General features: G+C 38.7%; 52 protein-coding genes and 1 riboswitch (2 of these 53 running past the window's edge). Of the genes, 11 read left to right on the top strand and 41 right to left on the bottom strand.

Going from position 1 to position 57,671, the window contains the following annotated elements:
* The 3 genes in view from eutC to eat are tightly spaced (at most 14 nt apart) and all read right to left on the bottom strand, a layout consistent with a single transcriptional unit that may run on beyond the window.
* Nucleotides 1-520 carry the 5' portion of an ethanolamine ammonia-lyase subunit EutC gene (gene eutC / locus F938_RS13320; protein ID WP_005032440.1) on the bottom strand. The gene continues 296 nt to the left of window position 1, outside the view, so the window shows 520 of its 816 coding nt (coding positions 1-520); it begins with the start codon at nt 518-520; its stop codon lies beyond the left edge, outside the window.
* 14 nt (nt 521-534) lie between these two features.
* The gene (locus F938_RS13325; protein ID WP_004828909.1) at nt 535-1,917 is read right to left on the bottom strand and encodes an ethanolamine ammonia-lyase subunit EutB; all 1,383 of its coding nucleotides are present in this window, start codon (nt 1,915-1,917) and stop codon (nt 535-537) included.
* Between the two features lie 2 nt (nt 1,918-1,919).
* Nucleotides 1,920-3,350, bottom strand: coding sequence for an ethanolamine permease (gene eat / locus F938_RS13330; RefSeq protein ID WP_004828911.1), 1,431 nt, complete (start codon nt 3,348-3,350; stop codon nt 1,920-1,922).
* A gap of 301 nt (nt 3,351-3,651) precedes the next feature.
* Here eat and F938_RS13335 point away from each other — a divergent pair, with 301 nt between their 5' ends.
* Nucleotides 3,652-4,470: a helix-turn-helix domain-containing protein gene (locus tag F938_RS13335; protein ID WP_005032442.1), complete on the top strand. Its 819-nt coding sequence runs from the start codon at nt 3,652-3,654 to the stop codon at nt 4,468-4,470.
* Between the two features lie 22 nt (nt 4,471-4,492).
* On the opposite strand, the gene F938_RS13340 is transcribed toward F938_RS13335, so the two are convergent.
* The 4 genes from F938_RS13340 to hemE form a co-directional block, all read right to left on the bottom strand.
* On the bottom strand, nt 4,493-6,424 hold the full coding sequence (locus F938_RS13340; protein WP_005032444.1) for an Lnb N-terminal periplasmic domain-containing protein: 1,932 nt from the start codon (nt 6,422-6,424) through the stop codon (nt 4,493-4,495).
* Nucleotides 6,425-6,586: 162 nt separating this feature from the next.
* Nucleotides 6,587-7,057, bottom strand: a complete 471-nt coding sequence (locus F938_RS13345) for a DUF3015 family protein (protein WP_004828916.1) — start codon at nt 7,055-7,057, stop codon at nt 6,587-6,589.
* Between the two features lie 144 nt (nt 7,058-7,201).
* The gene (locus F938_RS13350) at nt 7,202-8,008 is read right to left on the bottom strand and encodes a DUF817 domain-containing protein (protein ID WP_010591166.1); all 807 of its coding nucleotides are present in this window, start codon (nt 8,006-8,008) and stop codon (nt 7,202-7,204) included.
* 21 nt (nt 8,009-8,029) lie between these two features.
* On the bottom strand, nt 8,030-9,103 hold the full coding sequence (hemE, locus tag F938_RS13355) for a uroporphyrinogen decarboxylase (RefSeq protein WP_005032448.1): 1,074 nt from the start codon (nt 9,101-9,103) through the stop codon (nt 8,030-8,032).
* Between the two features lie 272 nt (nt 9,104-9,375).
* Here hemE and F938_RS13360 point away from each other — a divergent pair, with 272 nt between their 5' ends.
* Both F938_RS13360 and F938_RS13365 read left to right on the top strand, forming a co-directional pair.
* Entirely contained in the window at nt 9,376-10,605 is a 1,230-nt protein-coding gene (locus tag F938_RS13360) for a L,D-transpeptidase family protein (protein ID WP_005032450.1), read from the top strand.
* 172 nt (nt 10,606-10,777) lie between these two features.
* Nucleotides 10,778-11,467 (top strand): pirin family protein, encoded by a 690-nt coding sequence (locus tag F938_RS13365; RefSeq protein WP_005032452.1) that lies wholly within the window; start codon nt 10,778-10,780, stop codon nt 11,465-11,467.
* Between the two features lie 100 nt (nt 11,468-11,567).
* On the opposite strand, the gene F938_RS13370 is transcribed toward F938_RS13365, so the two are convergent.
* The 11 genes from F938_RS13370 to F938_RS13420 all read right to left on the bottom strand — a co-directional run bounded on the left by F938_RS13370 (nt 11,568) and on the right by F938_RS13420 (nt 21,000).
* Nucleotides 11,568-12,320 (bottom strand): class II aldolase/adducin family protein, encoded by a 753-nt coding sequence (locus tag F938_RS13370; RefSeq protein ID WP_005032454.1) that lies wholly within the window; start codon nt 12,318-12,320, stop codon nt 11,568-11,570.
* Nucleotides 12,321-12,635: 315 nt separating this feature from the next.
* A complete protein-coding gene (locus F938_RS13375) occupies nt 12,636-12,875 on the bottom strand; it encodes a hypothetical protein (RefSeq protein WP_005032456.1) in 240 nt (79 codons plus the stop codon).
* A 201-nt stretch (nt 12,876-13,076) separates the two neighbouring features.
* Nucleotides 13,077-13,976 carry an NAD(P)-dependent oxidoreductase gene (locus F938_RS13380; protein ID WP_005032458.1) on the bottom strand — a complete coding sequence of 300 codons (900 nt, stop codon included), beginning with the start codon at nt 13,974-13,976 and terminating at the stop codon, nt 13,077-13,079.
* A gap of 16 nt (nt 13,977-13,992) precedes the next feature.
* The gene (rutG, locus tag F938_RS13385) at nt 13,993-15,351 is read right to left on the bottom strand and encodes a pyrimidine utilization transport protein G (RefSeq protein ID WP_005032460.1); all 1,359 of its coding nucleotides are present in this window, start codon (nt 15,349-15,351) and stop codon (nt 13,993-13,995) included.
* A 24-nt stretch (nt 15,352-15,375) separates the two neighbouring features.
* Nucleotides 15,376-15,942 carry an NADH-dependent FMN reductase RutF gene (gene rutF, locus F938_RS13390; RefSeq protein WP_005032462.1) on the bottom strand — a complete coding sequence of 189 codons (567 nt, stop codon included), beginning with the start codon at nt 15,940-15,942 and terminating at the stop codon, nt 15,376-15,378.
* Nucleotides 15,943-16,036: 94 nt separating this feature from the next.
* On the bottom strand, nt 16,037-16,420 hold the full coding sequence (gene rutC / locus F938_RS13395) for a pyrimidine utilization protein C (protein WP_005032464.1): 384 nt from the start codon (nt 16,418-16,420) through the stop codon (nt 16,037-16,039).
* An 87-nt stretch (nt 16,421-16,507) separates the two neighbouring features.
* A complete protein-coding gene (rutB, locus tag F938_RS13400; RefSeq protein WP_171066824.1) occupies nt 16,508-17,278 on the bottom strand; it encodes a pyrimidine utilization protein B in 771 nt (256 codons plus the stop codon).
* Nucleotides 17,279-17,283: 5 nt separating this feature from the next.
* Nucleotides 17,284-18,399, bottom strand: a complete 1,116-nt coding sequence (gene rutA, locus F938_RS13405) for a pyrimidine utilization protein A (RefSeq protein ID WP_005032466.1) — start codon at nt 18,397-18,399, stop codon at nt 17,284-17,286.
* Nucleotides 18,400-18,728: 329 nt separating this feature from the next.
* Entirely contained in the window at nt 18,729-19,316 is a 588-nt protein-coding gene (locus F938_RS13410) for a malonic semialdehyde reductase (RefSeq protein WP_005032470.1), read from the bottom strand.
* 5 nt (nt 19,317-19,321) lie between these two features.
* Nucleotides 19,322-20,113, bottom strand: coding sequence for a pyrimidine utilization protein D (gene rutD, locus F938_RS13415; protein WP_004828947.1), 792 nt, complete (start codon nt 20,111-20,113; stop codon nt 19,322-19,324).
* A gap of 275 nt (nt 20,114-20,388) precedes the next feature.
* On the bottom strand, nt 20,389-21,000 hold the full coding sequence (locus F938_RS13420) for a LexA family protein (protein ID WP_004828948.1): 612 nt from the start codon (nt 20,998-21,000) through the stop codon (nt 20,389-20,391).
* 277 nt (nt 21,001-21,277) lie between these two features.
* On the opposite strand from F938_RS13420, the gene F938_RS13425 reads away from it, so the two are divergent.
* From F938_RS13425 to F938_RS13450, 6 genes are all read left to right on the top strand, one after another.
* Nucleotides 21,278-21,511, top strand: coding sequence for a hypothetical protein (locus F938_RS13425; RefSeq protein ID WP_004828949.1), 234 nt, complete (start codon nt 21,278-21,280; stop codon nt 21,509-21,511).
* A gap of 764 nt (nt 21,512-22,275) precedes the next feature.
* Entirely contained in the window at nt 22,276-23,220 is a 945-nt protein-coding gene (locus tag F938_RS13430) for an ABC transporter permease (RefSeq protein WP_005032473.1), read from the top strand.
* The gene (locus tag F938_RS13435; RefSeq protein WP_005032475.1) at nt 23,220-24,101 is read left to right on the top strand and encodes an ABC transporter ATP-binding protein; all 882 of its coding nucleotides are present in this window, start codon (nt 23,220-23,222) and stop codon (nt 24,099-24,101) included. Before F938_RS13430 ends, F938_RS13435 begins: the two co-directional genes overlap by 1 nt.
* Nucleotides 24,102-24,181: 80 nt before the next feature.
* Entirely contained in the window at nt 24,182-25,186 is a 1,005-nt protein-coding gene (locus F938_RS13440; protein WP_005032478.1) for an isopenicillin N synthase family dioxygenase, read from the top strand.
* The gene (locus F938_RS13445; protein WP_005032480.1) at nt 25,183-26,070 is read left to right on the top strand and encodes a hypothetical protein; all 888 of its coding nucleotides are present in this window, start codon (nt 25,183-25,185) and stop codon (nt 26,068-26,070) included. The genes F938_RS13440 and F938_RS13445 overlap by 4 nt, the downstream gene beginning before the upstream one ends.
* Before the next feature lie 16 nt (nt 26,071-26,086).
* Nucleotides 26,087-26,419 (top strand): DMT family transporter, encoded by a 333-nt coding sequence (locus F938_RS13450; RefSeq protein ID WP_005032482.1) that lies wholly within the window; start codon nt 26,087-26,089, stop codon nt 26,417-26,419.
* A gap of 780 nt (nt 26,420-27,199) precedes the next feature.
* Here F938_RS13450 and F938_RS13455 read toward each other — a convergent pair.
* The 4 genes from F938_RS13455 to F938_RS13470 form a co-directional block, all read right to left on the bottom strand.
* Nucleotides 27,200-28,222, bottom strand: a complete 1,023-nt coding sequence (locus F938_RS13455; RefSeq protein WP_005032484.1) for an ABC transporter substrate-binding protein — start codon at nt 28,220-28,222, stop codon at nt 27,200-27,202.
* Complete coding sequence (atzF, locus tag F938_RS13460; protein WP_171067101.1) at nt 28,219-30,033, bottom strand: allophanate hydrolase; 1,815 nt, start codon at nt 30,031-30,033, stop codon at nt 28,219-28,221. The genes F938_RS13455 and atzF overlap by 4 nt, the downstream gene beginning before the upstream one ends.
* A 9-nt stretch (nt 30,034-30,042) precedes the next feature.
* Nucleotides 30,043-30,477 carry a CopG family ribbon-helix-helix protein gene (locus F938_RS13465; protein WP_005032489.1) on the bottom strand — a complete coding sequence of 145 codons (435 nt, stop codon included), beginning with the start codon at nt 30,475-30,477 and terminating at the stop codon, nt 30,043-30,045.
* A gap of 411 nt (nt 30,478-30,888) precedes the next feature.
* A complete protein-coding gene (locus F938_RS13470) occupies nt 30,889-31,248 on the bottom strand; it encodes a winged helix-turn-helix transcriptional regulator (RefSeq protein WP_005032494.1) in 360 nt (119 codons plus the stop codon).
* 94 nt (nt 31,249-31,342) lie between these two features.
* Here F938_RS13470 and F938_RS13475 point away from each other — a divergent pair, with 94 nt between their 5' ends.
* Nucleotides 31,343-31,879, top strand: coding sequence for an NAD(P)H-dependent oxidoreductase (locus F938_RS13475; RefSeq protein WP_005032496.1), 537 nt, complete (start codon nt 31,343-31,345; stop codon nt 31,877-31,879).
* A 60-nt stretch (nt 31,880-31,939) separates the two neighbouring features.
* Here F938_RS13475 and uca read toward each other — a convergent pair whose 3' ends face one another.
* The 5 genes from uca to F938_RS13500 form a co-directional block, all read right to left on the bottom strand.
* Entirely contained in the window at nt 31,940-35,545 is a 3,606-nt protein-coding gene (gene uca / locus F938_RS13480) for an urea carboxylase (protein WP_005032498.1), read from the bottom strand.
* Between the two features lie 2 nt (nt 35,546-35,547).
* Nucleotides 35,548-36,216, bottom strand: coding sequence for an urea amidolyase associated protein UAAP2 (locus F938_RS13485; protein ID WP_005032499.1), 669 nt, complete (start codon nt 36,214-36,216; stop codon nt 35,548-35,550).
* Nucleotides 36,217-36,230: 14 nt separating this feature from the next.
* Nucleotides 36,231-36,986: an urea amidolyase associated protein UAAP1 gene (locus tag F938_RS13490; RefSeq protein WP_005032502.1), complete on the bottom strand. Its 756-nt coding sequence runs from the start codon at nt 36,984-36,986 to the stop codon at nt 36,231-36,233.
* A 30-nt stretch (nt 36,987-37,016) separates the two neighbouring features.
* Nucleotides 37,017-37,119: riboswitch (guanidine-I (ykkC/yxkD leader) on the bottom strand.
* Nucleotides 37,120-37,561: 442 nt separating this feature from the next.
* Nucleotides 37,562-38,368, bottom strand: coding sequence for a hypothetical protein (locus F938_RS13495; protein ID WP_005032505.1), 807 nt, complete (start codon nt 38,366-38,368; stop codon nt 37,562-37,564).
* A gap of 608 nt (nt 38,369-38,976) precedes the next feature.
* Nucleotides 38,977-39,891 (bottom strand): LysR family transcriptional regulator, encoded by a 915-nt coding sequence (locus tag F938_RS13500; protein ID WP_004828965.1) that lies wholly within the window; start codon nt 39,889-39,891, stop codon nt 38,977-38,979.
* A gap of 332 nt (nt 39,892-40,223) precedes the next feature.
* Here F938_RS13500 and F938_RS13505 point away from each other — a divergent pair, with 332 nt between their 5' ends.
* The gene (locus F938_RS13505; RefSeq protein ID WP_026040308.1) at nt 40,224-40,886 is read left to right on the top strand and encodes an epoxyqueuosine reductase QueH; all 663 of its coding nucleotides are present in this window, start codon (nt 40,224-40,226) and stop codon (nt 40,884-40,886) included.
* Between the two features lie 6 nt (nt 40,887-40,892).
* Here F938_RS13505 and F938_RS13510 read toward each other — a convergent pair whose 3' ends face one another.
* The 14 genes from F938_RS13510 to nirB form a co-directional block, all read right to left on the bottom strand.
* Nucleotides 40,893-42,281, bottom strand: a complete 1,389-nt coding sequence (locus F938_RS13510) for a methylenetetrahydrofolate reductase C-terminal domain-containing protein (protein ID WP_005032512.1) — start codon at nt 42,279-42,281, stop codon at nt 40,893-40,895.
* Nucleotides 42,282-42,456: 175 nt separating this feature from the next.
* Nucleotides 42,457-43,452 carry a carboxymuconolactone decarboxylase family protein gene (locus F938_RS13515; RefSeq protein WP_005032515.1) on the bottom strand — a complete coding sequence of 332 codons (996 nt, stop codon included), beginning with the start codon at nt 43,450-43,452 and terminating at the stop codon, nt 42,457-42,459.
* A 334-nt stretch (nt 43,453-43,786) separates the two neighbouring features.
* Nucleotides 43,787-44,428 (bottom strand): ATP-binding cassette domain-containing protein, encoded by a 642-nt coding sequence (locus F938_RS13520; RefSeq protein ID WP_004828971.1) that lies wholly within the window; start codon nt 44,426-44,428, stop codon nt 43,787-43,789.
* Nucleotides 44,415-45,113: a molybdate ABC transporter permease subunit gene (gene modB, locus F938_RS13525; RefSeq protein WP_005032517.1), complete on the bottom strand. Its 699-nt coding sequence runs from the start codon at nt 45,111-45,113 to the stop codon at nt 44,415-44,417. Before modB ends, F938_RS13520 begins: the two co-directional genes overlap by 14 nt.
* An 11-nt stretch (nt 45,114-45,124) precedes the next feature.
* Nucleotides 45,125-45,880: a molybdate ABC transporter substrate-binding protein gene (modA, locus tag F938_RS13530; protein ID WP_005032519.1), complete on the bottom strand. Its 756-nt coding sequence runs from the start codon at nt 45,878-45,880 to the stop codon at nt 45,125-45,127.
* Between the two features lie 11 nt (nt 45,881-45,891).
* Nucleotides 45,892-47,142 (bottom strand): molybdopterin molybdotransferase MoeA, encoded by a 1,251-nt coding sequence (locus tag F938_RS13535; RefSeq protein WP_005032520.1) that lies wholly within the window; start codon nt 47,140-47,142, stop codon nt 45,892-45,894.
* Nucleotides 47,139-48,062: a bifunctional molybdenum cofactor biosynthesis protein MoaC/MoaB gene (gene moaCB, locus F938_RS13540; RefSeq protein ID WP_005032522.1), complete on the bottom strand. Its 924-nt coding sequence runs from the start codon at nt 48,060-48,062 to the stop codon at nt 47,139-47,141. Before moaCB ends, F938_RS13535 begins: the two co-directional genes overlap by 4 nt.
* Before the next feature lie 58 nt (nt 48,063-48,120).
* Nucleotides 48,121-48,729 carry a molybdenum cofactor biosynthesis protein MoaE gene (locus F938_RS13545; protein ID WP_005032524.1) on the bottom strand — a complete coding sequence of 203 codons (609 nt, stop codon included), beginning with the start codon at nt 48,727-48,729 and terminating at the stop codon, nt 48,121-48,123.
* Between the two features lies 1 nt (nt 48,730).
* Entirely contained in the window at nt 48,731-49,039 is a 309-nt protein-coding gene (locus F938_RS13550; protein ID WP_005032525.1) for a MoaD/ThiS family protein, read from the bottom strand.
* Nucleotide 49,040: 1 nt separating this feature from the next.
* Entirely contained in the window at nt 49,041-50,186 is a 1,146-nt protein-coding gene (moaA, locus tag F938_RS13555; RefSeq protein WP_005032527.1) for a GTP 3',8-cyclase MoaA, read from the bottom strand.
* A 188-nt stretch (nt 50,187-50,374) separates the two neighbouring features.
* Nucleotides 50,375-51,013, bottom strand: a complete 639-nt coding sequence (gene mobA, locus F938_RS13560; protein ID WP_005032529.1) for a molybdenum cofactor guanylyltransferase — start codon at nt 51,011-51,013, stop codon at nt 50,375-50,377.
* A complete protein-coding gene (locus tag F938_RS13565) occupies nt 51,010-53,802 on the bottom strand; it encodes a nitrate reductase (RefSeq protein ID WP_005032531.1) in 2,793 nt (930 codons plus the stop codon). Before F938_RS13565 ends, mobA begins: the two co-directional genes overlap by 4 nt.
* A gap of 198 nt (nt 53,803-54,000) precedes the next feature.
* Nucleotides 54,001-55,626 carry a nitrite reductase small subunit NirD gene (gene nirD / locus F938_RS13570; RefSeq protein WP_005032533.1) on the bottom strand — a complete coding sequence of 542 codons (1,626 nt, stop codon included), beginning with the start codon at nt 55,624-55,626 and terminating at the stop codon, nt 54,001-54,003.
* A gap of 17 nt (nt 55,627-55,643) precedes the next feature.
* Nucleotides 55,644-57,671 carry the 3' portion of a nitrite reductase large subunit NirB gene (nirB, locus tag F938_RS13575; RefSeq protein ID WP_005032535.1) on the bottom strand. Its footprint extends 519 nt past the window's final position, so 2,028 of the gene's 2,547 nt are visible here — the last part of the coding sequence; the start codon falls outside the window, past its right edge — the gene reads right to left on this strand; the stop codon is at nt 55,644-55,646.

Here is a 57,671-nt window from a genome sequence, read left to right on the forward strand (position 1 = left end):
CTACTTCATCTCCTAAGGCAACTCGACTTCCTGTCGCGATCACAATCGGGGCAAGTGTCCATCCTTCAGCAACAATATGATCCCGTAACGAGTTGATATAGGCAATTGCATTCTCCTCAATGGCACGTGCGGAAAGTCCATCACCTGCGACAATACATACATCATATGGTTGCGGATGGTCAGCCACATAATCGGTTAATTGCATTTGCGATTGTTCAGATAATTGACGTCCATAATCTGGGCGTTTTAAATAAATTTCTTTGTTTGTTGCCTTACTTTCGACCACGAGGCTTTGAAAGTTTAAATCCGTCAGCTTGTGCTGCATATCTTCAATATTCAATTGATGAAAAACAGCATCTTTGGCTTGAGCATGTGACAGCTGAAAGTTAAGTAATTCTTGAGTCGGAATACTGCAGCCGACTCGCCCCATTGCAATTCGCGCATCGGTATATTGTTTGAGTTTGTGCCACGGGTCTTCATACAGACCATTAGAGAAGGTTTCAAATTTGGAGAGCTTCATGCTTGATGCTCCTTTTACGATAATAATTTAGCAAAATTTTTAGGCATACTATTCGGCCATTGAATCTGGCGTTGTTCTTGATGAAAAATGCCCTGATGATCCAACCAAGCTGAGAATTCAGGGGCAGGTTTTAAGCCCATTAACTGACGTAAATACAGCGCATCATGGAAAGAAGTGGTTTGATAGTTCAACATCACATCATCTGAACCGGGAATACCCATAATAAAATTGATGCCTGCCGCACCAAACAAAGTTAACAGCACATCCATATCATTTTGATCTGCGTCGGCATGGTTGGTATAACAAATATCACATCCCATAGGCACACCGAGTAACTTGCCACAGAAATGATCCTCTAAACCGGCTCGAATAATTTGTTTGCCGTCATACAAATATTCAGGACCAATAAAACCCACTACAGTATTAACCAATAAAGGATTGTATTTACGTGCGACAGCGTAAGCCCGCGCTTCAATGGTTTGTTGGTCTACGCCATGATGAGCATTACTGGATAAGGCACTGCCTTGTCCTGTTTCAAAATACATGACATTTTGACCAATTGTTCCCCTGTTCAATGCCAAAGTCGCTTCATAGCCCTCTTGGAGCAAGTCGAGCGTTACTCCAAAACCATCATTTGCTAATTGTGTTCCTGCTATTGATTGAAACATCAGATCAATGGGAATATTTCGTTCTGCAAGCTGAATGCCTGAACTGATATGAGTCAATACACAAGATTGGGTTGGAATTTCATACTCTTGAATAATGTGATCAAGCAGTTTGAGCAACTCAGAGAGATTATGTAAGTTATCTGTGGCAGGATTAATGCCAATGACCGCATCACCATTCCCATACATTAAACCATCCAATAAACTTGCAGAAATCCCCAATACATCATCGGTCGGGTGATTGGGTTGTAAGCGTGTAGATAAATGCCCTTTCAAGCCAATCGTATTACGAAACTGTGTGACCACTTCGCATTTACTGGACACCAGAATCAGATCTTGATTGCGCATGATTTTACTGACAGCAGCCACCATCTCAGGTGTAAGCCCCTTGGCTAAATTTGCCAGTGTCTCAGCCGTTGCTTCTTCACTTAACAACCAATTTCTAAAGTCACCTACAGTAAAATGTGAAATTGGTGCGAACAAATCTGCACGATGCTCATCCATAATGAGGCGCGTAATGTCATCTTTGTCATAATCAATGACAGCCTCATTTAAAAAGGTTTTTAACGGGACTTCGGCAAGCGCCATTTGTGCCGCTACTCGTTCTGTTGCATTGCTAGCAGCGACGCCTGCCAATTCATCTCCAGAACGCAGCGGTGTCGCCTTTGCCATTAAAGTTTTTAAGTCTTGGAAAATAAATTGTTGCTGTGCAACATTGTGCCGATAAGCCATAGTTATAATTCCTGTTCTGCTGCCTTAATACTGGCAAACTCTTCTTCCGGTGTCCCTGAAATCAAATGATGGCGGCTATATACAAGAAAATACAGAATAAAGACCACATAAATCCCCAAAGCAATAAACCAAACTTTAGGATCAACAAGAAATCCTGCAACCACCGCAACAACCGACAAAATCAAAGCAATGCTTGAGGTTACAATCCCTCCTGGTGTTCGATATGGGCGATATACATCAGGTTGAGAAATGCGCAACTTAATATGTGCCATCATCATCAATACATATGAGATCGTTGCTCCAAATACTGCGATTAAAATCAGCAGATCACCCTGTTTGGTTAGTGATAATAAGAAACCGATAATGCCCGGTATAATTACGGCTAAATAAGGCGATTTGTTTTTATTGGTCAAAGACAACGAAGTCGGTAAATAACCTGCCCGAGAAAGTGCAAAAATTTGTCGTGAATAGGCATAGATAATGGAAAAAAAGCTTGCGATTAGACCAGCCAAACCGACAAAGTTAACAAAATTGGCTAACCAACCATGCCCATAAACTTTAACAAGTGCATCCACCAACGGCGCACCTGAGTCTTTCAATACACTTGCACCTGCTGCGCCAGCACTGAGAATTAAGATCAGAATAGCAAATGCAGCTAAAATTAACATGGCTCCAATCAAACCACGAGGTAAAGATTGCGCAGGATTTTTTGCTTCTTCCGCAGCCAATGGAACACCCTCAACTGCAAGAAAAAACCAAATCGCATAAGGAACTGCTGCCCAAATGCCTAAATAACCTTGAGGTAAAAAGCTGCTTGCACCTACTTTTGATGAATCAACTGCGATATCAAATAAATTCGCACTATTAAAATGGGGAACCATAGCCACTAAAAACACCACAACTGCAACGACGGCGATCGCAGTAATCACAAACATGATTTTAAGCGCTTCACCTGCACCTTTTAAATGAAGCCCCATAAAGACCAAATAACATATCAAATAGATGATCCACCCTCCAATACCAAAAAGGGATTCACAATATGCACCAATAAATGTCGCAATTGCTGCTGGTGCAATCGCATATTCAATCAAGATCGCAGTTCCAGTCAGATAGCCCCCAAATGGACCAAAAGCCATCCGAGCAAAACTATAACCTCCCCCGGCTGTGGGCATCATGGTCGACATTTCAGACATGGAAAGGCAGATGCATAAATACATAATGGCAGCAAGAACAACCGCGACAAACATCCCGCCCCAACCGCCTTGTGCAATCCCGAAATTCCAACCTGCAAAATCTCCTGAAATGACATAGGCAACACCCAAACCAACCAATAACAGCCAACCGACTGCGCCTTTTTTAAGTTCTCTTTGTGCAAAATAATCTTTGGAATCACCCGCCTTACCGACAGATAATGGTTCATTGTGATCGCTCATCATCGTTCCTTTTTAATTGCCTTTTCTTGTATAAGCAAAAAAAGTGCCTTTCCTTGGGTCACATCAATTTTTATTCATTTGTTTTAATCAGTGTTCTGTTTCTTCCGTTAAAACAGATTCAATTTCAATCTAACAAACAAAGGTAGGAAAAAAGTTGAAGAACATTTAAAAATAGAACTTGGACAAAACGATCATCAAGCAAAAATTAAAAGGAGTAAAAATACATAGTTGCTATTTATTTAATAAAATTAATATAGTATTTAGAATTTATACACAAATAAAGTGCAATGTGACCAAGACCATGGATGAAAAAACTGATGCTTTGAATCAAAATCTAAAACAAATACAGGAGGATTCACTTGCAAATCAAAAGCTAAGATTTGCGTTAATTGCCTGTAAAAATGACTTACTCAATACCGCATCATTGGCTTTAATTACGATACAAATTTGGGATATGTATAAAGGTTTGTTTTGGTGTACATCCCATCCGAGTCAATTGCCTTCACAACAACACATAAAGTATCCCTTTGAATCACAGAATGAATATGTTTACAAAGCTCCTATTTTCGATTTAAAAACTCACTATATTTATGGCGAGGTGATTTTATTTAACCGTTTTAAACAAGAAAATATTTTTGGACAATTGGCTGCAACGCAATGTGCGGAGATGATTGTACAAAAAATAAATCAAGAACCAATACCGTGTTTGTCCATCCAAGCTTATTCAAACCAATATGAAATAAAAATCAATCACCAGCCTGTACTTCTAACACCACGCCAATTTGAAATCATCTGTATTTTAATTCTCAATCCGATGGGCTTAAGCTTAGAACAATTACACCTTTATCTATATGAGGATGAAAATATCAGCCTCAACACACTAAAATCTGAAATTTCATATTTAAAAAATAAAGTTGGCGAATTGATCTGCGCCCGAACTTATCAAATTCAGGCTGAAGTTTTTGCGGATTTTAAACTACTCGAAGAAGCACTTGACGCAGGTTATCTCGATACAATCCGAGAGCTTGATCAAGGTGATTATTTTACAAAATGCAAAAGCCCTTTTTTACGCAAGTGGCAACAAATTCTTCGAATACGAATCCAAAACCTACTTGGATAATTTTTTCGATGATTGTAACTGCCTAAAAATAGTGAACAAAACCCAAACCGACTTTCTGCCAATCTATTTGATTTTGTTGTTGATATTCCCATTTTAGGTGCACACTATTTTGTGAATCTAGTGCGTATTGAAACAAGCTGTTCACCCGTAAATTCCACTGACTTGTATCTTGCCAATATGGCAATTCCACTTGAACTACACTATTCAGCCGATCCGACCAAATATTTTGACAACCTACAGTTGGACCTAATCCTAGCCGCCATCCCTTATCCAATGACTTTCCTGCTTGCAACTGAGTTTGCAACTCGGCATAACACAAATGTTTCCGATCATCATCCGCAATGGTATAACCAGACTGCGCTTTTGCACTCATGACACCATGTTGTTGTTGGTCTGTAAACTGCCCATTTTGAATTGCTTCTTGTTGCCAACCCAAAGTAAAGCCCCAGGTTATTGGTGTTTTAAAAGGTGTAATCGGGTTATACGAGTTCACTATGAGTAGATCAAGATGTTCGAGCTTTAAACGGTCATTTCGCCACTGCGCTGCACCATCTAAGAACTGTAATTGGGTCCCTATTCGGAAACCACCTTGTGGATCAGTTAAGTCATGATAAGCCTGTCGATGACCAAGCTCAGCATACTTATCTCCTTGAACCTCACCTACAGCAACTGACCATTTACGTGCATCATGCCCTTTGACGGGGTTAATCTTAGGTTCAGCGGGCGCTTGACGTTGCTTTGCAATTGAAATCTGACTACGCAACCCGAGCAATTGTCTAAAACGTGGCTGTGTATAGCCTGCATCGACTTGTCGCGCTACAAACTGTAAGTATAAATCGTCATACGCCATTTCTAAAATTTTAGCTCGATCTGCTTCATTATAGGCAGCAATCGCTTGTGGCATCTGTTGCGGTTCTAATGATGCAACTTCATGTGCTATCTTAGCTAGCTGATGACCATGCTGTTTGGCTTGCGAATTTAATTGTGTTTCTAATGCAGGGCGATACACCGTTTCTTGAATTAATCCTTGTTGATCAATTGCCTTAATGGTTTCAATCGGTATGGCAGCATAAGTAAATTTTTTTCGTAAATTTGAATCGGGACGAACAAGATCAAGTAAACCAAGCAATCGATAAGCGCAATTGTCACTGACAAAATAATAAGGAAAGCTGACTTTTTGCATTTCCCAAATATGTTTGACTAAAAATGCAGTTTCCTCTGGATTTAAATTGAGTTCATATTCCCAAAGATCCCTACTTTCAAAATCACCATATTCTTTTACTTTTCGATAATACGGCATTAATGAATATTCACCTGGATATTTTCCAACCAGACCTTTCCACGCATATGACCAGTTGTCTTCACTATTGACGGTGGCAGCATAGTTAATTGCATAAGATACCAAATTCAATTGCTTCTGATCTTTTGGATCAAGCCGAAGTAAGGTATGTCCAAACATTGAACTTGGATTTCCCATAAAATCCGTCGCATAGATCAAGGTGGCTTTATAAGGTTTAATTTGTCCAAACCATTGATCAAATTCCGGACAAGAAATAACAGGTAACTGTTGTTCAGTAATATTTAACTGCTGCATCAACCACTGGCTTCGGGCAGGAAATTTACAGCGTATAGATTGATTCGGATCCGCTGATTGAAATAGTGCTGAAATATCAGCATTCAGTTCATGTTGAATATTCTCTGGACCATCTGGAGCATAAAAATAACCTGAATAGCTGACTTCACTTTGATTGCGCTTTTTTTGATTTGATCCATGTTCAGCAGTGCCATCAGCATAAAGTAAACGTTTCCATGTTACCTGTTCAGCCAATTGTTTTTGTTGAGCTAGTTGCAAATAGTTCGCTAAGGTCTGTTGTTCTAATGTTGGTGTTTCTGCATGGGAATAAATGGTCAGTAATGTGCTGAATACGCTAAAACTAAGTGCTATGTATTTCATTCAATCATCAATTTATCATGGTTATAAAATGCGGTAATTATAAGTTGGGATCAACTCACGACTTTCCCTGTTTCATGTAGCTTATCTTGTTTCATTTTCAATCGTATATTGAGCAATAATTTTGAATAAAAAAACCCTGCACCAAAGCAGGGTTTTTCTGGCTTAAACGTAAGCTTTTAAAACTGCATCATTTGCCATCACTTGTTGAAGTGATGCCAATACTTGTAGAGAATTTTGATTTTCTACTGAATAGATATTGGCAAAGTTAGATTTAGCCACAGCATAGAAATGTGCCTTATCAGCATCTTTAACATTTAACAAAGATGCAAGTACAGTTAAGCTTTCACCTTGTCCTACAGCCATATCACGTGCCAGTGATTCAGAATTTTCATTCGTAAAAGTAACCACTTGCGCAGTCACTTTACCATTACCATTACAACCTAAAGTACCAAAAGTAATACCGAGTAATTGGTTAGTAAACAGCCCATTTGTGGTAGCTGCTAAAATTTTAGGCACTTTACCAGATTGACCAGCCCAAACTTGAGAACCCACACCACAACCGACGTCTGGATCAGCCATAGCAACACTAGAACCCGCAGCCAATACAGCAGCTAAAGCGATTTTTTTTAACATATAAGTCTCCAGAATTTTCATATGTATTATTTTTAATACAACATATGTGAATTGTTGTTTTGCAAACTATGCAACGGATGTTACACCCACGTAGATTTATCACATAAATTCAGATAAGCAAATCAAAATTTAATCACTTAAAAATTAATTTTTGTATTTTTTAAGTGACCAATCACCATTTTCCATTCGATTTCCCAAAATCTTAAGCACCAAGACCAAGCTTAAAAGTAGTAACAGATACCAAGAACCGAGTTTACCCCAACCCACCATATGCCATGCATCGACCTGACTCGGATACAACCATATTTTATAAAAAGTGCTGATATTCTCAGCAATCCAAATAATAAATGCCAAAATAATCAGCACAGGCAACATCGGAAGTTGTAATTCATGCTGTTGAAGTTTAAAACGAATTTGAGTCTTCCAGAAAATAACCACGCTCCAAATAAACAGTGCGTTACGAAAATCTGGAATAAAAAATTTACTCATAAAGTTGATATAAGACAACACAGCTAAACTCAGCATATTGCCAAAACGAGGTAAATTTAAAAATGAGACTTGGTATAAGCGCAATGATCGTGCAAAGAAACTTCCGACTGCTGAATACATAAACCCTGCAAACAAAGGCACAGTTAAAATTTTAAATACAGCAGGTTGCGGGTATTGCCAAGAAGCAATTTGCGGATGAGTCAAGAAAATTTCCATGCCCATTGCCATGATATGGAACAAAGCAATGACTTTAGCTTCTGCCCATGATTCTAATTTTAGATAAAGCAAACAGGCTTGAATAATGAGTGCATAAAACAAAAGATAGTCATAACGGAAAAAACCGTAAAACTCTTGGCTTCCCATTTTAGCCGTGATGATAAATGCGATCAGCAATAAAATACCAAATAAGGCAGCTGAAGCTGCCTTAGATAGAAATTCAAACAATGATTTAAAGTAGTTCATCATATGATTAATAACAAACACTTAGCCTAGATATTTCGCACTATAATCATGTACAGTATCAATAAATATTTTTGGATGATCAGGATCCACCCACTGGGTTATGCCATGACCTAAATTGGCGACATAACCTGTTTTTTCACCATTCGCATAGGCATCATCCAACATTGCCTGAGTTGCTTTTGCAATCGTCGCGGCTGAGCCATAGAGCGTTGCAGGATCTAAATTACCCTGTAATGCTGCTCGTCCATTCACTGTTTGACGTGCAACATTTAAAGGTGTTGTCCAATCTAAACCAAACGCATCTGCACCTGTCGCGATCATTGGTTCCAACCATTGACCACCACCTTTAGTAAATAAAATTACAGGCACTTTACGCCCTTCATTTTCACGTTTTAATCCAGCAACGATTTTTTGCATATACTTCAGTGAAAATTCTAGATATTCACGATGTGCTAATGCACCACCCCAACTATCAAAAATTTGAACAGCTTGAGCACCTGCCTCAATTTGGGCATTTAAATAATCAATTACGGCATCAGCGAGACGGTCTAATAATGCATGTAAGACTTCGGGTTGCGCATACATCATTTGTTTGGTGAATCGAAAGTCTTTGCTTGAACCACCTTCAACCATATAGGTAGCCAATGTCCAAGGGCTGCCTGAAAAACCAATTAAAGGCACTTGACCCGCCAATGCAGAACGAATAGTTGAAACTGCATTCATGACATAGGCAAGATCAGACTTGGCATTAAATTTGGGTAAGTTTGCGACATCTTGTGCTGTACGCACAGTTTTATGAAATTTAGGTCCTTCACCTGTTTCGAAATAAAGCCCTAAACCTAAAGCATCAGGTACTGTCAAAATATCTGAAAATAAAATGGCAGCATCCAATGCATAGCGGCGTAATGGTTGCAACGTCACTTCACAAGCAAATTCAGTATTTTTACAAAGAGAAAGAAAATCACCCGCTTGAGCACGTGTTTCACGATACTCTGGTAAATAGCGCCCTGCTTGACGCATCATCCAAACTGGTGTGGTATCTACAGGTTCACGCAATAAGGCACGTAGAAAACGATCATTTTTTAAGGTCGTCATTTACTTTCCCAATCAAATATTAATTTCGCACCATCATAACAAAAAGGTCCCACTGATATTCATTTCTTGAAAATTTTTCTCAATAAAGTTTTGAGCTTATTGATTTGAGCAGCAATTTTGTATACGAAAACAAAACAAAACTCATCTGGGACAAAAATGTCTATAGAAAAAAATGATTAACACAAAACAAATACTGCAACACCTTATAAATTCTGTAATACTTAAGCAGATTTTTAGTCATAAATTATGAATAATTCTTAAGGTTGATCTACATGTTCGTTCGCTCAATTCTTGCTTTGAGTTTAAGCTGTGTGTTAACAGGTACAGCATTTGCTGCATCTACAGCTGAGCAACCGCTAACGCCTAAAAAAGTTGCTGCTCCTGTTGAAGATCCTATCGATCCACTTGCCATTGACAGTTCTGCTTCAAGTGTAGAAGCACAGATCAGTCCGCAAGAGCAACAAGATTTGGACAAAGCAGCAAACACGCTACAGAATTTAGAAAAAACTGAGGATAAAACTTCAGATACAGCAATTTCGCCATCTGCACCACAAACTACGCCAGCGAAAACACCTACAAATCCGAATGCAGTTAAAGCATCTTGGACTTTAGACGGAATAAACAACGCTCAATGGTATGAAAATATTGGCAGAGGACAATTCCCTGTTTATGCACGTGCGCACGTCATGTTAAATAATGCTCACGCTTCTCCTGGCGCTATTGATGGTTCAAGTGGTATGAACACCTTGAAAGCCATTGCTTCATTCCAACAAATGAATGGTATTAAACCGACAGGTGAATTAACCAAAGAAACTTGGGATGCACTTGTGACTCAACAAGGCAACAAACCAGCTTTTGTTGAATACGCTATCACTGCGGAGGACTTAAAAGGTCCATATGCAAAATCAATCCCACATGATTATGCATTACAAGCAAAAATGCCGGGTTTGTACTACACACGTGTTACAGAAATGTTGGGCGAAAAGTTCCATATGGATGAAGATTTCTTAAAGAAACTTAATCCCAAAGCGAACTTCAACAAAGTTGGCGAAAAAATCATTGTTACCAATATCCGTAACGAATTACCTGAAAACATTCATTTGATCGTTGCGCATAAAGGCGCCAAACAGTTGTATTTGTTTAATGCGCAAAACCAAATGGTTGGCTCGTTCCCTGCAACCATTGGTAGTTCAGATACTCCGTCACCAACAGGTACTTATAAAGTAACTGGTGTAGCACGTAATCCGTGGTACAGCTACTCACCGAGCAACTTTGTACAAGGTAAAAACTTGAAACCACTGTCATTACCACCTGGTCCTAATGCACCTGTAGGTAATATCTGGATTGGTTTAAGCAAAAAATCATTCGGTATTCATGGTACACCAAACCCATCTGCGATTTCTAAGACTGCATCGCATGGTTGTATCCGCCTAACCAACTGGGATGCAAATGATCTCGGTAAAAAAGTGAAATCAGGTGTTACCGTTAAGTTCCTTGAATAATCAAAGACTTTAACCGTATAGAACCAGTGCTAATGCACTGGTTTTTTATTTAAAGTACCTGTTAAACAGCGTTGCAAAAACAAAACAATGTGTTGTAATTTCATTATTTCATCTCAAATATTTAAATATTAAACTCAACTCATGTTAAAAAATAAAGAATTGGAGATTTGAGATGAATACTTTTTTACATCACAGCGAAAACCGTGGTCATGTCAAAATGGGCTGGTTGGACACCAAACACAGCTTCTCATTTGGTAGCTGGTATGACCCAAAATACATGGGCGTCGGTTCATTACGTGTGATCAATGATGATACGATTGCCGCACACAATGGTTTTGGTACTCATCCTCACGACAATATGGAAATCTTGACCTGTGTATTGAAAGGCACAATTTCACATAAAGACAGTATGGGAAATGAACGTCATATCAATGCAGGTGAATGGCAATTGATGAGTGCAGGTACTGGTGTACAACACAGCGAAATTAACCAAGGTGATGAAGCTGTTCATATGCTTCAAATCTGGGTAATTCCAAATGTTCGTGATGCTGAACCGAATTATCAACAAATCGAACGTGATCCTAAAAAATCACCGAATGAATGGCAATTGATTGTTGGTCCAAATGATGATGCTCCAATGCACATTCGTCAAAATGCTGAAATCAAAGCAGCGTATTTGGAAAAAGATCACAGCTTAGACGTTAAAGCGACTCAAAAATTTAACTATGTGCATGTGATCGAAGGTGAGATTGATATTGCCGGTCAAGTACTGAAAGCAGGCGATGCTTACTTATTTGATGAAGATTCAACACTCACTGCACATGAAAACAGCCAATTTATTTGGTTTGATTTAAACAGTTAATCCTGCTGAAATAAAAACCTCCATATGCAATATATGGAGGTTTTTTTATACTATTTCAAAACTGCCTATTCAGCTCAAGATAGGGCGAGTACTCCCCCACTCAACGACAATAATCCTTTTTCTGATCTTTGATCAATGATAATGCAGCATTCCAAGCTGCACAGATAATCGGTTCAGCAGCTTCACTTTCAAATTGCTTCACAGTATATTCTGAAACCTCTTTACTCGGATAATGTAACTTTGAACTACTCATGGCTTTAATCTGAATCTGACAGGCACGTTCAAGAAAATAAATTTCATGAAATGCTCGAGCTATGCTATTCCCTGTTGCCAATAAACCATGATTGCGTAAGATCATACAACGATGCTCACCAAGGTCTTTAACTAAACGCTCACGTTCTTCGGTTGAAAAAGCAATCCCTTCATACTCATGATAGGCAATATTGTTATAAAACTTCAGTGCATGTTGAGACAAAGGCAATAACCCTTTTTCTTGTGCAGAAACGGCAATACCATCTGCTGTATGGGTATGAATCACACAGTTAATCTGATCATTGGCATGGTGTAAGGCAGAATGAATCACAAATCCAGCAACATTGACCATCTTACCTTGATCACCTTTCGCCACGATATTGCCTTGATGGTCAATTTTGACCAAATCAGAAGCAGTCATTTGATCAAAAGTCACGCCATAACGATTAATCAGAAAATGATCAGATTCATCGGGAACGCGTAAACTGATATGTGTATCAATCAAATCTGTCATTTTAAAATATGCAATTAAACGATACAGTGCTGCCAACTGGCAACGTGCTTCCCATTCTGATTTTTGCATATACTTTGGTCGTTTCATCCTAAAATCCTTTTTAGTATCGATTGATCGTTATTCATTTTTAACCAGTGTTCCACCACGATACAAGTTTTAATTCGTGAATGACGCGCCCATGCATAATATTGCTTATTTTAAACGTAAAAAATCCAAACCAATATTGACCTATTGATTTGGATTTAAAATTATCAATTATCATATTTTATTGTTATTTATTTTTCTTTTTCACTTATTGTTATTCAGCCGTATTCTTATTATTATTTTTTTCAAAAAAAGTAAAAAAACGATTATTGTTTTATCTTATTCTTATTCATGTCTTATTGTTTTTATAAAACTTAACTAGACACTAAGTTGGTAGAGTAATTTTTTACCTTTAAAAGTCAAATCCTTAATAAAAACAATGTTTTTATTATCTAAATATGAAATAGCATCATCAATTTCAATATAATTTTCTTCAATCAACCATGTAATATCAAGTTCATTTAAATCAACCATTCCTACCAAAGAAATGGCTCGATTTTTATTATGTTGATTTTGAATATTCTTTAAAACTTCGCGTACTTTAATTAAATCATTCATATTTTAAATCTCATCGTGCTTACAGGTTCTATTATATAAATTGGGAAAACTATTACTAGATACAAAAATGCCCTGTGCGACAAAAATTGTCGCACAGGGCATTCAATATAAAGATCAACATTTTTGAGATATTTCTATTGCTAGAATAGCAATAAGATAAATTAAATATTATTTAAATTTCAAATATTTAAAACCAAGTCATTAAAACCGTAATTTGTAGCCTGTGTCTTGCTCCAAACGTTGTATTGCTGCTGAAAAGTCCATGGATGCTGCATCTGTTGTTTTAATCAGATCATAGCAAGCATGGGTTGTTTGCAATACTTGAAGTTCGAGCTGGCTACGACGCATTAAATCTATAGCAATCCCCATATCTTTTTGAAGCAGGTTTAAAGCAAAGCTTCGATCAAATGCACCATTCAAGATTCTCTGTGCAACGATGGTTTCAGACATACCACTTCGCCCACTGGAATGATTGATACAGTTAAGCGCCGCTGCTAAATCCACTTGTTGGGCTTTTAAAATACTTAGCCCTTCGGCGGCTGCCCAAAGATTCACAGCCATTAAACTATTGTTAACAGCTTTTACTGCAAAACCAGAACCACTTTCTCCCACATATTCAATGAGATCAGCAAAGGCTTGAATAAATGGCTTTGCACGTAGACAGGCATCATAATGACCTGCCAACATCACGGTCAGAGTGCCATTTTCTGCTCCGATGGTTTGTCCTGAAACAGGTGCATCCAAATAATCAATATTTAACTTTTTTAGCTTTTCTGCCAATCGACACGCTGAACTGGGAATACCACTGGTACAATCCACCCAAATACTTCCAGCTTTTAAGCTGACCCTTGCAATCAAGTTTTCAACATCTGCGCTGGTGGGTAAACAAGAAAAAATGATGTCTGCCTGTACTGCTTCTTGTAAATTTACAGCAATTGTTCCAAAGCTTTGCGCATGTTGTTGGGCTTTTTCAAAATTTCGATTCCAGACTTTTACTGTTTTACATACCTTAGGCAGATGGGAAGCCATATGCCATCCCATTGCCCCAAGCCCAATGAATGCGACATGGGGCAACTCACTGTCTTTTGTATTATTGCTCATCACATTCATCTCCGTTTTAAGCACTATGCGTAAATGACTTGATACTTTCATCAGACTCCGTCTGCACTGCACCAGAGGGCTTTTCGCCGCGGTTGAGGAATAAATTTAGAATAATTGCAGTCAAAGTGGCTGTACCGATACCGCCTAAATCAAACGAGCCAATATGCACGCTAAAATTCCCCGCCCCCATGATCAGACTGACAGCAGCAATGATAAGGGTACTATTTTTAGTAAAATCAATTTTGTTATCTATCCAAATTTTTGCGCCTGCCACAGTGATTAAACCAAATACCACAATAGACGCTCCGCCAAGTAAAGCGACTGGAATGGTACTGATGACCGCACCAAATTTAGGTGATAACCCCAATAAGATGGCAAAAATACCAGCAATCACAAATACGGTCGTCGAGTAAATCTTGGTCACCGCCATCACGCCAATATTTTCAGCATAAGTGGTCATTCCTGTGCCACCGACTGATGCTGATAAAGTTGTACAAACACCATCAGCAAAAAATGCGCGCCCCATATAAGGCGATAAATTTCGCCCAGTCATGGCAGAGACCGCTTTAAAATGACCTAAGTTTTCCGCAACGAGAATGATGGCAACAGGTGCTATCAAAAGCATCGCATTGGCATTAAATGTCGGTGCAACAAAATGTGGTAATCCAAACCAAGCAGCGTTATTGATCACGGCAAAATCAATGGCTTTACCTAGTCCCATGACATTGGCAAGAATAAAATACAGGACATAAGCACAGACCAACCCCAGCAAAAGCAAAAGTCGACGCATCATCCCTCGGGTAAATACAGCAATGACACTAATACACACGATTGTGAGAATTGCCATCCAAGTATCAAAAGAATTGGCTGAAACGCTTTTAATGGTGACCGGTGCAAGGTTTAGTCCAATGATCATGACAATTGCCCCAGTAACGATCGGAGGCATCAGTTTTTCTATCCAACCTGTTCCTGTTTTCATCACGATTAAACCGATGGCAGCGTAAACCAAACCACAGGCAATAGTTCCTCCCAAAGCCACTGCGATATTGGGATTTGTTCCAACACCTGCGTAACCTGTTGCTGCTGCTACAGCACCAATAAATGCAAAACTCGACCCGAGATAACTCGGCATTCTTCCACCAGTCATGAGGAAAAATAAAATTGTGCCAATCCCTGTAATGAATATGGTTAAGTTCGGATCAAAACCCATCAATAAAGGTGCTAAAACAGTTGCACCAAACATTGCAAAAGCATGTTGTAAGCCCAGTACGATGCTTTTTCCTGCTGGTAAATACTCGTCAATCTGCACAGGTGTTTGGTCTAAATTTCCTGTATAAGGTTTAAATGAAGCAAACCACGGTTCTTTTGTCGCCATTTTTTAATTCCCCATATTTAAAAATCAACATACGTTTTGAGGTTCACAATAGTTACGTTTAAAATAGAGAAGCGCATTTAAGTCTGGATTGTGTCTTATTGCTTTGACTTGGCAAAACAGCACATCATGGCTTCCTACGGATTGACTCGAAACAACTTCACAATCAAACGAAATCAATGCACTCTCCAACACGGGTGAGCCAGTGATCAGCTCACTCCAGTTGGCTTGTGCAAATCTTTCTTGCATGGGTGTTTTTCCCCCAAATAAATTAGATAAATCTGCCTGATTTGACCCTAATGTGTTGACACATAAAACTTTATTTTCTGAAAATGTGCTGTAAACAGAAGAAGATCGATTTAAACAAACCAATAAAGTGGGTGGTGTATCAGTCACACTACATACTGCGGAAGCTGTAAAACCTGCTTGCCCTGCCTTGCCTTTAGTGGTGATTACATTGACTGCCGCACCTAAATTAGACATCCCCTGTCTGAATAAGGTTTGATCGACTTCTAAATGAACGTTGGCTTCATTGGCTTGAGTGAATTCAATTATTTCACCTACGACTGTGTTGGTTGGTTTGATCATTTGCATCATGGCTCTCCCACCCCGATGCGCAAATGCTCAAAGGGGTTAAAAATATCGTTGAAAAATTAAATTCAGGTGATTAATAAAATTGAACGAAGGCTTATCCCACATGTGCAACAGATGCAATTTCAACGAGAGCATCGGGTTTGACTAACCCCACCTGAACACAGTAGCGTGCGGGTTTATCATTAGGAAAATATTCAGCATAAACTGTATTCACCGCAGCATAATCTGCCCAATCTCTGACAAAGATTGAATTAAACGTGACGTCATCCATCGTTCCACCCGCTGTTTCTATCACTCTTTTGATGGTTTCTAGAATATGCCGAGTTTGTCCCGCAGCATCGCCGACATAAACCACATCATTATTTTCATCAAATGCCAAAGTGCCTGAAACATAAACGATATTGTCTGCTTTAGTTGCAGGAACATAAGGGGCGAGTGGTTTAGAAGTTCCTGCTGGGATTACAACTTGTTTAGACATTTAAAATTCCTTATTTTACAAAGTCCATCTCCGCCATAAACTGAATCATTAACAGGTGGCAAAAATGAATAAATCATTAAAAAATACTTAGGCAGATTGACTTAAAACCACTGTAGTTTCTTGAGGTGATTGAAAAGTTTCTACAAATGCAGCGGTATTTGACACCCATCCAAAAAAAGTTTTAATGTTATATAAAGCTGCGACTTGAGCTTCTTCTGGACCTGCCTGATAACAAGCATCTTCTAGCGCGATGCCAAAATATTCCAAAAAGAAACCATCCCTCAAGGTTGACTCGACACAAACGTTGGTGGCGATGCCGACAAAAACCAGATTTCGTATACCACGAGCACGTAACATGCTATCTAAAGCAGTATTAAAGAAGCCGCTATAACGAGGTTTTTCAATAACAATATCTTGAGCTTTAGGTTTTAACTCATCGATTAATGCAAAATCCCAGCCACCTTTTGCCAATAATTTGCCTGCCAACTCTGGTTTTTTACGCATGGTTTTTAATGCATTGGATTTATGAAAATTCGGTGAACCTAAACCACCTGCCTCTTGATATTGATCATCCCAACCATTTTGAAAATAGATCACTTGGATACCCGCAGTATGTGCAGCATTAACCGCTTTTTTTATATTTGCGACCACAGGTTGAGTTTTTGAAACATCAAAGCCTGCCAGATCTAAGTAACCACCGAGCGAGGTATAAGCATTTTGCATATCAATCACAATAAGTGCTGTATGCTCAGGTGCCAGTTGAATAGATTCAGGTTCAGCCTTTAAAAGTTTTCCCGTACCTGCTTGAGAGGTAAAATCAGCACAAACAATGTTCGATAGAGCTTGGTTTTTTTCCATCATATTCATGCGCTTTTCTCCAAAATGGTTTGGCTAGGTTCTTGATAACTTGCAACAACAGCTTCACGACTTTTCATCAAGGGTTGAATACGCTGACCAAAATCCTCCACACCTTGTACAAAATCATCAAAAGTTAATAAAATCCCTTCCGTTCCATCTATTTCAGCAATTTCATCCAGCATCTTGGCAACATTGTCATACGCCCCCACGATCGTACCCATATTGATATTGACAGGAGATACGCTAGACGCCATTTGACGAATATTGGTATCTGTGCCAGATGTTTGATCTTTACCCCCTTGATTCATCAGCCAGTTAATTGCTTCTACATCTGCACCTGCGTTGTAATTTTTCCATTTATCCATTGCTTCTTGATCTGTTTCAGCTGCTATCACCATAAACAGCACATAAGTTTGAACCTCACGCCCGGTTCGATCTGTATGTACTTTTAAGCGATCATTGATTTCAGCATAGGCAGTTGGTGTATTTAGCCCTTTTCCAAAAACAAAGTTATAGTCTGCATATTGTGCAGAGAACGCCAGACCTGTCTCAGACTGCCCTGCACAGATAATTTTCATGTCCGCTTGCGGTGTTGGCTTGACTTGGCAATCGTCCATTTGGAAAAACTCACCTTTAAAATCTGATTTTCCTGTTGCCCATAACTCACGTAAAATTTCGACATATTCCGACAAATAATCATAACGCTTGGCAAAATAATCATTCCCAGGCCACATGCCCATTTGTGTATATTCAGGTGGTTGCCATCCCGTAACAACGTTTAAACCGAATCTTCCATTAGAAATTGAGTCAATGGTTGAAGCCATTCGTGCCACAATTGCTGGAGGCATCACCAACGTTGCTGCCGTAGCAAAAATTTTAATTTTACTGGTCACAGCCGCAAGACCTGCCATTAATGTAAAAGTTTCTAAGTTATAATCCCAAAATTCAGTTTTACCGCCAAAACCGCGGAGTTTAATCATAGAAAGTGCAAAATCAAAACCATAATATTCAGCGCGTTGTACAATCTGTTTATTCAACTCAAATGTTGGTTTATATTGCGGAGCATTTTCTGAAAGCAACCAGCCATTGTTTCCAATCGGACAAAATACACCTATTTTCATCTTTAAACCTCACTGCATAAAAAATATTCTAAACAAAACTACTTCGTCATAAACTCAAATTTAGACGCTTTGATATTTTTAATAATGCATAGGGCGTGCCACTAAATTTATCCTATTGTTTATTATATTTAATTTTTTATATTCAATTTTTATTTTACCTTTTGGTAAAAAATAGTTTTATATTATGGAAACACCAATAAACTAAAATGGTGCAAAATGCGCCGAATTAGATCATTTCTAAAACTTCTCAATTAAATACTTACATCAAATAAAAAACCGCATCAAAAATAGATACGGTTTAATTTAATTCTTTCTTATTTAAATATTATTTATAATATTTTACATGCTTCCAAAAAATCTAACCTAGGTAGTCTTGAATATATTTTTGTATGATCTCCATATCCAATATTAATGATCATATTAATTTGATAATCCGTGTTCTTAAAGAAAATATCATTTACTTTTTGAGGATTAAAGCCAGACATTGGTCCCGTATCTAGCCCTAAACTCCGACAAGCTAAAATCAAATAAGCAGCCTGCATTGAACTATTACGAAACGCTGTTTCTTGTGTCAGTTCAGGGCTTGACGTAAACCAAGACTTCGCATCAGCATGCGGAAATAATTTACCAAATTGATCATAGAACTTTTGATCTGTGGCGACTAATACGGTCAAAGGCGCCGACATGGTTTTCTCAATATTTCCTATAGACAACGCAGGTTTAAGCTGGGCTTTTGACTCAGCCGTCGTTAAAAATACAAATCGTGCAGGACAACAATTGGCTGATGTCGGTCCCATTTTAACCAAGTCATAGATTTTGTGAATTTGTTCAGTTGAGATTTGCTGATCTAACCAGCCATTATGTGTTCTGGCTTGATGAAACAATTGATCTAAATCTATATTTTCTTGCTTACTCATCGCGCTTATCCTTTTAAGTTTTTAATCAACAAATGATTGAGTGTTTTACTGTCAGTGATTGTTGAAGCATGTGCACCATAGTCCAATACAGTTAAGTCCCCATGCCCTAATGCTGCTTGAAGATCATGACTTTTTTGATAAGGCACCAGAAAATCATCTTTATTGGCAATGTAATACAACTCTGTATTCAATAAAGCATTTCGATGAATGGGTAAAATTTCAAATTTCATCAGTGCTTTCAATCGTGCCATTACATTGTGCGATGGAGGAAAGTCTTGTAGTCCTATATTCTCTATCTGTTGTATTTCTTGGTGATTTTTTGAAATAAAAGCAGAAGGATAAAGAAACAAAGCCTGTGCACGCACATAAGCTTCTGCCCCAGAATCTTTTAATAAAGCGATTCGAGTTTGAAAACATTTTTGTGTGTGGGGATCCAAAGTATCCCAAGCATTGATCATGGTTAAACTCAATAAAGAAATCGAAGTATTTTGTACCAGCACAGCCAGTTCAGCTCCAATCACTGCACCTAAGGCATGCCCAATAAAGTGACATTTATCGATTTTATACTTTTGCAAAATTGCGAGGACTTGTTCAGCCATATTTTGAATGGAATAGTATTGAGGCAAATGGGCTGAATCTGCGTGACAGCCTTCTTGATCATAAACCAAGACATGAAAATATTGCGTTAGCGGCTCAATCTGCGGTTGCCAGAATGTTGCATGTCCACCTAAACCTGAAGACAAAATGACGAATTCGGCATCTTGTCCGTTGCTACAAGGAAAAATCTTCTCTTTCATTTTTTACCATTCGATAAATTAATTAAGCGAACAACAGCAAGAAATATGCCGAATTAATATTTTTTAAATTTTGGTATTTATGAATTTTGAGCATGCTTGCTTGAAGCGAGCATGTTTATAAACAGCTAATTCAGCTAAAGGCAGGTTTTTAATGTAGTGGATATATCAACTCATTTTTTTCATGTAATGCATTCACTTTACTTAAAATTCGATCAAAAAAAGCAACACGAATGTTGCTAGCTTGAGTAATTAGAGACAATTAAAAAAGAAGCTAATCAACGCATACGCTTTAAGTTATAGGTGACGACACCCCAAATTTCAAACTCTTGCCCTTCTTCAATATAAATATTCTTAAATTCAGGGTTTTCTGCTTTTAACCAAACTTTAGGTGGATCAAAATGCTTATCAATCATTAAGCGCTTCACGGTAAAATCATTGTCAATACGCGCAATCACAATATCACCAGACTTTGCCGTGATACTACGATCGACGATCAACGGGTCTTCAATATCTATCCCCACATCCAACATTGAAAGAGAATTGGCTTTAACAATAAAAGTCGAACTTTCATTTCGAATCAGATATTCATTCATATCCAAAGATTGTTCAATCGTGTCCTGAACAGAAAACGGCACACCTGCTGCAACTCGTTCGGTCGCTAAAGGAATTTGATAAATCTTATCGTTTTTTGCTTGAACTGTTTGGATATTCATAGTCGAGCTAAAATCACTTAGCTGCGCGTTGCTGAAATTTTTCAGTAACCAATTTTTGATAAAATCAACTTGGGATTCAGGCACACGGATTACTTTGGTAGGCTCACTGAATTGTGCTTTTCGTCCAGCATTGGCTCTCGCACCTCCATGTTCAAATTCTACTTTTTTAGTCATTTTTTATCCTGTATGCTACATAAAAACCAGTAAAATCAATATACCTTGAAAAAGTTACAAATTCAAGTTGACGGCAAGTTTTTTTTGAATAACAATAACCCTATCGATCAGTTTTGATACATTTCTTTGAACAAGGATGTCAAAGACAATCAATATACTTATCATAAATCAATAATTTACAATATAAGCTCAATGTTATTTTATTGATTTTTTTGAACAAGTTCTCTGGTCTTCGTTATGCACTTATTTGATTGATTTTCTATGTGGAGACATAAAAATGGCTACTCAACGTGATGCAATTCTTGGTTATGCTGATGAACAACATGCGTACTATATTCGTTTAATTGAAGACAATAATGTGCTTGGCAGTCAATATGGTTTATTCTGTGAAAACACCAACAGTGATGATGCTGAAAGTATCATGACTACACTATTTTTAAAGAAATCATTTTGGCTGAACGGTTCTGAATTTAACGATATCGTCAAAGGATTAGAACCGCTTCCATTTTAAATTAAATTTTATCCACCTAAATTGAATATGCTTTGATGTTCAACTTTAGTGAATCATGATCTATATTTTTGTGCAATCAAAATGCCGTTGTATTCAATTGAATAGAACGGCTTCTTTATGGTTCAATTTTAACAACAAGTGTGAATTCAATTCATGAACATCACCCTCAAAGCGCACAACGTTTGTCCTCTTTATTCTTAAATACTCTATCTATAGTCAAACTGTTGAAAAATTCATACAGTAGAATATCATTTCTCTTGATCAATAAAATTAAAGCGATCAATATATTGTTCGATGATATAAGCCTTGCACTGCCACGCTTTAGCTCTAGAGTTTAAATTGTTTTGCGTAGGCGATACTTTACTTTTCAGAGATGAAAAGTAACAAAAATCTTCCGTTGAGCGAGGGGTACATCCTAATACCCCCGCTCAACATGGCGACATCCATGTCGCCTCGTGATAGCAAGACTGTTTATGATTCAAAAGTACAAAATAAATGAATCATCCAAATTACTTGTATGAATAATCAGACGTTTTGACTATATTTCATTCTCAATAATTTCATTCAACACTTTTCGATTATCTTTTTATTTTAAATGCTTTTTAAAAGCATCATGTTTCAAACCTTTCAACTGTTTGAACACATCACTTACTTTTTTATTTACTTCAATCTCATGTCTTTTGACTCATGGCACTCATTTTGCTTAATCAATATTACGTTTTTTAATAATCGTAATACTCAAGCAAAGAATGAGGATGACAAATATGGGTTATGTCGCAAAGGATATGGGTCAAAAGAACAAGCTGATCTTAAGCTTGTGCTCTTTTCTGATCCCTATATGTCTCTGGTGTGCTGTTAGTTATTTACCTTTTATTTGGCATCCCCAAGTGCAAATTACCGATTCAGGAAGTGTTTCATATCTGCAAGTCGGAAGCCGTGTCGATAAAAATGTGTTCTATAGTGAGGCACAAAATACTGTAGATCACCATTCTGCACCACCAGAAGGTATTTTGGTCAATCCAATTTACTTACCAGCTCCACATGAAGTTGCTAAAGCATTGGTGACTGCTTTTACCACGCCACCCGAACAACCTGATACGCCTTGGTTTCATCAAAGTTTGTGGCACAGTATTAAAATTGTTTTTTCAGCTTTTCTGATTTCCTCAATTGTTGGTATCCCACTGGGAATTCTTTGTGGCTTCTCACAAAAAATATCTCTACTCACTGAACCTTTTGTTGAATTCTTTCGCTATTTGCCTGCACCTGCATTCGGTGCCTTGGCTGTAGCGATTTTAGGAATTAATGATGCACCGAAAATTGCAATCATTGTCATTGGTACACTTTTTCAGGAAATTTTGATTATCGCCAACACCACACGCATGGTTGATCAAGGGTTGATTGAAGCGGGTTATACCCTAGGAACCAATAAATTGAAAAGTCTGTTTCATGTCGTTATTCCCGCCGCATTTCCTGATATCTACCGCGATTTAAGAGTGCTACTGGGTTGGGCATGGACCTATTTAATCGTCTCTGAATTGATCGGAACAACCTCTGGTATCACTTGGTTTATCACCCAACAAGCGCGCTATCAAAACTTTGACAATGTGTATGCCGCAATCTTAATTATTGGGGTGATCGGCTTAGTTTGTGATTGGGTGTTGATGAAGTTGGGTGAGCGTATGTTTGCATGGAAAATAGGAGCAAAATAATGAATGATTCAACTTTTAACTCACATGAATATTTTCAAAAGATCTATGCACGTCCTGTCATTTTAGAGACCAAACAACTCAGCCAAGTATTTAAACATGGCAAGTCTGAACGAGTGGTGTTACAACAGCTTGATTTAAAAATCCATAAACGAGAATTTGTTTGTGTGATTGGTCCTTCTGGTTGCGGGAAATCCACCTTAAGCCGTGTGATTGCGGGTTTAGATCCTTATCACAGTGGCGAGGTCTTGGTCGATGGCGAGCGTATTACAGGTCCTAGTCCTGAACGGGGTATGGTGTTCCAAGGCTATACGCTATTTCCTTGGAAAACAGTCAAAGAAAATGTCATGTTTGGTCCACGAATGAAAGGTATCAGTCAAATTTCTGCTGAATCCCATGCACGTGAATGGATTAATATCATTGGTTTAGAAAAATATGAAAATCAATATCCTCATCAGTTATCAGGTGGGATGAAACAACGTGTCGCTATTGCACGTGCTTTGGTCAATGAACCTAAAATTTTATTGATGGATGAACCTTTTGGCGCATTAGACCCTCATACTCGCCAAAAGATGCAAAAACATCTGATGGATTTATGGCAAAACGTAGACATCACGATTATTTTTGTGACCCATGATATGGATGAAGCCATATTGTTGGCTGATCGTATTGTGGCACTTAAAGCCAACCCCGGTGAAATCAAAGAGATCATTGAAGTCGATTTACCTCGTCCACGTTCAACAGACTTAATCAACAGCTCTGCATTCAAACAACTCAGAGCTCGCGTTGATCAGTTAGTGCATGCTCAAGAAGATGAACTTGATCCAGCACTACAAAATTTACCGAAAATTCCACGTATGACACAAATCAGTACGGATAAATAAGCCATAAACGCTTTCTTATCGCATTTGGGACGACCCAAATTGCTTAGTTCTTTGTTGGACGACCAACTTTGGTGATATTCATGACAAATCGCTATGTTTTACCACTTTTGGATATTTCTTTATTGTGTAGCGCTGATCGTAATGAACGCTTGAAAGTCGCACATGCTTTAGATCAAGCCTGTAAAGATGTTGGTTTTCTTTATCTAAAAGGTGAACAATTTAAGCCTGAATTATTTGAAAAACTCCATCAAACGGCGCAACAGTATTTTGCCCAAGATACAGCCTTAAAGATGCAGAATTATATTGGTCTATCGGAGAATCACAGTGGCTATGTGCCCATTGGGGAAGAACGTTTTGTAGAAAATACCTATGACCTCAAAGAAGCTTATGATGTGAATTATGATCACCTCAGTTTGGAAGATCGACGCCCACTGGTAGGTCCAACTCAGTGGCCTGGTGATCCTAGCTTTAAATTGCATGTTTCCAATTATTATCAACATATTAAAAAAATTGGGCAGCAAATTTTTCAAAGTTTTGCCTTAGCATTGGACTTGGATGAGCATTATTTTGATGCACATATTTCAAAAGCACCCAGTCAACTTCGCTTGATACATTATCCATATATTGCGGATATTCAGGATAAAGAAGGTATAGGTGCGCATACGGATTATGAATGTTTTACCTTACTTCTCCCGACTGCACCCGGCTTACAAGTGCTCAATAAAGCTGGACAATGGATAGATGTACCATTGCTTGAAAATACCTTGATTATGAACATTGGCGATATGATGGAGATTTTATCCAATGGACGTTATTTAGCCACCAAACATCGTGTGAAGAAAGTGGCTGAGGAACGTTATTCTTTTCCATTCTTTTTCTCATGTGATTATGACTACATCATTCAGCCATTGTTCAATCCTGAATCTGCTCACTATGCGCCATTAAAAGGTGGGGAGCATTTATTTAATCAAACAGCGCAAACATTTCAATATCTCAAAGATAAAGTCGCACGTGGTGAAATTCAACTTGAAAATGCCAGACCACTTTACTCCTTTGGTTTAAACCAAAACGAGGAGTCACAATGAATCTCATAACACTCTGCACTCAACTCAAAGTATCTGCTACTTCAAAATGCCTACTCCCTGAGTATTTGTTGGGTGCTTTTCGCCGTAAAAGTATTAGCTTTGCCAATGGGCTCACTGACGAAACTACCCTGGTCTATTGGTTTCAGTCTAAATCATTCACCATCGATTTACGTTTAAAAAGCCAAAACACAACACCCGTTTTGGAGCGACAAGGCTGGGTTGGCAATACACTGTGGGATGAGCAACAGCAACTACTTTCTTGGCAAATCACCAGTAATTATCAAAATCATGTTCAATGGCCTGAACCAGCAAAACTCTATGCCATTGGCAATGCCATTTTAGAATTTTCCCCGAGCCATGCTTATGTTGAAGACTGGCGTCAGCAAGCCAAACGTGGGCTTTTTCTGGGTTTACGTTTATTTAAAATTGACAATCTGGATTTAAATACAAGCTACCCTGCGGATGGTGGCTTAATTATTTGTGATCATTTTATTGCCTTTGCACGATCACGCCGTCCTGAGATCCAACAACGTTTAGAAATGGAGAAATCTTTGACCGAAGCCTTTGCTCAGCAAGATTTCACTGTTCAAGATATCCAAGATTACGAAGTATCGGTTAGTTTTGGACAGCAAATGATTGACCTCAGTACTGTGACGGAGCAAGTTGGCACACAAATAGAACTTGATGACTTTACTCAGTTGGATGACAACACATTGGTACAGCAACGCTTAATTCAAGGACAACGTTGCCAGTTATATTTCACCATTGATACTTTTGATCAAGATTTTTGTTTTTCCACAGAGACAGCAACATCAAATGCCAGCCTTGCCTGGTTTGATCAGGAACACAACCACCTTTTCCATCATGCAAAAATAAGTGTCTAGGAAACATATTTTAACCATGTCTTTTATCTATTTAATTATTGCAATTGTGGCAGAAGTCATTGCGACCTCTGCCATGAAAGCTTCAGAAGGATTTAGTCAACTCTTTCCTTCAATCATCACCATCTGTGGCTATGCCGTGGCGATTTATTTCTTATCCCTGACCATGAAAACCATTCCAGTCGGTATTACCTATGCCTTGTGGTCAGGCGCTGGGATTATTTTGGTTTCTTTGGTCGGCTTTTTTTATTATAAACAGCACTTGGATTTAGCCGCTATTCTTGGACTTTCACTGATGATTATTGGGATTTCAATTATTCATCTTTTTTCAAATAGTACAGAACTCACTTAAATACAGTTTATGCCTGAAATTTTGAGGCTACTCATTTGCCTCAATCTTCTTTTTTAATTCCTTTTTGGTCAATTTGGACTCATATAGTCAAACCGCCTGATTATTCATACAAGTGATTTGGATGATTCATTTATTTTGTACTTTTGAATCATAAACAGTATTGCTATCACGAGGCGACATGGATGTCGCCATGTTGAGCGGGGGTATTAGGATGTACCCCTCGCTCAACGGAAGATTTTTGATACTTTTCATCTCTGAAAATAAAGTATCGCCTACGCAAAACAATTTAAACTCTAGAGCTAAAGGGTGGCAGTGCAAGCTTTATATCATCAAACAATATATTGATCGCTTTAATTTTATTGATCAACAGAAATGATATTCTACTGTATGAATTTTTCAACAGATTGACTATATTTAAAAAGATAATACTGAATGAACAGATTTAAATATTGTTATGCTTAATTTGATCTAAACAATTAAAAGCCCAACTGAGTTAGGCGATGATACGGATCAATATGATTAGATGAAGAAAATAACATACCTTCGACTTAATTTGAATGAATTAGCTCAATGTTCGAGATGGTATCTTTTCATCTCTGAAAACTAAGGCATCGTCTGCACTAATTGATCAAAGCTTTTCACAAGATAAGAAGCAGTGAAGCTTCTTATCTAATTATTTAAGTTTCCAGAATGATACTGCTTAGGCTATTGGGTCTTTAGCTAATTCGCGATTGGTCATAAAGATGCCTCTCCAGACCAATCCTATTGGCGCAAATCCCCTTATGGTAACTCTTGTAATAAGGTTGGATAAATCAAACTATCTACATTTTGCTCAGTTTTATAGATGCCATTCTGTACATTGAATTTATTCACATGATAGGACGAGCCATATATCGAATCGAAACCATTACCTTTGCTAAAGACTTTTTTATTGGCTGAAATATCCAGTAAATGTGTACCATTCACCATCGTTTCGTATTGTTTCGGATCGACACCTGAACGATTTGCCATAATTTTGACTGCATCTGCATGTGTAGCCGGATCGTTGATATATTTCACCGTTTTATCCCACACTTGCAGAACTTTTTTCCATTCCTCTTTATGTGCAGTTAAATGACTCATATTGACCGTCAATGTGTCATAGATTAAACCCGGTTTATCTTGCGATGTATAAATGATTTTTGATCCTGCAACGGCTTTTAATGCTTGACTGGCAACAGGCTGCCAAACTGCAATTGCTGAAATATCAGGACTTGAAAACACTTGAGGTAATTGATTGGTCGCAGAATTCACCAATTTGATTTCATTGATGGGAATTTTCTGATCTGACATCGCTGTTGCAAGCAGTAAATGGTCCACCAATCCCTTTTCAACACCAACTGATTTGCCTTTTAAATCCTGAATATGATTAATCCCCTCTTTGGCAATAATGACATCATTTCCAGCAGAATAATCTGTTGCCATAATCATCATGCCTTGCGTACCGCCTGAAGCAGTCACCAAATTATCTCCATTGGTGACAAATACCGCATCCAATTGATTTGCTGAAAAAGCTGAAAGCGATGCTGAGTAATCAAACCATTTAAAATCAACATTTAATCCCGCTTCTTTTAACCACCCCTTTTCAATCGCAACTTGCCATGCAACAAATCCCGGCCAATCACTATAACCAATGGTAATCGGTTGTGCCTTTGCTGTGGTTTGCTTATTTTCTTTGGCTTCTGGCACTTTTGCTGTGTTGTCACAACCCGATATTAAAACTGTAGTTAAAATGGATATAGATAAAAAAGATTTACGAATCATACCGAAACTCCCCCAACGTTCTCACAGTTAAATTTTGTATTTGATAGACTGAGTGATTTGATGTAGGCACGCCAACCACCAAAATGACTGATATCGACAGCCTCTTGAATTGCATAAGCTTCACAAATAAAACCTTTCACCCATGTCCCATCTTCAAGCTGTAGATTGCCAATGCCTAGTGGTGATGGAACTTCTGCGACGATTGCCCCAAAATTCGCCAAAGGAATATCCCAAACTTCAACTTCAATCGAAGTGCCATCAATATCAAATTGCAATCCCGGTTTCGGTGGAACGGTATTTTTCAAAGCAAATAGCTTATAGCTTTTAGCCGTTCGGGTTTTTGCGAGCAATGTCGATTGCCGGGTTGTCAATTGAAAATTCAAAGGCATCGCTGAGAGATGTGCACCGACCACAGCGAGCTTTACCGAGTTTTGTGATTCAATTTCAAGACTTTTTTGATAACGATATGATGACGTGCCAAGAGGAAGTTCTGTGAGTGTTTGCCATTGTTGGGCAAATTTTGCCAAAGCTTGGTCATACCAAGCAGATGCAATAAAAGTCACGCCACTAGGCAGACCATCTGCACGAATGGTATTTGGTAAGGCAATCGCAGATAGATCAGCAAAATTTACAAAGTTGGTATATGCCCCCATATGTGAATTTTTATTGAGTGGATCTGCTTCAACTTCACTGATCCGATAAATCGTCGGTGAAGTCGGTACCATCAATGCATCATAGGCTTGTAATTGAAGATTAATTTTTTGTGCTAATTCAGCCCGTTGATACTCAGCTTTAAATGTATCTGTAGCTTTAAACTGATCTGCTTGCGCAATGATTTCAGCAATCACTGGATGCGCTTGTTGCCGAGAGACTCGCGCTTCGACAGCAACCGTTCGCTCTGCAACCCAAGCGTCATTATAAAGTGCTCTCGCCAAAAGGTTGAAATCCGTAAAATCAATAGATTCAACCTCATATCCAAGTGCCTGAACACGTTCTACTGCAATCTTAAATGCTTTCTCAGATTCAATATCACCATAAAACTCAAGTTGAGCAGGTATCGCAATTTTTCCTTTAGAAAATTGTGTTGCAACATTGGCAGGATGACTACGCGAATAAGCATCTGTTTTATCATTACCTTGCATCAATGTTGCAACCAGCCAAGCATCATCACTGGTCAGTGCAAAAATTGAAATCACATCCAGTGTTCTACACGCAGGCATTAAACCTGTGGTGGAAAACCATCCCTTTGTAGGTTTCAGTCCAACTATATTGTTATGACCTGCTGGAACTCGACCTGAACCTGCTGTGTCTGTACCTAAACTAAAAGGTACAACTCCATTCGCTACAGTCACAGACGACCCAGAACTGGAACCACCACTGATATATTCTGGATTAAAGCTATTTTTTACTGCACCATACGGCGAACGTACTCCGACTAAACCTGTTGCAAATTGGTCAAGATTGGTTTTACCAATAACAATAGCACCTGCTTTTTTTAACTTTGCAACCACCGTTGCATCTGTTGTTGCTAAATATTCAGCTTCTTTACATGCACCTGTTGTATGAAAACCAGCAACATCAATATTGTCTTTGACTGCAAAGGGCACACCATAGAGGGGTAGATCATCGCTATTTTGAGTTTTTAAATACTCAATTTGCATCTGTATTTGTGCTGAAGATGCGATTTCAATCCAAGCATGATCATCATTTTTTATGGTTTTAACATAGTCGATTAAACCATCAATATTGATTTGCTGATTTGCATACGCATTTTTCCAATCTTGGATCGTCCATAAGTCTTGCATGACCATACTCCTAATTTATTCATTTTGTAGAATCGGAGGCATCACTGCATCCATAAGTTCTAAATGCCCTTTAATCACGCCTTTAAGTGCAATAAATTGCTGACTAATTTGCTTGAGCTCTGAGCTTGCACCTTGCATCAACATCACCTGCAAGATTTTTTGCTGATCAAGTTGAATATGTAGTGAGCTGATCACTTGGGTTAAAAACTGTTGTTGTAAATCAATTAGTTGATTTCTAAGTGGCATCTGCCCTGCATCATAAAGAATGGTTAATGTCCCCACCATCACTTCATTGGCTTGAACCTGCTCTGCAATCAAATGTTTGTTGATCATGTCTACAATTGCTTGTGATCGGCTTTCATAGTGTTGATCAACAATTTTCTGATCGAGGGCATTGAGTGTCATTTCAGGTACAGTAATACTGATCCGAGCCAATTTTTGTTTAGGCACAGTGCTATCCTTTTGGTTTATGGACTGAGTGTGTTTGTTTGATATACAGACCAGCGCGTACACTGAATAATTCGACAAAAAATGTTTTGAGCGGATGTACTTTTTTGTCTACTGTTTTTACATGATTCATCGCACCACTCCTATATAAGGGTCTGATGACCATCTGCCATTTGTACACATAGAAGAATAGACATCAGTATTACCAAATTAAATTTTTGTATTACGCCCCTATAGATGCAGAAAATGTGCCAATTTCTAAGCGTGCTTTTACTGCGATTGATCAAAATTTATGACTATTTTGTGGGCAAAAAAATGCCCCATGCGCAGTGATGGGGCGAAAACATTCAAGTCTTTATATTCTTCAATCAGATTTATTTTTAGTCTTATTCCGCAATAGTATTTAATTATTTTTTAATCTAAATCTTCATTAAGCATGCCATGTGCCCAAACAGACAATGATTCTAAAACAGGCTTAAAAGAATGCCCTAAATCGGTCATTTCATAGACTACTTTGATTGGTGCTTTTTCTCCATACACGGTTCTAGAAACCAATCCACTTTGTTCTAATTGCTTAAGTTGCAGGCTGAGTGTCATTTCAGTAATCGTTGGCATCAGTTGTTTGATTTCATTAAAGCGTTTTGCTCCATCTTTGAGATAGTAAAGAATTACACTTTTCCATTTCCCACCGACCAAATCCATTGCCATACTGATATGACATGGATAGATTTTACCATTCATTTTTATTTCACATTTATTTTCAATAGGTTCCATCAATCTCTCTAGGCTATCAACTTTGATAGTTATTGTACGCCATCCATATAAAAAATATAGTGACTATTATTTTTATAGTTACTAGGTACATATTATGGCACTGCTCATTTTGGCGCATCCCTATTACACACGGTCGATTGCAAACAAGACCATTGTCAATCAACTGACAGACAAGTATCCAGATTTAGAAGTTCGAGATATTTTCCAAAGCTACCCTGATTATCAAATTGATGTCGCTGCGGAACAGCAGGCATTACTGCGACATGAAACGGTCATTCTGCAATATCCAATGTTTTGGTTTAATATGCCCGCTATTTTAAAATTATGGTTCGATGAAGTTTTTAGCTATCAATTTGCTTATGGTTCACAAGGAGATAAATTGAAAAATAAAAAAGTTTTGCTGAGTATGACTGTTGGACAGTCAGAAAAAAATTTAATCAATGAACACGAAAATTTAATCGAAAGCTTTTTAAAATCTGTTCATCACTCCATTCAATATAGTCAAATGAATTTAAGTGGCACTTTTTTACTTTTTGATGTGTCACCCTTATCTGGTCACTCAGCGTCTAAAATCAAACGGGAAGCGGTCGAACACGGTGACAAAATTCTTAAGCATTTACTTCATACTTGATAAAAAGGGCATCTTAATGATGCCCTCTGTTTTGGTGTTGTTCTCTCTTTAGAGGTTTTTTCAAACCACCGGTGCTAAGGTAAACAACACCTGCCCTGTTTTAACTGTCTGCCCTTTTTCAATGGTAATAGTTTCAACTTTCATTCGCTCAGGCGCGATGATTGGAATTTCAATTTTCATGGCTTCGATCACTGCAAGGGTTGCGCCTTCTTCCACAATGTCACCTGAAGCACATTCTATTTTCCAAATTGAACCGGGCATATGTGATTCAACTGCACACCCACCTTGCGGGATAATGACGGCTTCTGCATCGTCTACAGCATCCAGACTTTCAGAAACATATTCTTGTAAACCAGCCGCATGCCATCGACGACGTTCAGCTTCAAAATTGGTTTGTTGCGTGTGTTTGAATGCCTGAATGCTGTCTTGATTTTCGGCTAAGAAGTCATTGTATTGTTTAAGGTTGAGCACGCCCTCTTCAATTCGAAGTTGCAAACGACCTGCTTTAAAATCTTCACGCATTTTTAGCAGTTCTGACTCGGAAACTTCATAAAATTTTACCTGATCAAAAAAGCGCAATAACCATGGTTTGCCTGCTTCAAAATTTGCGTTTTGACGATAACGACTCCACATTTGTGTAGTTCGTCCAACGAACTGATATCCTCCCGGACCTTCCATTCCATAAACACACATATAGGCACCGCCGATACCCACCGCATTTTCAGGTGTCCAAGTCCGAGCAGGGTTATATTTTGTCGTGACCAAACGCTGGCGTGGATCAAGTGGAGTGGCTACGGGCGCACCTAGATATACATCTCCTAAGCCCATCACCAAATAATGTGCACTATATACCACATCTTTCACTGCCTGCTTAGAAGCTAGACCATTGATACGACGGATAAACTCGATATTATCAGGACACCAAGGTGCATCTGGACGCACAATTTGGGTATAGCGTTCAGTCGCTAACTTCGTTTGTGAATCTTCCCAAGCCAAAGGTAAATAAACTGTTCTTGAAGGAACTTGCATCTGATCAATATCAACGAGTTCAGCTTCAGCACTTTGTAATTTCTTTAACAATTCCAATTGATCAACTTGAATTGAATCAAAATGGATCTGTAAAGAACGAATACCCGGTGTGAGATCAATAATCCCTTGAATATTTTGAGCTTTTACCCATTGCATCAAGGCATGAATACGGAATCGTAAATTCAAATCTAAAACCAGTTCACCATATTCAACCAATAAATAACTGTTTCCTGCGGGTCTATAGCAGACACTTGGCAACTTGCCTTGCCCCTCTATGTTCGTGAGTACAGCATTGCTTAAAGTTTCATGCTCAGGCTGAATCAGAGGATTGAAATCAACAGTAGTCGTGTCTGTAGCGATTAAACTTTGATGATATTTTTGGTCGAGACTTTTTGCCTGCGCATAACCTACAGGTATAAATTTGACTTTATCTCCTGCCTTCAACTGACCAATTTTCCAAAGTTCAGAATGAATTACTACTGCGGGACATACAAATCCACCTAAACTTGGACCATCAGGTCCCAAGATAATTGGCATATCCCCAGTGAAGTCTATTGCACCAATTGCATAAGCGTTGTCATGGATATTGGAAGGATGTAAGCCAGCCTCACCACCATCTTCACGTGCCCAATCTGGCTTTGGTCCAATCAAACGAACCCCTGTACGGCTGGAGTTATAATGAATTTCAAAGGTATTGGTAAAAAACTGATCGATGTCTTTTGTAGTAAAGAAATCAGGAGCTCCATGCGGACCATACATCACAGCGATTTCCCAAGTTCGGCTAAAGCTTGGAATTTGATCTTTGGCTAAACGCTTACTGTCTTCAGAACAATACTCAGTGATTGGAAGCATATCTCCAATCAATAAATTACGACCTGCATGTCCACCAAATTGACCTAAGGTAAAGGTTGCTTTTGAACCTAAGTATTCTGGAACGTCAAATCCGCCTTTAATCCCAATATAACTACGGCAACCTGTGCTGATCGTGCCACACTTTAAGACTTGAGATTTTTTAACATTGATTGTTTGCCACATCGGTAGAGCGATACCATCAAGTGTGACCGCCATCTCTCCACCCGTGATGACAATTTGACTATCACAATGGAACTTTAAAGTTGGACCTTGTAAGGTACATTCTAGTCCTGCCGTGTTGTATGGATTTGCTAAAAGTTGATTGGCAACATTTAAGCTTAAAGGGTCAATTGCACCTGACGGTGGTACACCAACATCCCAGTAGCCTAAACGACCAGTGATGTCTTGAATCGAAGTTTGAATACCTGATTGTAAAACTTCGATTTTTTGAGTTTTCCATACAAAAGTATTTAAAAAACGCGTGGTTTGCATTCCTGATTGGAACACTTCGCCTGCAATAATATTCTGTAAATACTCCAAATTCGTTTCAATACCCGAGATTTGAGTTACTGCAAGACTGGCTTGCATTGCGTGTATTGCTGAGTTTCGATCTGCTGCTGTGACAATAATTTTGGCCAGCATCGGATCATAAAATGAAGAAACATGAGAACCCGTTTCGACCCATGTTTCGACACGCGCCTGCGAATCAAATTGCACATGCGTCAATAATCCTGCACTAGGCTGAAATTGCTTAATCGGGTCTTCAGCATATAAACGTACTTGGATCGAATGCCCTTTCGGGACTAATTTTTCTTGTGGAGCAGACCAGTCACCACTGGCTAAAGTCACCATCCATTCGACCAGATCAACACCATAAACTTGTTCAGTCACTCCATGTTCGACTTGTAAACGCGTATTCACTTCCAAGAAATAGAATTGCTCTGTTTCCGTGTCCATGACAAATTCAACAGTCCCTGCCGAACGATAATTCACTGATTGCATCAGTTGAATTGCAATTTTTTGAATATATTCGCGCTGTTCAGCATTTAAATGGGGTGCTGGCGTTTCCTCGATAACTTTCTGATTACGGCGTTGAACAGAACAATCACGCTCTCCCAATGCCAATACCTGTCCTGTACCATCACCAAAAATTTGTACTTCAATATGCCGAGCATGTTGCACAAACTTTTCTAAATACACACCTGCATCTTTAAAGTTTGCTTGAGCGAGATAAGAGACAGTTTGATAGGCATCTCTGAGTTCAGCTTCATTCCAAACCAAACGCATCCCAATACCGCCACCACCAGCGGTGCTTTTCAGCATGACTGGATAACCGATCCGTGTAGCTTCAGTAATGGCTTCGTTTTCATTAGCCAGCAAAGCACTTCCCGGCAATAATGGGACTTGGCTTTGAATTGCAAGTTCACGTGCAGTATGTTTTAAGCCAAAATCCAGCATTTGACTGGATGTTGGACCAATAAAAGCAATCCCCTGATTTTCACAAAGATCACAAAACTCCGCATTTTCAGATAAAAATCCATATCCCGGATGAATTGCCTCAGCGCCTGTCTGCTTTGCAATCTCCAGAATTTTCTCAATATTCAAATAACTCTGTTGTGCTGGTGCTGCACCAATACAAAATGCTTCATCTGCCAAAGTCACATGTAAAGAATCTTGATCGGCTTCTGAGTAAACAGCAACGGAAGCGATGCCTAATTTTTTCAGTGTGCGTATGACACGGCAGGCAATTGCACCACGGTTGGCAATGAGAACTTTTTTAAACATAATTAAGCCTCCGTACCAGTATGGACAATCAATTGAATTTTGGTTGGGTTATACCCATTACATGGATTGTTTAATTGGGGGCAATTCGAAATCAATATAATCAAATCCATTTCTGCTTTGATTTCAACATATTTTCCTGCTGCCGAAATACCATCAGCAAAGGTCAAATGACCTTCAGAGCTCACAGGGACATTCATAAAGAAATTGATATTTGGACCAATATGTCGAACATTCAATTGGTGTTTTTGTGCAATCGGATGTTTCGCCAATGCATACATAAAGTTATTACGGCAACTGTGCATTGGATAAGTCTCATGTGCATAACGTACTGTATTACTTTCACATGAACATGCACCGCCCAAGGTATCATGTCGACCGCAGTTATCATCATGAATCACGCCAATCGCACGACCATGATTGCTATATAAAGTGGTACCTTTTTCTAAATATATATGTTGATTTATGGTCAAAGTGTCCGTCGCACTATAACGTTCAACTGGGTTTTCTGCAGATATGAACAAAGTATCGACTGCTTGATTGCCTTCCAAATCAACAATGCGAAAATACTGTCCTTTTTTAATTTCGCCCATCCATGCCTCACCTGCAAGGCATACGTCATCAACAAGTACTTGGTCGAACACACGATGCTCGATTGAACTGAATATGGTCATGATCGTTGCCCTCTTTATGCGTTGATGTTATGTAATGAATGGCGTGCAAAATAACGATCATTGTTGTTAAATGCGCGTTGATTTTGTGGACAAGAATCCCGACAGATATCTTGTTCTGACAAAGGCAAGGCAGGAAAAAGACTTAAAGCAATATCCGCTGGAGCATAATCCGTAGAATGATCTAAAGCATGTGGTGCAGCGGATAAAAACACCCAACTATCCATTTCAAATCGGAGTTGAATGATTTGATCCTGATTATCCGAAGTAACATAACTCAATGCACCTGTTTGATCTGGACTGACTTTTGAAAATAAGTTAATCGTGGCACTTAAATCAATTTGCCCCAAAGAATACTTACTCATTTCAATCAGCAAACCATCTAAACCATTTTGATACATCTGATTTCGGGCATCTTGAAATCTTTTCGTTCCAAAAGTGCGCTGAATTTGTTCAGATCGACTTGCACCACATAAAACATCATTCCAGCCATGATCATCACGAACAATTGATGCCATGACTCGTCCCAAATCAGAATATAAAACATGACCTTGTGTTAAATATGCAGTATGTTGCCCTTTTAGGCTGTCAGGCATATTGAAGCGTTCAAGTCTGTCATTCGCATTGACACAAAACAAAGACACATTGGCATTTTTAGCTAAGGCTTTAAGTTGCAGTACAGTTCCTTTTGGAATGCGACCTGACCAGTGATGCCCACCTGGTAATTTTTCAGACCAAATCTCATTCTGATCATGATAATTTGTCGTATTCATAGCCACTCCTGTTCGGATAGTTGATTGACTTCCTCCCGGGCTTTTATCCCTCCGTGTAGTTCTTGCGAACCGCGAACTCTCGGTCCAGACATATTTGCATGGCACAAATATCGGAACCCTAGATCACTTTTTATAGGGCTAAGGAATGCAAAGGCTATGCCAATTCAGTATTACGATTTTTAGATTTTGTCATACTTATTTTGAGCAATATGGGTGCATTTTAGGCTTATTTTAAAAATGAAGCGCCATTTATGGTCAAAAATCGTTTTATTTAGATGGAGAGATGCGATTGGTAAAGCAATAAAAAAGCATTCGCTCATGACTTTACTGAATCAAAAAAGTGAAAGACAAGATTTAGCGACTTAGCCTATCTAGTTTTATTTCTCTGCTTCTGCCTGGGCGATTGTCAGCCTTAGGGCGAGTATCAAAACGTGTGGGAAACAATGCCATTCTTTCGTTCATTGACATTGAAAACATCAATGAACTGAATTCATTAAATTTAAATGAAAGCCACCACTACTTTTATATTTAGAAGTTTTTTCATCAAAAATTTAACTTACTATTCAACTAAAATTTTATTTTTCAGGACTTTTTATTATAGAATTTGCTATTTCTATCAATTCATTTTCGCTTAAATTATAAGCATTTATCTGGTAATAATTTCTATCACTAACAAAAGTTAATTTCTGCAGCATTTCTGATGGTAATTTTTCATAAATAGCAGGAGTATCATTAGCAAGTGAACTATTTAGAGCCTCTTTAACCAACTGTTGAGTTGATTTTTCTGGTTTTAAATGAATTTGCTCTATCTCAACCTTACTTTTATTATTTTCATAAAGTTTATATATCCCACTCCATCCCTCACCCTGGTTATAGGATCCAAAATTTTGAGCGCCTGTCAATTGCAGACCGTATTGTTCTAAAATCTTATTCGGCGTGCTTTTAAACCCATCAAGGTCTTTTACCATTTCATCTAAAGTTTTGTCTCTTAAGTTTTCTCTAACTTTTTCTAAATCACTAAACTCATTAGTTTTCACGCCACCACTGAGACTTCCCTTTTCATTTAAATTTTTTAATGCTTGTTTGATAGATGCTCTGGTAATCTCATCCAATTCATTTAAAGATGTATAAATAACTCCGTTGACTAGACCTTCTTTCATGATTTTGTCGAACATGTCTTCGGTCATATTCAAAGCTATTTTTTTGTTAAGCTCAGGATTTAGGTTTTTACCACTAGCCCAATCATCATTTTTCCCAGAAACTTGTGATACATCTTGATTTTTTTCATTTTGACTCACTGTTCCTTTTGTTGAAAGGTACATATATCCTATGAGAAAAATCAAAAATCCCAATATAACAACGAGTAATTTAACTATACGCATAACGCCATGACCATCCTTGTGATAAATTACAATTTGTTGCTGAGGTATTACTGCTGTATATACTCTTAATCACCCTTTAAGGCTTTGAAAAATATTCATAAATTTTATTTACATTACTTCTAAAGCTTGTCTTTAAAATTGAATCTGTTGTTCTTCGATAATTTGCAATAATTGCTCTTCTACTTCGATCATCATCTCTTAGCCTATTGATTATAAATCCATTCTGCCATTCTCCAGTGACTTTATAAGGTCGTTGAACCTTATACGAGATCGTTTACATACAATAGTCGACAAAGTCCCCCTTATTTTTTAGATGATCTAATCTTGCTTGTTTCACTGTGATGAAGATATTTATTTCGCAATACTTGCTTTTCCCACATAAACCTAAGCACGGCAATGAACATATTGAATATAATTGCTGATAAAATCAGTCCAATATGCAAAATTTCCAATTTCATTTTCGACATATTGGATTTATGCTTGGGTGGCTCACAGTATTCTATAATTGCTTTAAGTGGCTTAATTTAGACAATAGCAAAGGTTGCTACTGTCTTAACAGTCACTCGATTTGCTTTAAGCCGTTTTAAATGTCCGAAAAATTATCTTGTCTAATAATAGCTTGCTCTTTTCTTAGAAAATTTATCCAGTTGTTTAAGGAAACCATCAAAATAATCTTTTTCTTTTTCTTCAATACGATAGCCTGCATATAAAGTCCGGCGTAAACCTTCAGGTGCGACGCAGTCGAGACGTCGAGACACCACCCAGCCTTTTTGCTCATATTCATTTACCACCCAATCTGGCAAAGCAGCAATACCATGACCACTGGCAACCAACTGGATCAACATTTGGGTCAGATCTGTAGTACGAATATGTTTGGGCTGAATATTGGCAGGAATAAATAGTCTAGACATAATATCAAGACGATGCTTATCTACAGGATAGGTTACTAAAGTTTCTTCTGCTAATTCCTGAACCGTAATTTCCTTCATACGCACCAGAGGATGGGTCTGAGATAAAACCAAACGTGATTCATATTCAAAAATTGGGAAATATTCGATGCCTTTCAATGCGATTGGATCAGCAGTAATTAACAGGTCAAACTCACCTGTTTGCAATAATTCATGTGGATTTGCTTCAAAGCCAGAAGCAAAGTCTAAGTCTACATCGGGATATTGTTGACGATATTGATTTAACAACGGCATTAACCAGTCAAAACAACTGTGACATTCAGAAGAAAAAACAATTCGTCCAGTTTGCCCGTGCACGATACGGGTAATATCAGATTGAGTAATTTGTACTTGAGGCAAAATATCATCTGCCAATTTCAACAACCTCTGTCCTACATTGGAAAAACTGACAGGTCGTGAACGACGGTTAACTACTTCTACACCAAACCATTGATCCAGCTCTCGGAGTTGATGCGACAATGCTGATGGGGTCAAACACAGATCTCCTGCGGCTGCCACTAATGAGCCATGCTCACGAAGAGCAGTCAGTGTTTTTAGATGTCGAAGTTCTAACATTCAGTCTTTACCAGATGAGTTTGTGACGCAAATCATTGCCTATAGAATAACTGATTCACTAAAGTTATGTTTAATTATTTTCACCTAATGCTCATTATAATTATTTTTTTTCACCTTAAAACAAAAAACAAATAATCTCTACGATATTCTATTTAGCTTTTAAAGTGCATCAACTTTAAAATAAAGCACTGATATAACGGTTAAAATGCTCAATAAAAAGGATTAAATATAAAATCATTCAGCTTAACATGAAAACATTTCACCTAATCGCAATCCCATATCGCATAAAAACTTTTACAATACTCAATCCATCACTTTTTATATTGTTCAACATGACGCTGGAACGAAAAAAACTCGAATTACCTCAAGGTCACAATAAATTGTTGCTTCATTCGTGTTGTGCGCCGTGTTCAGGTGAGGTGATGGAAACCTTAATTGAATCAGAAATTGATTTTTCGATCTTTTTTTATAATCCCAATATTCATCCAGTAAAAGAATATCTGATACGAAAAGAAGAAAATATTCGTTTTGCCGAGAAGCACAATATTGAATTTATCGACTGCGATTACGATACCGACAATTGGTTTGCCCGTGCCAAAGGCATGGAAAACGAACCTGAAAAAGGTATTCGCTGTACCATGTGTTTTGATATGCGTTTCGAACGAACAGCCCTATATGCCTATGAACATGGTTTTCGCTTAATCAGTAGTTCCTTGGGTATATCTCGTTGGAAAGACATGCAACAGATCAATGGCTGTGGAATCCGAGCAGCAGCACATTATCCTGAAATTGAATATTGGGATTATAACTGGCGCAAAAATGGTGGTGCGCATCGTATGATTGAAATCAGTAACCGCGAAGAATTTTACCAGCAGGAATACTGTGGCTGTGTGTATTCATTACGTGATACCAATCGCTGGCGTATGAAAAATGGCCGTGATCGAATTAAATTAGGTGAAAAGTTTTATAGTAATGCTATGGATGAAGAGCACTAAATTTAGCTACTCTGCCTTATACCAATTTTTCCAAGAGCTGGTTCCTCGTACCTCAATCGGAACGGTTGGAATCAGTTGTTCTTTTAACAGTTGAATTTGATCTACATCATGCGCTAAACGCGATTTGACCGAATGAATGCATTCCCTATCGCCAAACTCACAGCGATCTAAATCGGTACCACCACAAGGGCCATTGGCTAACCCTTTGGGGCAAGTTTCTGGGCAAATATATAAAGTTTCAGCCAAACGACATTGACCACAACTTTCACAGCCCAGCAAATAATGCTTACTTAAATATTCAGTCTGTAAGAGTACTTTGGCGGCAGTTTTTCTATTCCAGAAGCTGGCATTAAAAATAAAAGTACCCACCCCTTTCATAAAGCTAGACTGAAACATAGCACGATGAATCAGGTCTAAAAACTGATATTTCACCTTGTTGTTCAATGCTGACTTTATCCGTTTAGCCGCCACTTTTGGTCGAAGTTGTTCACCCTCTGCCAACTGCCACAATTGATTCCAGAGTATCTCGCATTGAGACAAATTCAGGTCGCGATATTGTTCAATATACTGTTCTAACAGCATTTGCTCATCAGCTTTATGACATGCTGAAAGGTGTACACCGGCATAACCCAAATGTTGGCAAATCAAAATTTGTAAAGCACAGCGCTTATACACATTTTCTGGGCATTGATTGACTTGATCCTGTGCTAAAACCTCTAGCATATGCGGGGTAATCACGATACCGGCAACTTTATGCTTCACCATAAATTGTGCTCGCGCTAAAGTCAGTGGCATGACACAAGCGAGCGTTTTTTGGATATATTTTTCTTGGGCTAAAAAAGTTTGCAGTTGTTTTAAAGCAGACAAATCAAAACCCAATTGAGTAATGATGTAATCTGCACCTGCATTTAATTTCTTATGTAGTTTTAAATACTGTGCTTGTTGTTCAGCTGGCGTATATTTAAAGGGATTAAAAGCCACACCAATATGGAAACCGCCATATTGATGAGCAGCCATAACCGCATTGACCGATTCTAAATAGCGGGTTCTGGCATGTTGCCCCTGTCCATCATGGTGTTTTTTAAGCTTATCACCTGTCAGTAACAAGATATCTCGTAATCCGACTGAATCTGCTTGCTTTAAAAATAATTTAAAATCATCAATGTCTCGCCCCTTACCTGCATAATGTAAAACCTTCTCGATATGATCTGGATATGCTTGTGCAGCGATCAAAGGGGCAATATCCTCATCAGTACGCACACGATCAGACAAAGTCATACAGGCTGGAAAACCTGCCAAACTTTCCCTGACAGGCAGTACCTGTTTTTTTGTAGGGAGATACTCTACTAAGCAACAAAATTGATTTTGCGCAAAATACTGGGAAAGCTTAGACATAAAATACAAATGTAAAAAGACAAACAACAAAAAATTAAGTCAGAATTATAGAATGTTTTGCATCAAATTACTGTGCTTAGACACAATTTTATCTGGCATGCAGCCTTTCGAATGACCTGTTTATAAATTGAAAGGGACCATACTAAAAATTTCGGATCAGACTCTTTATAAAGTTTTAGTTTTTTATACGTTCTGCTAAGACTTGTTTAAGTACATTAGTTCCGTTGATTGCAGAGGGAAAACCTGAATAAACTGACATCAAAAGCATAATTTCCTTGATTTCCGTTTCACTTAATCCAATATTCAACCCTGCATGGATATGGAATTTGAGTTGGGGTTGTGCTGTTCCTAATGCAGTTAATGCCGCAATCGTCGCAATTTGTCGGTATTGCTTGCTTAAATTATCTCTTGCGTAAATATCGGCATATCCATACTCAAGGATAAACTTGAGCAATTCGGGAGAGAATTCAGCATATGCTGTTTTTAGCCGATCTACTTGCTGACTGTCCAACTGTGATAATTCATCTTCACCTAATTTTAATCGATCAACATGATTAATTTTACTCGCTGTTTTACCTATTTCATCATGGATGCCCTGCTTTTTTCTTTCTACTAAAACATCTTTGAGTATATTCATTGCATTGATGCTACTTGGAAAACCTGAATATCCAGACAATTGTAAAATGACTTCCTTAAGTTCATTGATGCTAGTTCCTGTATTTAATGCCCCGTTGATGTGAACTTTTAATTGTGGTTGCGCATTACCCATTGCCGTCAACGCAGCAACAACCGCGATTTCTTTAGACTTTAGGTCAAGCCCAGTTCTTGAATAAACATCACCAAATGCGTATTCAATAATGTATGTGCCTAGATCAGGCGAGACATCTTTTAGACTTTGAATGACTTTTTCACCTGCTTCGCCATCAATTTCTTTGAGTTTTTCCCAACCTCTTTCATATCGACTTAATTGCATTTCGCTTTTAACAGGGCGGCTAAAATCAGGCAGTGTACTCTTCTGCATAATCTTTTCTCCTTTGATTTGATGATTGAATGGGTGCATCGATAGACGACCATCGGTGTTTATATTGATTTCATTTATCGCTTGCACAGATGGAGCCAATGCTATTCCGATAAAATAAACGGTCAAAATGACTGCATGTTTAAAGCACATCTTTTTCTCTTTGCTGTGTTTATAAAGCTGTGTTTATTAATTTGCTATGTAAATCAATAAGAATATTTTTCTGACCAATAAAGTCAGATGGATATAAAGTTAAATAGTCATGCTGAATTCTCAATGCTAATTTTTTATATGGCGACTTTTATAAGCTTGCATCAAGATGTCTTATCAATGGATTAAATTAACACAGAAATATAAATATTATTAAAATATAAGTGTAGAGATTCTTATTATTGTAACATTTTATACCACTCCTCAGGTCTCAAAGTGGAACAAATCAATAGCCTATTAAACACAGCAGCACTTTTTTGGCAAAGCTAAATTGTTTTTAAATTTTCAAGATTTTTCCCTGATCCATATAAAGCACTTGCGCATTTAAATAAGCCAACTCATCGGCGTGATGTGTCACATAAATCATCGGTAATTGAGTCTGGGTTTTTACCCGATCAAGGAAAGGTAAAATTTGCTGTTTTAAGCGTTGATCCAAACCTGTTAAAGGTTCATCTAGCAATAATAAATCTGGAGAAGACAACAGCGCTCGTCCAATTGAAACACGCTGCGCCTCTCCACCAGAAAGTTGATGTGCATGGCGCTTAAGTAAGTTCCTTAGTTCCAATAAATCCACAATCTGCTCAAAAGCAAATTTTTTGTCGAGATCAGTGCGTAAATGTTCGGCATATTTTAAATTCTGTTGAACATTCATATGTGGAAATAACCATGCCTTTTGAAAAACCAAAGCAATACGACGCTGATGCATCGGGACACGAATTTTTTTCTGATCATCAAATAATACTTGTTTGTTCAGTAATATTGAGCCTTGGCTCGGTTGTAATAACCCAGTGATATTTTTAAGTAAGGTTGATTTACCACATCCTGAAGGTCCCATGATCCCGAGTAATTGTTGTTGCATGTGCAACTGTACCTGTAGATTCAAGTCAGCATATTGAAACTGAAAATCACATTGCAGCATCTTTGCCTCCTAGTTTTCGCTGATACTTCTGCAAAATATAATAATTTGCAATCAATGCTGAGAAAGCGATTAACAATGACAGCACCACCAAACGCATGGCAGCCTGCTCGCCGTCAGGTTGTTGAATCAAGGAATAAATGGCGATTGGGATAGTGCGGGTTTCATCTGGAATATTCCCGACAAAAGTAATGGTTGCACCAAATTCCCCCAAACTACGGCTAAAACATAAAATACTCCCGATTAAAATACCGGGCAACGCCAAAACCAAACTAATACTTCTAAACACCTTGAATGGACTGGCACCTAGAGAGCCTGCCACCTGTTCTAATTGCTGATTGATCATTTGAAAAGACAATCGAATCGGCTGTACCATAAGTGGGAAAGCCACCACCATCGATGCTAAAACTGCACCTTTCCAATTAAAAGCCATTTGAATACCGAGTTGATTCAAATATTGACCAATCCAACCCTGTGCACCAAATAAGATTAAAAGTAAATAACCTAAAACAACTGGCGGTAAGACCATTGGCATCTGTAGTAATGCTTCAACAACAAACTTCAACTTAAAGTCATAACGCGCCAGTATCCAAGCCAGCATCACAGCAAAAGGCAGGCAGAATAAAGTTGCACAAGTCGCAACTTTTGCAGATAAATACAGCGCACTCCACTCTTCAGGGCTTAACATAGACGATGGCCTTAAAGGGTAAATCCATATTGAAGCAGTATTTTTTTAGCTTGCGGATTTTCCTTTAAGTATTGATTAAATTTGACTGCAGATGGATTATTTTGCCCCTGTTTAGTCAAAGCAATCGGATAGACGATGGGTTGATGGCTAATGCGTGGAAAAACACCTGAAATTTTGACTTTTTTACTGATCAACGCATCTGTTTTATAGACGATTCCCACCTGACACTCGCCACGTTCAACAAATGCTAAGGCTGAGCGAACATCGTCAGTGCCAACAATTCGACCATTCAAACTATCGAGCCAATTCAATTTAATTAAGCTTTGTTTGGCATATTTACCTGCGGGTACAGATTCCATTTGTCCTGTACACAAGCGACCCTGAAAGGATTGCGCAAAATTGAACTGTGGTACAGCTTTAAACTGTTGCTTACTTTGAACTGGGCTGATTAAAACCAGCTGATTAAACAGAAAAGGCTTCACTTGGTTGTGTTGAATTTTTTGTTTTTGTACCAAGTAATTCATCCAATCCTGATCGGCAGAAAAGAAAATGTCGCTGGGTGCACCTGCTTCAATCTGTTTTGCCAGTGCTGATGATGCACCAAACACAGGCACAATTTTAATCTCTGGATTTTGCTTTTCATATACTTTGGCAATATCTGTAATAGCATTGGTCAAACTTGCTGCCGAATAAATCTTAACGGTTTCAGCATGTGATAGCGTCGAAAACAGCGTGAAAGCAAGCACAAAATTGATCGGTCTACGCATTTTTTATTCCCTCAATTTTGAATGAATAACACAGGTAAAATCTGTCCTTTCTGTATGTCTTGCTCTGCGGGAACCCGTACAATACAGTTGGCATGGATGAGATTACTGAGCATATGAGATTGTTGTTTTGCTAAACTTTTTAAACTTAAGTGACCTTGTTCAAAGACAGCACTCATTCTTAAAAATCGTTCACGTGCATCAGATTTAAGTGCGTGACTGATGATGCCATTTTGCCACTGTGGGGGAGATTGATGCCCTTGCAAAGCGCCAAGTAAAGTTGAGACGTAGACTTGCATACCGATATAGACCGCAGCTGGATTTCCCGGTAATGCCAATAAATAACAATGACGTTGATCTTTGCGCTGATATTTCGCAAACAACATCGGTTTGCCAGGTTTTTGTTTGACTTTCCAAAAAATTTGCTCAAAACCTAACTTAAGTGCAACAGGTCGAACAAAATCATAGTCCCCAACAGAGATACCACCAGTACTAATAATCAAATCATATTGATTTTTGAGTTCGTCAAATAAATTGAGGACTTGTTGTTGTTGATCATCAACATGGATCACATCTATGCTTTGATTGTGTGTTTGGAACCATGCTTGAATCAAAGGTCCATTTGCATCAAAAATTTTACCTGAGTTTAAGCACTCGACAGTCTCAGCAACTTCATCCCCTGTAATTACTACAGCAATTTTAGGGTATTTAAAAACCTTTAATTGCTTTATTCCTGCCATACTCAACGCAGCAATCACTCCCGTATTTAGCTTCTGACCAGCAGGCGCAAGTCGCTGACCTTGCGTCACCTCTTCACCCTTCTCACGAATATTTGCATATTGTTTTAATTTTTCATCAATTCTAATCACTTGCGTGCTAAGCACTTCCACAATTTCCTGACGGGCAACTGTAGTAGTTCCTATCGGTATTTGACTTCCTGTGAATATTCGTAAGGCCTGTCCTTGTAACAGTTTCACATCGACTGTTTGCCCTGCACGCACCTCACCCACAACATCAAACTGTGTGCCCGCTTCTACCGGTTCTTGACTAGATAATGCATATCCATCAACAGCACTTTGCGAAAACAAAGGTAAGTCAATCTTTGAAAAAATATCATCTGCAAGATATCGATTAAGCGCTTGGCTCAGTGGTAAAACTTCTGTATCTAAACAATGGCTATGTGTCAAAATAAGCGCTAAAGCATGATCAATAGAAATTAAGCCCTTCTCTACACCACAACCCTGAATAACAACCTGTTGATTCATTGATAGCCTCCTGCATGTGGGATGTTTTTTTGCACATCAAAGAGATGAACCAAAGCAGGTAAAATCGCAATCAATGATTCTTGCGCACCTTGTCTACTTCCCGGCAAGGTGATGACCAAGCTTTTTTCAATATAACCAGCAACCCCACGGCTCAAGGCAGCATAAGGTGTACGGCGCTGACCAAAGCTGCGTGAAGCTTCCATCAAACCGGGAATTTCACGCTCAAGTAAGGGTTGAATGGTTTCAACAGTAAGATCTTTTGGTCCTAATCCAGTTCCACCCACTGTTAAAATCAGTGGATATTGATTTTTTTGTTGTTCAATTAAAGCCAATAATTGTTCAGGTGAATCAGGAATCACTTGATAGTCAATTCCCACAAAATTGGCTTGTTCGAGGATCTCCAATACATTTTGCCCAGCAGTATCTGGTTTTTTGCCTGAAGCAACAGTATCAGATAAAACAATAATTGAAGCAATCAAAGGTTCTTTCAATACACGCGTAAAGTGCGATTTCCCACCTTTTTTCTTCTGTAATTTGCATTGATCTAGACATAAGTCCTCGGGTTCACAATGCGGTTTCAACATATCGTACAAGGTTAAACCTGCCAAACTCACTGCTGTTAATGCTTCCATCTCTACGCCAGTTGGACCTATTGTTTCAACTGTAGCCATGATCACCACATGGGTTTCATTTAACTCGTATTCCACATCTGCACGATAGATTGGCAAAGGATGGCACAGTGGAATTAACTCATCGGTACGTTTGGCTGCCAAAATTCCTGCAATTCGGGCAGTTTTTAATGCATCACCTTTTTCAGTATTGCCATTTCTTAACAGTTCGATGCAATGCGAAGGTGCATGTAATATCCCTGTTGCAACCGCTGTACGATAGCTTTCTGCTTTCATGCCCACATTTTTCATTACATCTTCCTTCTATTGCGATATTTTCCAAGGCAAATCGTGTTGTGCTGAATATGTTTTACATATGCCATTGATAAATAGTCTGTTCACAAGTCTTGTTCAGTACAACGTTTTGCTCACGATCTGACTGCAATGATTTATGTGCTGAATGTTGGTGTTCACAATGCTGTTGCATGTGAGATTCATTATGTGAAACTTGACTTGATCCTACATAGTCCTTACGGATACAACAGCCTGCAACATATTGGCTACTTCCATCTTGATAAAACTCTTCTTTCCACACAGGAACTTCATGTTTTACTCGCTCTACAGCTTCTTCACACGCAGCAAAAGCTTCACGACGATGTGCTGCATAAGCCACTGCAATAATGGCTTTTTCACCAATATCCAAAGTCCCAATCCGATGGATCACTCGAACATAAGGCACAGCAAACTGCTGTTGGATTTCTTGTTCAATTTGACGAATCATTTTTTCAGAAACAGGCGCATAGGAAGTATATTTTAATGACTTAACCGCTTTACCTTCATGATGATTCCGCACAGTTCCAATAAAAAAACCAATTCCACCACATTCAGGAAAGTTTTGAATCGGGTCAAAACTTTCTAAGCGCAGTGCTGAATGCTGAATACGGTTAAATTGTTTGAGACTATGTTTAAAAGTATGCATATCAACCTCCAGCCACTGGAGACAGTAAAACCACGGTACTGTCTGATTCTAATAAAGTTTGACGTGGAATAATGTCTTCACCAATCGCGCAGGCACAACGATCAAGCAATGATTCTGCCTTGGGATAACGGCATATTAGGTCATCTAAAATGTCTGAGATTGTCATTCCAGATTTAGTTTGCAGACTTAAATCTGAAGGTAATAAACGTTCTATCGCACCAAAACATTCAATTTTAATCTCAATCGTTGGCGATAATTGCTTTGAATCATGGTCTATTGCTGTTTTAGAAAGAACGGAAGAATTCAACATATTAGCCTCCAATCATATACATACTAATTTTTCGGGATGGGGAGTGATCTAACTTTGCTTCTTGAGCGATATCATGAAAACCTCTTTTTTTCTGCCAAATATAATCAGTCAGAGTCTGCTGAAGTTGTAAATTAGACTGTAAATTGAAAGTCTTAGGAAAAAAAGTAAAGCGTTGAGGCAATCTAGCGTGTACTGCAAAAGATATGGTTTGCACCGAAGGTGTTTGAGCGAAATATGTTGGATGCATCCGAGCTGATGATTGTTGTAATGCTCTAATCTGTGCCTTGAGAGCAATACCTTGAGGGGCAAATAAACAATGGAAGAAATCGCCTTGAGCTGTCAGACGCACACGATCACAAGTACCACAAAATGAATGAGTGATGGTTGAAATAATCCCAATCGGATAACCATTAATTAAATATTGTCGAGCAGGCTCAGAGGATTGCCCCTGTCGTAAGCTGACTTCAAAATCTTGCTTTAATTGCGCTAAGATATACTGTTCACTCACAACATCTGATTGTGTCCAATGTCCTACACCATCTAAAGGCATAAATTCTATAAAACGCACGACGCAATTATTTTGAATCGACCAATGTGCCAAAGGTAAAATTTGATCTTCATTTTTACCTTTGATGAGTACCGCATTGATCTTTATTTTTAATCCGACCTGTTGTGCAACACGAATTCCTTCAAGTACAGGCAATAATTCTTTTTTGGTCAAATCTTTAAATTGGTTAGGTTGCAAACTGTCTAGACTGATATTTAAATCATCAAGTCCTGCTTGTTTTAACTGCACTGCGTGTTGTTTAAGATAATAAGCATTGGTGGTCATCGAAACTCTTTTTAGACCCAGCTTTTTCAATTTTTGTAATTCATCGATGAAATGTACTACACCTTGACGCATCAACGGTTCTCCACCTGTGATACGAATATGCTCGATTCCACGCTGCACCATAAATTCGCAAAAAACATACAGCTCTTCAAAACTGAGTAAATCATGTTTTTTGATCCACTTAGGATGTTCAGGCATGCAATAAACACACTTAAAATTACAGCGATCAGTTACTGAAATTCGAAGCTTACGCTTAATGCGACCATGTTGGTCGATAAAGGCAGTATTCTGTTTATGTGGTGTCATTGCATTCATACACACATCCCTTGAAGCACTGTTTAGGTTCAAAATGTTCTTGAACTTGAAATTTGCGCTATTTTCTTAAGCTTAAAATTGCAAAAAGTGTTCCAACTTTGATCATTTCGAAGCGAACTTAAAATAAAACCACTGTTGTTGTTGTTTACTAAAAACTAACCTTATGATTTCAAACAATAATCTATTTTTTAATACAATAGTTTTAACTGGCGATATTGCTGTAGCTCATCTAAAGAATTTATACTATGAAAAAATAGTGCATGATTTTCAAAAGCTGCCTTTTGAGCGTGCAAATCACTAAAACATTGTTTTAAACTACGCTGTCCCTGTTCAAGATGAGTGCGTATCATGGCGAATGCACTACGCTTTAACAGACAGAATGGGTATAACGCTTTGCCATTGAACTCAACATAAGCCACCTCTGCCAACGGGACTCGTGCTAAAGCCCGATGTAATTTCTCAACCACCTGTACTGGAACAAATGTCACATCGCAGGGCACAAACAACACATAGTCAGATTTCACATAAGACCACGCACTTTTCATTCCCATGAGAGGACCTAAAAAGCCTCTTTCATCATCTTGATAGCAATAAATATTGGGAATAAGTTTTTGATAAATCGAATAATCACGATGACTGTTGACCCAGACTTGTGCAACTTGATGTTTCAGTTGTTGATGGATTTTTAGCAACTGAATTTGATCATCAAACTTTTGCAAAAGCTTATTTATTCCATTCATACGTCTTGCTTGACCACCGGCAAGGATCACCAAATCAGTTTGAGGGTATGTCGACAGCTTTGTTGTTATTGCGCTACTTTTTTTCATTCTATCGCCTCCGCTTGACAGGCTTTAATCAGTCCACGTATCTCAGGTAGACAGGAACCACAGTTACCACCTGCTTTTAAGCATGCAGTTACTTGTTTTTCATGTTGGATGTTTTTTTCTTTAATGGTGGCAATAATTCGATTTTTACCCACTTTAAAACAACTACAAACCAGTGAACCATCACTATTTGCTATCGACATGGCTTGTCCTGCCAAAAGTGCTTTTCGGTGCATTGCGCTGAGTCGTTCACGCTTAAATAAACTGGCAATCCAGTCCCGATCAGGTAATAAAGCTTTTGGTGCGATATATAAACTCGCAATCAGGCGACCATCTTTTAACACTACACTATGACTGATATGTGCGGTTTGATCTTCTAAATTCAGCCATTCAAAGCTTTCATCTTGAAAAGGTAAAAGCTGCTTTAAATGCTGGGTAATTTGCTCAAAACGACGCCGATCTGCCAATTCATAACGTATCGCCTGAGTGGTTTTAATTTTGGTCCACCAAACTGTACTTTCGATACTGTTTTGAACCAGATGTTCATAACCCACTCGTACATAAAACACGCCTTGCCATTGTGTATAGAATGGTTGAATCATCACTGGAGTATGCTTGAATTCAGGCTCTCCTGAGATCGCATCAACAACTGGATTGACCACTTTTCCAATCCGTGCATCTGATGCAAACTGATCATTCCAGTGGATTGGTGCAAAAATTTGTCCACGGCGAATTTTGTCACTCAGTATTGCTCTTAAAACACACAAGCCCCATGCGGATTTGATCTCAACCAGTTCAGCGTCCTTCACCCCATACTTCAATGCATCATTAGGATGGATTTCACAAAAAGGTTCTGCCTTATGGCTAGACAAATTTGCAGAAAGACCTGTGCGAGTCATGGTATGCCACTGATCACGAATCCGCCCTGTATTGAGAATTAAAGGATATTCATGTGTTGTTGAATGCACTGGATCAATCGCTGTTGTGGCAATAAATTTGGCATGTGCATTGGTATGGCTGAATTGCCCAGAAGAAAATAATTGAGCAACATCCTGCTGATGTTCTGAATCCAAAATAGGCCACTGTACTGGTGCAAGCGTTTGATATTGCTGAAATGAAAGTCCAGTTAAACCTGCCAAATTAAAATATCGAAATGTGCCGGTCTCTGAACGAGATGACAGTCTTTGGTTTTGATATGCAGATAACTGTGCATGTTCTTTAAAAATTTCATGGCTATTTTCAAAATCAAATCCTGAGAAACCCAATTTTTTTGCCACTTGCGACACAGACCACCAATCTGCTTTTGCTTGTTCAGGTGCTGCTAAAAAAGCCCGTTGCCTTGAAATACGCCGTTCTGAATTGGTCACTGTTCCATCTTTTTCTCCCCACCCCAAAGCAGGTAAAAGCACATCTGCAAATGCTGTAGTGTCTGTGTCTTTACATATATCGGATACCACCACAAACTCACATTGAGTTAAAGCACGTTTAACCTGATCTGCATTGGGTAAACTCACCACAGGATTAGTTGCCATAATCCAAATGGCTTTAATTTTCCCTTGTTCAACTGCCTCAAATAAATCTACTGCTTTTAAACCCACCTGTTGAGCAATCGTTGGACTATTCCAAAATGTTTGTACCAATTGTTGATGAAGAGGATTCTCCAAATCCAAATGTGCTGCCAACATATTGGCAAGTCCCCCCACCTCACGTCCACCCATGGCATTTGGTTGCCCCGTCATCGAAAATGGCGCTGCACCTAACTTTCCAATTTTTCCAGTCAACAGATGACAATTGATGATGCTATTGGCTTTGTCCACACCTCGAGAGGATTGATTAACGCCCATTGAAAAAAGCGTCATCACTTTTTCTGTGTGTGCAAATTTTTCAAAAAATAACTGTAATTTTTCCTGTGAAATTGCTGTTTTTCTCGCAACATTTTCTAAGCTTGATTCCGTTTCAGCGCTTTGTAATGCTTCGTTCAACCCTTGTGTATGGGCATTTACAAATTCGGTATCGGTATAGTTATGTTGATATAAATATTGGAGTAACCCATTAAACAGTGCGACATCTTGTCCAATTTGAATTGGTAGATGTAAGTTAGCTGCTTCGCATGTTGCGGTAAACCGTGGATCAATGACCACCACAAATAAATCATCTTGTTGCTGTTGTCTACGCTCTTTGGCTTGCATGATTCGTTGATACAACACAGGATGACACCATGCCGTATTTGACCCAACCAACACCACCATGTTTGTATGTTCAAAATCCTCATAACTGGCAGGTACTAAGTCTTCACCAAAAGCACGTTTATGTGCCGCAACGGCCGAAGACATGCATAACCTTGAGTTGGTGTCGATGTTGGCTGTTCCCAAATAACCTTTAACAAATTTATTGACCACATAATAGTCTTCAGTCAATAACTGCCCAGAGACATAAAATGCAATACTTTCGGGCCCATATTGCTGGATATAGTGTTGAAATTTATCTGCAATCAAATCAGTTGCAGTATCCCAGTCACTTTCTTGACGTCCTGTTTTACCTCCAAGCATGGGGTGTAAAACACGTGTTTCCAAACCAACAGTATCAGCAAGGTTACTTCCTTTGATACAAAGTTTTCCATAATTGGATGGATGATCGATATCTCCTGCAACAGACAGCTTTTGCCCAAATGCAGTCTCTTCAACTGTCGCACTCACACCGCAACCTACACCGCAATAAGGACATGTGGTGTGGGTGATTTTGATGTTAGTTTCTGTAGAGCTATGCAGTTCCACGACAGGGATACTATTCATTTCTGCGGTGCTCCTTATCTTGTGCATGGAGTTAACAATTTTTAGAGGTTTTCATTCCCACGCTATAACTAGACTGGATCAATAACATTCGTTCATAACGAAGTATTCAAAATCAGAGAAGTTAAATGCTGTAATTGCCTTAGACAACACTTGAGCTGCGCCATATACAGCGTGGGTGGGATAAAATCATGAATAAAATTAGCCTGCTTTTTTCAATGCAAAATCTCGACCAAATAGCAACTTATTGCGAATTACAGAAATCGGAGTTTGATCAGCAATCAACTCTGCATACCATGCACCGTCTTCTGTATCTCCAAATAACACCGCACCCACAACATGGTCTTTTTGAATAATAATGCGTTTATAGATTTGTCGTTTTTCATCATTCAACACAATATCTTCAAAGCCCTCATTCTCTTGGCTATTTTCGATATCAATACGTCCAGCGGAGAAAACATCACAACCACTGACTTTAAGTTGAGTTGGAACAGTGGGTGCTTTAAAAGTCAAACTGCCATGCTCTGCCAAATGTGATGCGCAGATAAAAGCTTGCCCCCATAGTGGCTCAACCAAACCAAAGGTTTGCTGGCGATGTTCAATACACTCACCCACAGCATAGATACTCGGGTCATAGGTTTGCATGGTGTCATTGACTAACACACCACGATTACAACGTAATCCTGCACTTTGTGCTAAAGCCATATTTGGACGAACACCAACGGCAAAAATAACCAAATCGGCAGCCAATATCGTGCCATCCTTTAAGCGTACTTGACTGACATGACCGTCTTCACCCAACAGTTCTTCTGTATTGGCATGCGTGATAATTGAAATACCTTTTTGCTCGATTGCCGTTTGCAACATTTGACTGGCTTTGGCATCCAATTGACGGTCCATAATACGATCCATCAAGTGTAAAACTGTGACATTCATGCCACGTTGTTTTAATCCATAAGCAGCTTCCAAGCCCAATAAGCCACCACCAATCACCACCGCATTGCGTTTGGACTGACAATATTCAAGCATTTTGTTGACATCATAAATGTCACGAAAACTCAATACTCCTTTGAGATCAGAACCTCGAACAGGTGGGATAAATGGTTTAGAACCTGTGGCCAAAATCAAACGATCATAATCCACCATTAAACCTTTTTGGGTGTAGATCTGCTTACGAGGGCGATCTATACGCACGGCTGGATCACCTGCGATGAAACGAATATTTTTATCGGCATACCATGCATGTGGGTGTAACATGATGTCTTCTATCGTTTTATCTCCCGATAAAACAGGTGACAGCATAATTCGGTTATAGTTCCCCCATGGTTCTTCACCAATCACCGTGACCTCGTAGCGCTCAGGTGCCATATCCAACAGATCTTCTAAGCAACGCATCCCTGCTAAACCGTTGCCAATCAAAACCAGCTTCATTTTTTCCTGAGTCATGCCATTGTTAGTGATATAGGTTTTTTGTGGCGTTGGGCTAATCCAGACTCGACCATCTTCAATCTTGCTTGGGAAGACCAACAACTTTTGGTCTTTGTCTTCTAAACAACGTCCTGTGGCGAGACTAAAATGTTGCTTGTAGATGGGTGAAGCTACGACACGCTCACCTTGAAGATCTCCAATAATTCCACGTGACATTACAAATGCTTGGCTAAATGGGTCTTGATTACTGAGCGCATATACTCGCTTTTCATTCCCTACACGAAAAATTGCCACTTGTTGCTCATTCAACAAAGCACCGACACCAGTATTCGGTGTGATATCGTCCAAAGCACAAATATCCAACCAATCTAATTCATTCATTTCTTTTAAAATTGTCATGAGACTCTCCCTTATCTTTAAGCTTCAACTACAGCAATACGACTAAGATCTCGTTCCGCTTGTGTTTTAGGGCGAATTTGTCCACGAACCTCTGCAAATTGGATATGTGGGTCTTGTTGTTGTTGCGACTTGGCATTGATAAATGTCACAAAACGCTTACGAACTTCAGGATCTTCAATTGCAGTGCGCCATTCATCTTGATAAGTTCCAACCACATGACTCATACGGCGCTCTAATTCTGTCGCGATGCCTAAAGAATCATGTATCACCACATCTTTTAGATAATCCAAACCACCTTCCATATTGTCACGCCACACTGAAGTACGTTGTAAACGATCGGCTGTTTGGATATAGAACATAAAGAATCGGTCAATGTATTGAATTAAAGTTTGCGTATCTAAATCTGAAGCCAGTAATTCAGCGTGACGTGGTTTCATTCCACCATTCCCACAGACGTAGAGGTTCCAACCTTTTTCAGTTGCAATCACTCCCACATCTTTACTTTGTGCTTCTGCACATTCACGGGTACAGCCTGAAACCGCCATTTTTAATTTATGTGGTGAACGTAAGCCTTTGTAGCGGTTCTCAAGAAAAATTGCTAAACCTACAGAATCATCCACACCATAGCGGCACCATGTACTGCCTACACATGACTTTACTGTTCGTAATGACTTTCCATAGGCATGTCCAGACTCAAAACCTGCATCAATTAGTTTTTGCCAAATTTCAGGTAATTGATGCACTTGCGCACCAAACATATCAACACGTTGTCCACCTGTAAGTTTGGTATATAAACCATATTCTTTAGCAATTTGACCTATGGCAATTAAACCATCTGGCGTTACTTCACCACCTGCCATACGTGGTACGACAGAATAAGAGCCGTCTTTTTGGATATTGCCCAGATAATAGTCATTGCTGTCTTGCAGTCCAGCATGATTTGCTTTCAATACAAAATCATTCCAGCATGAGGCTAAAATATTGGCGACTGTTGGTTTACAAATATCACAGCCCAAACCATGTCCATGCTGTTGAATCAAATCATCAAAGCTTTTAATTTCATTGACCCGAACCAAGTGATACAGCTCTTGACGAGAGTAAGCAAAATGCTCACAAAGATGGTTATTGACTGTGACGCCTTGACGCTGTAACTCTGATTTTAAAACTTGTGTAACTAAAGGTGCGCAGCCACCACATGCCGTTGCAGCTTTGGTGCATTTTTTCAACGCACCTAATGAAGTCGAACCATCAGCGATTGCTTGACATATATCTGCCTTAGATACGTTATTACACGAACAAATAGTGGCACTATCAGGCAATAGATCGACTCCACTCCCACCTGCTTTAGCAGCAGACTGAGCATATCCCGGCATGATTAAACTTTCTGGATTTTCTGGAACAGCCAAGCCATTCAACATCATTTGCAATAAATCATTATATTCTTTGGCGCAGCCCACCAGTACCGCACCTAATAATTGTGTTTTCTCAGCATTGACGACGATTTTTTTATAAACCATCGCATCTTCATCTGCATAGAAGTAGCTTAAAGCACTCGGTGTCATGGCATGCGCATCGCCTACGGATGCAACATCTACTCCCATCAGTTTTAACTTGGTGCTCATGTCTGCGCCAGCAAAGGCACCACAACTTTGTTGCATCACGTGTTTGGCTGCAATACGTGCCATATCATAACCAGGCGCAACCAAACCATAAATTTTGTTATTCCATAATGCACATTCACCAATCGCATAAATGTCCGGATCGGAACTTTGGCAATAGTCATTAATCACAATACCGCCACGTTCCCCCAACACTAAACCACTTTGACGGGCTAATTCGTCACGTGGGCGAATTCCTGCTGAGAATAAAATAATGTCTGTTTCTAGTTCAGAGCCATCACCAAATTTCATCAAGTGCGTGCTGTTTTGACCTGCTTCAATCGCAGAAGTGGCTTTTTGGGTATGCACTTTTACACCCAGGTTTTCGATTTTTGCCCGTAAGACCTTACCGCCTAAATCATCAATTTGAACAGCCATGAGACGAGG

The sequence above is a fragment of the Acinetobacter bereziniae LMG 1003 = CIP 70.12 genome (assembly GCF_000368925.1).
GTDB classification, from domain to species: Bacteria; Pseudomonadota; Gammaproteobacteria; order Pseudomonadales; family Moraxellaceae; genus Acinetobacter; species Acinetobacter bereziniae.

Excerpts from the sequence above, each read along its gene's own strand:
- F938_RS13325 (WP_004828909.1), bottom strand. The coding sequence starts at position 1,917 with ATGGCTTATCGGCACAATGTTGCACAGCAACAATTTATTTTCCAAGAC.
- eat (WP_004828911.1), bottom strand. The coding sequence starts at position 3,350 with ATGAGCGATCACAATGAACCATTATCTGTCGGTAAGGCGGGTGATTCC.
- F938_RS13335 (WP_005032442.1), top strand. The coding sequence starts at position 3,652 with ATGGATGAAAAAACTGATGCTTTGAATCAAAATCTAAAACAAATACAG.
- F938_RS13340 (WP_005032444.1), bottom strand. The coding sequence starts at position 6,424 with ATGAAATACATAGCACTTAGTTTTAGCGTATTCAGCACATTACTGACC.
- F938_RS13345 (WP_004828916.1), bottom strand. The coding sequence starts at position 7,057 with ATGTTAAAAAAAATCGCTTTAGCTGCTGTATTGGCTGCGGGTTCTAGT.
- F938_RS13350 (WP_010591166.1), bottom strand. The coding sequence starts at position 8,008 with ATGAACTACTTTAAATCATTGTTTGAATTTCTATCTAAGGCAGCTTCA.
- hemE (WP_005032448.1), bottom strand. The coding sequence starts at position 9,103 with ATGACGACCTTAAAAAATGATCGTTTTCTACGTGCCTTATTGCGTGAA.
- F938_RS13360 (WP_005032450.1), top strand. The coding sequence starts at position 9,376 with ATGTTCGTTCGCTCAATTCTTGCTTTGAGTTTAAGCTGTGTGTTAACA.
- F938_RS13365 (WP_005032452.1), top strand. The coding sequence starts at position 10,778 with ATGAATACTTTTTTACATCACAGCGAAAACCGTGGTCATGTCAAAATG.
- F938_RS13370 (WP_005032454.1), bottom strand. The coding sequence starts at position 12,320 with ATGAAACGACCAAAGTATATGCAAAAATCAGAATGGGAAGCACGTTGC.
- F938_RS13375 (WP_005032456.1), bottom strand. The coding sequence starts at position 12,875 with ATGAATGATTTAATTAAAGTACGCGAAGTTTTAAAGAATATTCAAAAT.
- F938_RS13380 (WP_005032458.1), bottom strand. The coding sequence starts at position 13,976 with ATGAGCAATAATACAAAAGACAGTGAGTTGCCCCATGTCGCATTCATT.
- rutG (WP_005032460.1), bottom strand. The coding sequence starts at position 15,351 with ATGGCGACAAAAGAACCGTGGTTTGCTTCATTTAAACCTTATACAGGA.
- rutF (WP_005032462.1), bottom strand. The coding sequence starts at position 15,942 with ATGCAAATGATCAAACCAACCAACACAGTCGTAGGTGAAATAATTGAA.
- rutC (WP_005032464.1), bottom strand. The coding sequence starts at position 16,420 with ATGTCTAAACAAGTTGTAATCCCAGCAGGAACTTCTAAACCACTCGCC.
- rutB (WP_171066824.1), bottom strand. The coding sequence starts at position 17,278 with ATGGAAAAAAACCAAGCTCTATCGAACATTGTTTGTGCTGATTTTACC.
- rutA (WP_005032466.1), bottom strand. The coding sequence starts at position 18,399 with ATGAAAATAGGTGTATTTTGTCCGATTGGAAACAATGGCTGGTTGCTT.
- F938_RS13410 (WP_005032470.1), bottom strand. The coding sequence starts at position 19,316 with ATGAGTAAGCAAGAAAATATAGATTTAGATCAATTGTTTCATCAAGCC.
- rutD (WP_004828947.1), bottom strand. The coding sequence starts at position 20,113 with ATGAAAGAGAAGATTTTTCCTTGTAGCAACGGACAAGATGCCGAATTC.
- F938_RS13420 (WP_004828948.1), bottom strand. The coding sequence starts at position 21,000 with ATGACTAAAAAAGTAGAATTTGAACATGGAGGTGCGAGAGCCAATGCT.
- F938_RS13425 (WP_004828949.1), top strand. The coding sequence starts at position 21,278 with ATGGCTACTCAACGTGATGCAATTCTTGGTTATGCTGATGAACAACAT.
- F938_RS13430 (WP_005032473.1), top strand. The coding sequence starts at position 22,276 with ATGGGTTATGTCGCAAAGGATATGGGTCAAAAGAACAAGCTGATCTTA.
- F938_RS13435 (WP_005032475.1), top strand. The coding sequence starts at position 23,220 with ATGAATGATTCAACTTTTAACTCACATGAATATTTTCAAAAGATCTAT.
- F938_RS13440 (WP_005032478.1), top strand. The coding sequence starts at position 24,182 with ATGACAAATCGCTATGTTTTACCACTTTTGGATATTTCTTTATTGTGT.
- F938_RS13445 (WP_005032480.1), top strand. The coding sequence starts at position 25,183 with ATGAATCTCATAACACTCTGCACTCAACTCAAAGTATCTGCTACTTCA.
- F938_RS13450 (WP_005032482.1), top strand. The coding sequence starts at position 26,087 with ATGTCTTTTATCTATTTAATTATTGCAATTGTGGCAGAAGTCATTGCG.
- F938_RS13455 (WP_005032484.1), bottom strand. The coding sequence starts at position 28,222 with ATGATTCGTAAATCTTTTTTATCTATATCCATTTTAACTACAGTTTTA.
- atzF (WP_171067101.1), bottom strand. The coding sequence starts at position 30,033 with ATGGTCATGCAAGACTTATGGACGATCCAAGATTGGAAAAATGCGTAT.
- F938_RS13470 (WP_005032494.1), bottom strand. The coding sequence starts at position 31,248 with ATGGAACCTATTGAAAATAAATGTGAAATAAAAATGAATGGTAAAATC.
- F938_RS13475 (WP_005032496.1), top strand. The coding sequence starts at position 31,343 with ATGGCACTGCTCATTTTGGCGCATCCCTATTACACACGGTCGATTGCA.
- uca (WP_005032498.1), bottom strand. The coding sequence starts at position 35,545 with ATGTTTAAAAAAGTTCTCATTGCCAACCGTGGTGCAATTGCCTGCCGT.
- F938_RS13485 (WP_005032499.1), bottom strand. The coding sequence starts at position 36,216 with ATGACCATATTCAGTTCAATCGAGCATCGTGTGTTCGACCAAGTACTT.
- F938_RS13490 (WP_005032502.1), bottom strand. The coding sequence starts at position 36,986 with ATGAATACGACAAATTATCATGATCAGAATGAGATTTGGTCTGAAAAA.
- F938_RS13495 (WP_005032505.1), bottom strand. The coding sequence starts at position 38,368 with ATGCGTATAGTTAAATTACTCGTTGTTATATTGGGATTTTTGATTTTT.
- F938_RS13500 (WP_004828965.1), bottom strand. The coding sequence starts at position 39,891 with ATGTTAGAACTTCGACATCTAAAAACACTGACTGCTCTTCGTGAGCAT.
- F938_RS13505 (WP_026040308.1), top strand. The coding sequence starts at position 40,224 with ATGACGCTGGAACGAAAAAAACTCGAATTACCTCAAGGTCACAATAAA.
- F938_RS13510 (WP_005032512.1), bottom strand. The coding sequence starts at position 42,281 with ATGTCTAAGCTTTCCCAGTATTTTGCGCAAAATCAATTTTGTTGCTTA.
- F938_RS13515 (WP_005032515.1), bottom strand. The coding sequence starts at position 43,452 with ATGTGCTTTAAACATGCAGTCATTTTGACCGTTTATTTTATCGGAATA.
- F938_RS13520 (WP_004828971.1), bottom strand. The coding sequence starts at position 44,428 with ATGCTGCAATGTGATTTTCAGTTTCAATATGCTGACTTGAATCTACAG.
- modB (WP_005032517.1), bottom strand. The coding sequence starts at position 45,113 with ATGTTAAGCCCTGAAGAGTGGAGTGCGCTGTATTTATCTGCAAAAGTT.
- modA (WP_005032519.1), bottom strand. The coding sequence starts at position 45,880 with ATGCGTAGACCGATCAATTTTGTGCTTGCTTTCACGCTGTTTTCGACG.
- F938_RS13535 (WP_005032520.1), bottom strand. The coding sequence starts at position 47,142 with ATGAATCAACAGGTTGTTATTCAGGGTTGTGGTGTAGAGAAGGGCTTA.
- moaCB (WP_005032522.1), bottom strand. The coding sequence starts at position 48,062 with ATGAAAAATGTGGGCATGAAAGCAGAAAGCTATCGTACAGCGGTTGCA.
- F938_RS13545 (WP_005032524.1), bottom strand. The coding sequence starts at position 48,729 with ATGCATACTTTTAAACATAGTCTCAAACAATTTAACCGTATTCAGCAT.
- F938_RS13550 (WP_005032525.1), bottom strand. The coding sequence starts at position 49,039 with ATGTTGAATTCTTCCGTTCTTTCTAAAACAGCAATAGACCATGATTCA.
- moaA (WP_005032527.1), bottom strand. The coding sequence starts at position 50,186 with ATGAATGCAATGACACCACATAAACAGAATACTGCCTTTATCGACCAA.
- mobA (WP_005032529.1), bottom strand. The coding sequence starts at position 51,013 with ATGAAAAAAAGTAGCGCAATAACAACAAAGCTGTCGACATACCCTCAA.
- F938_RS13565 (WP_005032531.1), bottom strand. The coding sequence starts at position 53,802 with ATGAATAGTATCCCTGTCGTGGAACTGCATAGCTCTACAGAAACTAAC.
- nirD (WP_005032533.1), bottom strand. The coding sequence starts at position 55,626 with ATGACAATTTTAAAAGAAATGAATGAATTAGATTGGTTGGATATTTGT.